Below are 57671 nucleotides of genomic sequence, written 5' to 3' on the forward strand. Positions count from 1 at the left end.
AGTCGGGACAGGTAGGTGCCGGTAAGCAACACCCACCTCAGCTCCAACCTTCGTCGCGCACGACGAGTCGTGCGCGACAACTCATGCCGGGGGCCCAGGCCGACAGGCAGAGCGGGACTGTGCCAAGTCGCTCGAGGGTCTACCGCATGATGCTGTGATTACCGCGTCTACCTCGCTGCGCGCGGATCCCGGATCAGAAGATCAGGAGTCGGCGCCGACCCGCGCTGCGCGCGGGCATTCACCGCGTCCAGGTTTGTTCGGACAGCAAATACTGGTAGCCGGTTCGCCAATGCGATTGAAGATTCGGCAACCTCTCGAGAAAATGTGCAAAGCTGTAGTGTAGTGATGGTGTAGGCGCTGTCGGTAGGTATCAGCGCAGTGTTCGACCGAAACAATTCAGCTTATCTATCTATTTGGTAGCGCCCAGAGATACCGGGCCGACTTCATGCGATCTGTTTCCAATCAATGATTGGGGGTTCCGTGATGTTCAGTGATACCGGGGAGGAGCGGCTGGCGCGCCGCATCGCCGATTTGTACGCTACCGACCCGCAGTTCGCCGACGCACGGCCGAGCGCGGCCATCACCGCGGCCATCGAGCGGCCCGGGCTGCGGCTGGCGCAGCTGGTGCGAACCGTGATGGAGGGATACGCCGATCGGCCTGCGCTCGGGCAGCGCACCGTCCAGTTCATGCGCTATCCGGATACCGGCAGCGCCACGTTGGCGCTGCTGCCCCAGTTCGAGACCATCACCTACGGTCAGCTGTGGGACCGCGTCCGCGCACTCGCGACTGCGCTGGCCGGTGATCCGGTGCAGCCGGGCGATCGAGTCTGTGTGCTGGGATTCACCAGCATCGACTACGCGATCGTCGATATGGCGTTGATCCAGATGGCCGCGGTGGCGGTTCCGATGCAGACCAGTGCGCCGGTCACCCAGTTGCAGCCGATCGTGGAAGAGACCGAGCCGAGCCTCATCGCTGCGAGCGTCGACTACCTTTCCGACGCCGTCGACTTGGTGCTGGCCGAGGAGCTGACCGGACACCAGCCGCAGCGGCTGGTGGTGTTCGACTACCACCCGGAGGTCGACGACCAGCGTGATGCGCTGACAGCCGCCGGGGCGCGGTTGGCGCAAGCGGGGAGCCCGGTGGTTGTCGACACACTGGCCGACGTGCTGGATCGTGGCAAGGCGCTGCCTGCCGCGCAGCCGACCGAGACCGGCGAGGACGACCCGTTGACGTTGCTGATCTACACCTCGGGCAGCACCGGTACCCCGAAGGGCGCTATGTACCCCGAGCACCTGGTCGCCAACTTCTGGCGTAAGTCGTACTGGCAGCAGCGCAGCGGCGAGCCGGCGATCACGCTCAGCTTCATGCCGATGAGCCACGTCATGGGCCGCGAGGTTGTGTACAGCACGCTCGGCAACGGCGGTACGGTCTATTTTGCGGCCAAGAGCGACCTGTCGACCCTGCTGGACGATCTGGCGTGGGTGCGGCCCACCCGGTTGAACTTCGTGCCGCGCGTCTGGGACATGATCTTCCAGGAGTTCCAGAGCAAACTGGACCGAGCGTTGTCCGGCGGCGCCGATCGGGCCGCAGTCGAGGCCGAGGTGCTGGCCGATCTGCGGCAGAACCTGCTCGGCGGACGCGCCGTCTGGGCAATGACGGGGTCTGCGCCGATCTCGGTGAATCTGAGGGCGTTCGTCGAGTCGCTGCTCGACCTGCATCTGACCGAGGGCTACGGTTCCACCGAGGCCGGGGCGATCTCCCGAGATGGGGTCGTGCAACGACCTCCGGTGATCGACTACAAGCTGGCCGACGTGCCCGATCTGGGCTACTTCCGCACCGACCAGCCGCACCCCAGGGGAGAGCTCCTGGTCACCTCGGAGAACTTGTTCGCTGGTTATTACCACCGGCCGCAGGTCACCGCGGAGGTCTATGATGCCGACGGCTACTACCGGACCGGCGACGTCGTGGCCGAGGTCGGTCCCGATCGGCTGGTGTATGTGGACCGGCGCAACAACGTGATCAAGCTCGCCCAGGGCGAGTTCGTCACGACCTCGAAGTTGGAGGCCGTGTTCGAAACCAGCCCGCTGATCCAGCAGATCTACATCTACGGCAACAGCACTCGTGCCTACCCACTGGCGGTGATCGTGCCGACCGACGACGCGCTGTTGCGCCACGGCGTGGAGGCGCTGAAGCCGATGGTCAACGAGTCTCTTCTGGAGGTCGCGAAGGCGGCCGGATTGCAGTCCTATGAGATCCCGCGCGACTTCATCCTCGAAACCACGCCGTTCACGCTGGCCAACGGTCTCTTGACCGGCATCCGCAAGCCGGCGCGGCCCAAGCTCAAGGAGCGCTACGGCGAGCGCCTGGAGCAGTTGTACGTCGAACTGGCGCAAGGTCAGTCCGACGAGCTGCGTGCACTGCGTCTGGGCGGTGCGAAGGGTCCGACGCTGGAGGCGGTCGGCCGCGCCGCCGCTGCACTTCTCGGTGCGGCGAGTGCGGATCTGCGGCCCGACGCGGGTTTCACCGATCTGGGGGGAGACTCCCTGTCGGCGTTGACCTTTGCCAACCTGCTGCACGACATCTTCGATATCGACGTGCCAGTGAGCGTCATCATCAGCCCGGCGTCGGACCTTCGGGCCATCGCCGACTACATCGACACCCAGCGGCACGGCACCAGGAGGCCGACGTTCGCATCAGTACACAGCCGCCTGGATGAGCCGGTCACCGAAGTGGCTGCTCGTGAACTCACGCTGGAAAAGTTCATCGACGCTGCGACGCTGGCCGCGGCGCCGTCGCTACCGGGCCCGAGCGCAGCAGCACGGACAGTGTTGCTGACCGGCGCCACCGGCTTCCTCGGCCGATACCTGGCCCTGGAATGGCTGGAAAGGCTGTCCGATGTCGGCGGCACGCTGATCTGCCTGGTGCGCGCCAAGGACGACGCGGCGGCTCGGGAACGCTTGGACAAGACCTTCGACAGCGGCGACACGCAGCTACTTGCCCACTATCGGGAGCTGGCCGCAGATCACCTCGAGGTCATCGCCGGCGACAAGGCCGAAGACAACCTGGGCCTGGATCCACAGACCTGGCAGCGGCTGGCCGACACAGTTGATCTGATCGTCGACCCCGCCGCCTTGGTCAACCATGTCTTGCCGTACAGCCAGCTGTTCGGCCCCAACGTGGTGGGCACCTCGGAACTGATCCGCATCGCGCTCACCACCAGGATCAAGCCATTCACCTATGTGTCGACCATCGGGGTGGGTGAGGGGATCGAGCCGGCGAAGTTCACCGAAGACGCCGACATCCGGGTGATCAGCCCCACCCGCGCGGTCGACGAGAGCTATGCCAACGGCTATGCGAACAGTAAATGGGCCGGTGAGGTGCTGCTGCGCGAGGCCCACGACCAGTTCGGCCTGCCGGTCGCGGTGTTCCGCTGTGACATGATCCTTGTCGACACCCGCTATGCGGGCCAGCTCAACGTTCCCGACATGTTCACTCGGCTGATGCTGAGCCTGGTGGACACCGGTATCGCCCCCGCTTCGTTCTACGAACTCGATGCAGACGGCCATCGGCAGCGGGCGCACTACGACGGTCTGCCGGTCGATTTCATCGCTCAGGCAATCGCCACCCTCGGCGGGCGGATGGTGCAGGGGTACCAGACCTACCATGTAATGAACCCTTACGACGACGGCATCGGGCTGGACGAGTACGTCGACTGGCTGGTCGAAGCCGGTTACACAGTCCGACGCATCCCCGACTACGACGCGTGGTTGCAGCGGTTCGATACCGCGATGCGCGCCCTGCCGGACAAGCAGCGCCAGCACTCGCTGCTGCCGCTGCTGCACAACTATCAGCGACCGGAGAAGCCCGTCTGCGGGGCCATCGCACCGACCGACCGGTTCCGTGCGGCGGTGCAAAAGGCCGAAATCGGCCCCGACAAGGACATTCCACATGTTTCGGCACCGATCATTGTCAAATACATCGCCAACCTGCAACTGCTGGAATTGCTGTGACTCGGCATCGCTGCGAGGAAAGGATGCATCGCAGTGCGTGCGCCGGACCAGCAGCTCGACACAGTAGGCCCTGGTAGGCGATGCGTTGGGCGAGGTCGGAGTGAGCTGCGCTCCGCGGGGACCTGCGGGTCCAGTGGCCGGGTGGTGAGCCGACCCGCGTTCATCCGTCGGCGAGGGTTTCGCCGACTTTGCGGGCCTGGAGAGCGACCGCATCCGCGGTCAACGTTCCCGCGTGCAAGGCAGCGGCTGGACCGCTGACAACGTGATCGTGCGGCATTGGCCGATGCCGCAGAAGGACTCGATCAACGCGCGTGTGCCATCACGGTCGCTGCGTGCGCGGCGGGCCGAGGCCCACCACGTTTCGTGGGCGGGGGTGAATTTCCCGGCCGCGCGGGCCTGCCCGAACGCGCGCCCGGCGAGCACCGGGCTTGCGGAGCAGTCGTTGCAGCCAGTACACGTTCCGGAAGACCGTCGCCACGCTGATCGCCGAAGCGTCGGATTCGAAGACGGCCGCCAAGCAGCTGGGGCATTCTCGTGAGAGCATCACCGAGCGGCACTCCTGCCGTTCGCTGATCACCTCCGCCAACCCCGTGGCACGGTCGTCATCCTCACCGTAGACGAAATACGCAGCCCCACTGGTAGTCTGGAATCACCTACCGCAACCTGGCCCTCGTACCGGTAACCGCCACGTTGCTGCGGCTGACCGCGGTGTACCTTGCCGTTGAGGCCGATCATTGGCGAAGCGACCAAGACATCCGCACGGCCTGCCAGAGAATCGTGAACGCGGTCACTGTGCTGGACCGCCGACTCAACGGACCCACACCGCCCGACGAGGTCATCGTGTTGACACGAGAATAACTACGGGACAACGAGATTCACCAAACCCCGGGGCTGCAACGGCCAGCGTATCCGCCGTGCGCTGACTGCCTGGGTTTTCGGCACCCGGATCTATTGTCGCGACCAAGGATTCGGAACGGTGGATCCGGGATGGCGCAGCCGATTTCCGGCCGCTTTTTGTCCGTTGTAATCCTTTGCAGCACATCATCTTTCGATCACTGATACCCTCGAATGGAACAGCAGTGCACGTCCCGGGCGACTTGCGGACCGTGGTGCGAAAGGGGCGGGTATGACGTGGGATCCGTGGAGGCAGGCGTTCCTCACGGCGGGGGCGGTTGTGGTCGGCTTCGACCCGTCCACGCGCACGTGGGTCACCGACGCCGACCGGTCTCAGGGGATGGTCGATCTGCCGCAGCTGAAGGGCAAGGTGGTGACCGATCCCGCCTCGCGCGGCCAGGCGGCCGACGACTTCGGGCACCTGGTCCATCGGACTCCCGGGGCCGTGCTGGAGCCCAGCGCCGTATCGGACATCTTGCAGATGATGAAGTACTGCCGGACGCACGGCCTGCAGGTGGCCGCGCGTGGGCAGGGACACGCCACCTTCGGTCAGGGCCAAGTCGAGGGCGGTCTGGTCATCGACATGACCCCGCTCAACGCGGTCGAGGTGCGGGAGGATACGGCTGTCGTGGAGGCGGGCGCGCTCTGGAGTAGCTTGGCGCAGGCGACTCTGGCTCACGGTCTGACCCCTGCGGTCTTCACCGACTATCTGGAACTCTCGGTCGGGGGCACGCTCTCGGTGGGCGGGGTCGGCGGCCAGACCCACCACTACGGAGCTCAGGTGGACAGCGTCGTGGAGTTGGAGGTCGTCACGGGGGATGCCAGCCTGAGGAGGTGTTCCGCAGGGCTGCGCCCTGACCTGTTCCGCGCGGTGCTGGCTGGAAGGGGACAGTGCGGCATCGTCACCAAGGCCACCGTGCGCCTGTTGCCCGCCCCCGCGAGGGTCCGCCACTACCTGCTCTCCTACCCGAGCGTCGCCGCGCTGACCGCTGACCAGCGGCTCGTGGTCAACGACGGCCGCTTCGCCTATGTGGAGGGAGAACTCGGGCTGCCGACCGGCTCCGCCGGCTGGAGTTACCAGCTCGAGGCGGTCGCCTTCTTCAACGGCACGACCCCGCCCGACGACGCCAGGCTTCTCGCCGGGTTGGGCGACCAGCCCGGCGACCGGCAGATCCAGGACATGTCCTACTTCGACTTCCTCAACCGGCTCGCCGTGGGCGTCGCCTCTCTGAAGTCCACAGGCGAGTGGTACCGGCCGCACCCCTGGTGGAACATGTTCCTGCCCGCGAGCCGCACCGACGCCTTCGTGGAAGCCGCCATCAAGGACCTGACCGAGACCGAGGTCGGCGCCAGCGGCGTGGTCCTGCTCTATCCCTTCCCCCGCGCCCGCCTGGGCCTGCCCTTGCTGCGCATGCCCGACGAGGAGACGGTCTTCCTGTTCACACTGCTCAGAACCGCCTCGCAGGGAGCCGAGAGCCCGCAGGACATGGTGGAGGCCAACCGTTCCCTCTACCTGCGCGCCCAAGCCGTCGGGGGTTACCAGTACCCGGTCGGCTCCATACCCGCTACGCCGCAGGAGTGGCGCACGCACTACGGCCCCGAATGGGCCGCCTTCGAGGCGGCCCATGAACGCTACGACCCCGAAGGAATCCTCACTCCGGGCCAGGGTGTCTTCCCTCCGGGACCGTGAAGTCCAACAGCCGGATCACCCGTGCCGAGTTTCGCCGCCAGGCGAAGGGCGCTGTGTTGCAGGACCTTTCGCGTTGCCAACGCTGCCCGCCGGAGCGAATAGCCCTGCTGGAAGTGCAGCTCCAGAGTCGGCTTCTGATGATTAGTGACGTCATCGGGGACCGCTCACTATCGCTGTTGCCGAGAAAGCTGCGGGAAGACCTGGATGGAAGCGATCCGTGCGCTGAAACGGAGCCTGTCGAACGTCGCCCACGCTCGCATGTTCGCCGACCAGCGTGAGCGTGAAACAGCAAGCCCGGGAGAGCGGTTGGGGCACCTGTAAGACGTTTTCTCCGCGATCGGGATGCAAAGCCCCGACAACTATGAGAACTCACGTCGAGCGGCAGCCGCCTGAAACTACGTAAACCCTCTGGCCATCGTCCGGAATCTCAACTCGACCGCGAACGCGGGCGCGGCGTCCGCCGTGGCGGCGGTGCATCAGATTTCTGATCTTGCGTTCCACCTTGGGCCGGGTCGCGCGGTAGTCGCCCTTCCAGGCCGGATCGTGTAGACGTTCACGGGGGATGGCCAGGTATTTTTCGTGGGCGCCGATGGTGATCATGCGGCCACCGGGCGCTGTGGTGCACTGCGCGCGCAGCGGGGTGCAGACGTCGCCGAAGTGGGCGGCACCGGTGTGGCGGCCGGTGCGGGCGCCGATCGCCGCGGTGGCTCCCGCGGGGCAGGTCACTGTCCGCGCGCCCAGGTTGATGCTGAAGGGGTCCTTGGAGAAGTGCCCCTTCACCGACGGCGACGGCCGCACCTTGATCGGGTTGCGAATGTCGTTGTTGTCCAACAGTTTCGGTAACTCACCGGTCCCATACGCGGCATCACCGGACATCGTGGCTACGGGTGAAACCGTAGATCCCTGTGGTGTTCCGTTCCTTGGGAGGGATGGAGTCTTGGCGATTAACTGAAGTGAACTCACTTTGACTTGTGATCTAAGTTACGTTACGGTCCTAATGTGAACCGTGTTACATCCAAGGTGCCCACGACCGCGGTCGTCGGCCTCGGAGTCACCGAGATGGGCAAGATCTACGGGCGGTCAACCGCCGATTTCGCGGCCGAAGCCATCGCTCTCGCACTTGCCGATGCCGGCCTCGGCAAGTCTGACGTCGACGGCCTACTCATCAACGGCAACGGTGATCCCGCTATGGAACCCCGACTGCAATTCACCCTTGGCCTCGAAAACCTCCGAATGCTCAACTCCATGCGGGCATTCGGCTCGACTGTGGGGTCGATGGTGCAGTACGCGAGCCTGGCACTCGATGCTCATCTGGTCGACACAGTTGTTCTCGTCTATGCGGCAACACCACTCCAACAGAACGTCTCGGCATCCGCGGCCTATGCCGCACGCGGAGTGTGGGACGGCATGAACGTCCTCAAGGCTGCATACGGAGAGTTCGGCGGCAATCCTCCTTACGCTCTCGCCGCGCGACGCCACATGCACGAGTTCGGCACGACCAGTGAGCAATTCGGAGCCATTGCCGTAGCTCAGAGGAAATGGGCCGGGATGAATCCGGCAGCGCAGATCAAAAAGCCGCTGTCATTGGAAGACCATCAGGCCTCGCGGATGATCGTCGATCCATTCCATCTTTTCGACTGCTGCCTGGTCTCAAATGGGGCGGTTGCCGTGGTCATGACCAGAGCCGACCGGGCACGTGATCTGCGACAACCACCGGTGTATCTATTGGCTGCCACGCAAGCCGCCCCGGGAGACAACCAGCGGACCGGAATCGACCCCGCCATCTCGACCGGGGCCAGGCAGGCAGGTGAAGAAGCCTTCAGGATAGCCAACATTCACCGCGATGACGTCGATGTACTCGAACTCTACGACTGCTACACCTACACCGTTTTGGTCACTCTGGAGGACTACGGCTACTGCGCCAAGGGTGAGGGCGGAGCGTTTGTGTCCGACGGAAAACTCGGCCCCGGCGGGTCGCTCCCGACCAACACCGGCGGCGGACAATTGTCGAGTTATTACATGTGGGGCTTCACGCCACTTGCAGAGGCAATTATCCAGGCTCGCGGCCAGGCGGGCGAGCGACAGATCGACAAACACGACATAGTGCTTGCGAGCGCCAACGGCGGCGTTCTCAACTTCCATTCGACAACGATTTGGAGCCGACATGCCGCCTAGCGCAGCAGAACTCGAATACGACCTCAGCTGCGCCCCATTCTTCGAAGGTGCCGCCCGTGGGGAGCTGATGCTGCAGCGCTGCGAAGGCTGCGGCACGCATATGTGGCCCGTGAAGTATCGCTGCATCAACTGTTTCGGTGGTGATGTTCATTGGCGGGCGGCCACAGGTCGAGCCACTCTTTACAGTCTGGTCCTGGTCCATCAGCCCTATCCCGGATTCGAGGTTCCCTACGTCCTGGCAACGATCGAGACGGTAGAGGGCGTTCGTTTCAATTCGACGATTGTCGGACCAGACCCCGGCGCGACGCCGATCGGCGCCGACCTGATGGTCGAGTTCGACTTCGCGCACATCCCATTTCCTGTTCCGACATTCCGGGTGGTGTCATGACGTACGAGTTCATCCTGTACGAAAAACGTGATCACATTGCCTATGTGACGCTGAACCGGCCTCACCAGATGAACGCACTCCACCTCGAAGCGCATCTTGAACTCGCCGAGGTCTGGGAAGACTATCGGGACAATCCAGACTTGCGGGTGGCAATTCTGACCGGCGCGGGGGATCGCGCGTTCTGCGCCGGGAATGACCTCAAGGTCACCGCAGAGCGCACCGCCGCCGGAGGTGACCTCCAAGGTGCCGAGCGCCCGCCGTTCGGCCGCATCACCCGAAACTTCGACTGCCCCAAGCCGATCATTGCCGCGTTGAACGGTGTCGCTGCGGGTGGCGGACTCGAAATGGCACTTGCCTGCGACATCATCGTCAGCGCCCGGACCGCCCGCATGGGCTTGCCGGAACCGAAGGTAGGGTTGATCGCCGGCGCGGGAGGGATTCACCGCCTCTCCCGTCAGATTCCGTCCAAAGTCGCGATGGGGATGCTGCTCACCGGCGGGTTGATCAACGCTGAGCAAGCACTCCGCTTCGGACTGGTGAACGAGGTCGTCGAGCTCGAAGAACTGCCGATGGCAGCACAGCGGTGGGCCGATGCGATCATAGAGTGCTCGCCGCTCTCGGTACAGCTGACCAAAGAATCAGCGATCGATTGCCAATTCCTCAGCGTCGACGAGGCGTTCTACCGAGACAATAACCGGCGCGATCGACTACTTGCATCAGAAGACTTCATCGAAGGTCCAAAGGCGTTTGCCGAGAAGAGAAAGCCCCGCTGGACGGGGCGTTGACACGCAGAGCTGGATTTCATGAACAACTTACTATCACCCAAAAGTGTTGCGGTCGTGGGCGCGTCGGATCGCTCCGGTTGGTCGAACTCCGCGTTGACCAATTTCGAGAAGGTGGGATTTTCCGGCGATCTGTATCTCGTCAATCGACGCGGTGGAATTGTCCATGGGCATCAAGCGTATGCGTCATGCGCCGAGATCGGCGCCCCGATCGATCTCGCGCTACTGCTTGTCGGAGCCGACACACTACCGGCGGCACTCGAAGACGTTGCCGCCGCCGGAATCAGCACCGCTGTAGTGCTCGCCGCCGGGTTCAGTGAGACCGGCGATGCCGGACATCGGGCGCAGGAGCAGATTGTCTCCCTCGCAACGAGGTTCGGAATCACCCTTGTCGGCCCGAACTGTCTCGGCTTCGTCAATATGCTCGACAAGGTCGCGGCATGGTCCGCGCAACTACCGCCGCTCATGACCGGCAGCGTTGCCGTCGTCTCGCAGAGCGGTGCCACCGCGCACACGATCGCCGCATTCGCAGGCGAGCAGGGCATCGGCGTAAGCCACGTGGTGTCAACCGGAAACGAAGGAATGCTGGACACCGTGGAGATGGCGATGCTGCTGGTCGACGATCCACGCGTGCGATCGATCGCGATGTTCATGGAGTCCATCCGCGACCCCGCACGGTTCTGCACGTTGGCGCGGCGAGCCGCGTCGCTCGAAAAGCCTGTCGTAGCACTGAAAGTCGGCTCGAGTGTACTCGCCGCCGAGATCGCGATGAGTCACACAGGAGCGCTTGTGGGCGATGACCGGCTGATCGATACTGCCTTTGCCCAATATGGTGTCGTGCGGGCCGACTCGATCGAAGAGTTGGTGATCACAGCAGGCTTGCTGGCCCACACCGGCCCCCTCCCCGAAGGTGGCCTCGGTGTCGTTTCGATGTCGGGGGGCGCGTGTGACCTTATCGCTGACCGAGCCGAAAATCTTGGTGTCGAGCTCCCTGGACTGGCAGCGGATACGAGATTGCGCCTCTCCGAGGTTCTACCCAACTTCTGCACAGTTCGTAATCCATTGGATGCCACCGGCGCAGCCTCCGCAGATCCCAGCTTGTTCCGCGATGCCATCGAAGCCATCGCCACCGACCCCGCCGTTGCTCTGACCGCCGCGATTCATGTCCTTCCCACCGAAGAACGGGGCGATCGGATAAAGCAACGTCTCGAGATCGTGGCGCCTGCATTCGCGGCTGCAGTGGGGCGAACCATGCTGGTCGACCAGACGATCTCTGTGATCGACGAATCCACAGTGATGAACATGGACAGTATTGGAATTCCCTACGCCATCAACGGAATTCACCACATGGTCCAGGCCGTCGGCCATGCCATCAGCTGGTCCAAGTGGTTGCGCAAGGATCGCGGCGAGCCCACAACATCCGGCGATCGTATCGACGTCGATACAACTGCCGCTTGGTCCGAGGCCGATGCCTTGAAACTCCTTTCCAGCCAAGGTGTTCCAGTGGTCCAGCACAGACACGTTACGACGCAAGAAGATGCCGTGGTCGCATCTGCGGAACTTGGCTTTCCGGTTGTGGTCAAACTGGTCTCCCCTGAAATTTTGCACAAAAGCGATATCGGCGGAGTGGTGCTCAATGTCGACTCCGAAGATGCCGTCCGACTCGCGTTCGAGCGTGTCGAAGCCGCGGCCCGAAGTGTGCCCGAAGCCACCATGGACGGCGTCCTTGTATCCACAATGCGGTCAGGCGGTCTCGAACTGATCGTTGGAGTGGTGGTCGACCCACAGTGGGGGCCCACTCTGGCAGTGGGCTTCGGCGGTATCTGGGTTCATATCGCCGACGACACCGCCCTGCGCATTTTGCCAGTCACTAAAAGTGATATCGCGGAAATGCTGTCCGAGCTTCGGGGGGCATCGCTGTTCGCTGGGGCACGCGGTTCCAAGCCGGTGGATATGGACCATCTCGCGGGGACGATCCTCGACATCGTGAACCTCGCGGGCAGGCTCGGAGACCAGCTTCTGTCGCTCGAGATCAATCCGCTGCGTGTTGACGGTTCCACGATCGAGGCGTTGGACGCCGCCATCGAGTGGATCTGAGCTCACTCCCACGCAGCCCACCCCTTTTCTTTTGGAGAATTCATGAGTTTGCTCGAGGACGCCGACCTCGCACAGTTCACAAAATCGGTCGATGGTGTTCTACGGAAAGTCTGGCCATCGGCAACCGCCGCCGGATCCGGCACGGTTACCTCGGATCTGGCAGCGGTGTGGGACCTTGCCATCGAGCAAGGTTGGACGGAACTCGCCGGTGACCGTGCGCTCGATGCCGTTGTCGCAGCTATTGCGGTCACCGGCCGGATCGCTTGCCCCTTACCGCTTATGGACGTCTACGTGTCGGCCCTGCTGTTCGACGACCACGACAACCTCCGCCGGTCGATTGAAACCGGGACCATCAGACCGGTGATCGCTGTCGGCCCGGATTCCCTGCGCTTTGTCGAGGCGGCAGGCGCCGCGACCCACGTCATCGAACTACTGACCACTGAATCGGCTGTCCGAATCGCTGCCATTACCGACGTGAGGTTCCGCGAGGGTATCGCAAAGCCGGACTGGGCAGATGTCGCAGTCGATACCAACAGCGCGACGACAATCGGAGCGGCACCCGAAGTGCTGGCGGATGCACTCACGCTGTTGCGACTGGGTGCAGCGACTCGTGCGCTAGGTGCCGCGACCCGGACGTTTGAGCTTTCGGTGGAACATGCCTGCAACCGCGTCGCCTTCGGCAAAACGATCGGTTCATTCCAGGCGGTATCCCACCGGGCGGCCAATTCCGCGACCGATTCGACTGCGGCTCGTCTCCTCGGGCTCGAAGCCTCGCGAGCGTGGATGGAAGAACGTGCCGACTGGAGGCTCTCGGTCGAGTTGGCCGTCACTTTCACCGCCGACGCCGCTATACGGACTCAATTCGACTCCGCACACACGCTGGCGGCAACGGGATTCTTCGAAGAGCACGAGGCCGCGTGGCTGTTTCGGCGAGTCAATGCCGACGTGGCGAGGCTCGACCAGTTGCCGGCGATAGGAGGCGACGTATCAGCGATGCTCGTCGATCAGGGGCGTGCAATGCCTTGGCCGACGCTCAGTGCGGAGGCAGAGAGTTTCCGAACTGAGCTCCGCGCCTTGATCGCATCCGGCGATCAGGAAGCGGTGATCAGTGCCGCCATCGAGCGCGGATATGTAACACTCGCGTGGCCGGAGAGCGCCGGCGGCCGGGGGGCGTCGATTGATGAAGAAATAGTCCTCGCCGAGGAATTCAAGTACGCGCGGATTCCGTTCGTGGGCAAAACAGCCGCCGACCTACTCGGGCCGACAATCATCAAGTACGGGACAGAAGAACAGAAGGACCGCCTTCTCCCGATACTGGCATCCGGCGAGTTCGACTTCTATTTAGGCTATTCGGAGCCGGAGGTTGGTTCCGACCTCGCAAACCTTCGGACCAGGGCGGTGCGCGACGGCGACGATTGGATTGTCGATGGCCAGAAGTCGTGGGGTACCCGCGCCCACAACGCCGAGTGGGTCTGGCTTGCCGTTCGAACCGACCCAGAGGCCAGTCGGCCTCATGCCGGGATCACTGTCTTCCTGACTCGCACCGATCGCCCTGGGTTGGAACTTCAGCATCACCGGGCACTGTCCGGCGACATCAACAGTACAACGTTCCTCGACGGATTCCGGGTACCGGACGCCGATCGCGTCGGCGAGGTCAATGATGGCTGGCGGGTGATCACGAGCGCTCTTACCAAGGAACGGGTGATGATGGCGACAATCGTCGCCGATATCCACCGGCTCCTCGACGACCTGCTTGCCGTGGTCCGGGAGAGCCCCGAAAGAACCATCGGCGCAATGGGTTCACGCCACCGCGATGCACTCGGAATGTTCGCAGCGCGGCTCCAGGCCGCCCGTGTCCTGATGTACGCCGCTGCACGTTCGGTGAGTATCGGAGGCGGAACCGGGGCAGAGGCCTCGATGGCAAAGATCATCGCCACGCCACTCCAAGAGGATTTCTGTGTAGGCGCCTTTCGAATCCTCGGACCGGCCGCGGGATTGGCTTCCGGTGCAACTGGATCGCTCGGGGACGGAGCCCTCGACTATCACTTGCGGAACTCGATCAAACAGGTCGTCGGGGGCGGAACGATCGACATCCAGCGCAACCTGATCGCACGGTCGCTCGGGCTACCCAGATGACGCCAATTCCATTGAGCCGCACCATATTTGGGTCCTGTGCGCGAGAGTCGGCGCAGATACGTTCGACATCGAAGTGGGTTCACTTCAAGAACGCCGGAGAAGGGGCGATGAGAGGAATATTGATGATCAAGCTGATCCGTGCATCGGTGGTCGCAGGAGTGGCCCTATTGGCCCTCACCGCCTGCGGGGGTGGTACGTCGGAGCCGACCGCACCTGTGAAGGGAGGTTGGGATGACATCGTCGCCGCTGCCAACAAGGAGGGGAACGTGACCCTTTACTCGACCCAGGCACCAGTTGTGCTCTCCGCGTTGAAGGCAGCGTTCGAGTCGAAGTATCCCAAGATCAATCTTACGTTCGTTCGGGGCGTCGATTCGGACTTGTTGTCCAAAATCGGTGCCGAGAAGCGATCCGGCAAAGGCATCGGAGACGTCGCTGTACTCACGGACGCGAGTTGGATCGACACGAACAAGAACTCCGGTTACGTGGTGAATCTTGCGGGACCGAGTTTCGAAGATCCTTCGTACCATCCTGCCGAAAGCGTTGTGGCCGGTAAGTTCTTCCTCGAGGGCGCAGCAATGTTGGGCCTGGGCTGGAATACCAAGAAATTTCCACAAGGCCTGACCTCGCCGGCCGGCCTGCTCGATCCGAAATTGAAGGGCAAGATCGGAGTAGTGAATCCCGGCACCTCACCGACCTATATCGACTACTACTCCCACATCGAGAAGTACTCGGGCGGACAAGACTTCCTGAAGAACCTCGCCGACCAGAATCCTCGCATCTATCCGAGCACGCAACCGGTGGCCCAAGCACTCGCGTCCGGCGAAATCAGCGCAGCACTGATGGCCGGACCGATGTTGCCCGAGAAGGAAGCCGGCGCGCCTGTAGGCTGGACTCGAGGAGAACACCCCTGGGGCGCCCGCTGGTACGGCATGGCTCTCGGATCGTCCCGACACCCCAACGCGGCTCAGGTCCTGGCCGACTTCATGGTTACCCGTGCGGGCCAGAGTGCCACGTCTACCGGCTACGGGGCTGTATTGCCCGACATTCCGGGTTCACTGGCACTAGCGCAGGATGTGCCTGAACAGAATCTCAAAGTAACGCAAGGCGAAAGCGCTGCCAAATTCATCAGGGAGTGGGAAGCCTTGTTCAGCCGATAGGTCGCTCTGCTCCAGGTGTCAATCCCCTCGAAGTGCGGAGGTTCCTCTATGCGGCCTCGTGTCGTGACAGGGCTGCGGCGGCCTCCGCTCGCACGGTGGCCATGGAGGTTTCGTAGTCGACCGGCGACATTCCGCCGCACAGTGAGTGCCGGCGGGTCGGGTTGTAGAACCCGGTAATCCAGGTGATGATCTTCAACCTGGCCTCGGCGAAATCGGCTCGAGACCCGCGGTCGGTGTGCAGGATGCAGCCGGCTACCTCGCCGCGACGAGCAACGGCATTGTTCAATGCCGCGACCGCCAGCGCTGTTGGTGCGTCGCGACGTGTCAGTCGATAGGCCCTCGGGCTGTGAGCACGGTTCTGAGCACGTGCTCGACTGCGGATTCGAATAGTGCTCCGCGTAGCTCGTTTCGTTCGGCGAGGTTGCGGGTGGCGAGGTCGAGTATCTGGTCGGGGGTCAGGCGGCGCACCACGAGGGCGGCAATGTCTTCCAGATCGAGGTCGCTGTTCGCGTTGTCGAGTCTGGTTAGGGCGAACGCGACGACGATTCCTCGTCGGTCATACTAGATGGCACGGAACTCGGGATCGGTGATGAGTTCGCGTTTTTCGGCGATCCACATGGCGGCGTCTTCGGGTGAGACTGTTTGCATGAGGATCCAGCCGTCGCGTTCCAGATGGATGTGGCGTTCGCTGATGCCGAGTTCGCGCAAGTCGTCGAGATAGTCGGCGACGTCCGGGGAGACGAAAAGCCGGTCGCCGCCGCGCAACTGGGTGAGCCGACCGCGAGTTCGTCGCAGTTGCGCGATACGGTCTCGAAGGTCACGGCCGATCTCGGCGATGGCCGCGGTGAGCGCGTTCGGATCGGTGTCGAAGAGGTCCTTGATGCGGGCCAAGGGCACGCCCGCATCGGCCAGGGTTCTGATCTTGACGAGGTCGATCGCGTCTTGGGCGGTGTAACGCCGGTAGCCGGACGAGTCGCGGTCGGGTTCGGCCAGCAGGCCACGCTCGTGATAGTGCCGGACGGTTTTGGTGGTCACTCCGGCGTAATCCGCGAGCTGGCCGATCGTGATCATGCTGGACATCCTTCCACTCGGGCGGCGGGCAAACGGAACAGTCAGGCCCGTCGGGTCAGGCGTCCGCCGCCGTTGCGGAAGCGCGCTTGGCCGTCGCGGACATGGTGGTAGGAGACGAGCAGCAGTCGCAGATATCCGTCGAATGCCTCATGTGGGTATCCGGCGGGCGCGAAGAGGCCGGGCCGGATCGGGACGTAGCGTTGCGGTGGGGCGGAGGCCGTGCCGCCGGCGAACTCGGTGAAGATCCGCCGTTGTGATTCGTCGGCCGGTTCGTAGGTTGTCCGCTCTTCGAGCTGACCGTCGACGATGCTGACGTCGACGCGGAGCTGATTGGAGCGGTAGGTGCCCACGTAGGGGGTGAGGTCGACGTCGGGATCGGATTCGGTTATCAGAGTGGGCGTTTGGACGCCGAGGTGCTCGTTCAGGAGCCGCTGCAGGATCTGGTCCTGCAGCATGATCGCCCCGGAGATATTGCCGTAGGCGGTGAAGACCAGGTCGTGTTCGGGTACAACGCACAGGATCGATACGCCACCGGGCGATGCGCCCGACATGGCGAGGACGGTCGTGTCACCGAACGGATACAGCACCCAGCCCATGCCGATCGGCGGGACGTTCGGGCTCGCCATGTCGAAGGAGACTTGCTGCATCAGCGCGGTCGACTCGGTCGAGAGAACCCGTGCGCCACAGGGAGATACACCGCCCGCGAGATGCGTGCGCCCGAAGGCGAGCAGGTCTGTGATGGTGCCGATCGGCGTGCCGCCGGCCGGCCCCCAGGTGTCGGGCAGCGTGAACATTGCTGTGGGCTTGGCCGCCATGGTCTCGGGGTCATTGAAGTGGCCGACCGCGGTGCTGCGCAGGATGGCCTGCTCGGCCGAGGTGCTGGAGTCCTGCATGCCGACGGGTATGTAGAGATCGTGCTCGAGCAGTTCAGGGAACGGAATGCCGGTCACCACTTCCAGCAGGCGTCCCGCAACGATCATGCCGCCGTTGGAGTAGCTGACCTGCTCACCGGGTTCGAAAAGGCTGCCGCAGCTGCTCGCGAGGCCCTCGACGTAGATCTTCAGGGCGTCGCGACCCTTGGCATCGGGGAAGAACAAGTCCGCGTCGATGCCATTCGTGTGCGAAATCAGGTGCCGGACAAGGACTTTGTCCGCCGCACCCGGTATGGTCAGGGCGAATTCGGGTAGGTACTTCACGACCGGTGTGTCGAGGTCCAGGACTCCGCGCTCGACCTGTTGGAGGACCAGCGTGGTGGTCATGACCTTGGTGACAGAACCGAAGAGGAATCCGGTGTCTTCGAGCATCGGTGCGCCGGTAGCGACGTTCGCGGTGCCGTGGGCGACGACGATCTGCTCGCCGGCGTGGTAGACGCCGGCAACGAACCCGGGAACGTTGTTGGACTCGCAGTAGGCGCAGACCTGCTCGCGGATCTGGACTTCGACTGTGTGCAGTGCGTTGTTGTTCATGCGAACCATCGTCGAACCTTGCCTCCGGGGCAAGGTCAAGCCGGAAACGAAGAAAGGCGGTGAGCACTGTGACCGTCACGACGACCAACGTGCCCGACCTCAGATCGGGAGAAGGGCCAAACATCCGAAAATGTCGCATGCCGCGCTGACTGAACTGGTCAGCGCGCAGCGCCGCCAGCGAGATCGACCGCGGTGCAGGAACATCCGCTACTGCCGGGTTTGGTGCGTTGCCCTGGCTGGACTGACATAGGTGAGCTGACGTATCCACGATCACCGTCGGCATGGTGAAGTAGCGGAATGGAGAAACCTGCGGGCCTCGACACGCACTTCGCCAAGCAGGGACGAGAGAACAAGCGGAACCCTGTGCATCCGGACAGCCCTACCGAACGTGAATACCTGCGGCAGTTCGCCGCGCGCCCAGGGCCTCGGCCGTTCCAGGGGCGAGTGGAGTCGACGAAGGTGCCGGTCACCGCGCATCGACAGCTCTACTGCCGCAGGTGATTCTCCGGCGACCACATTTGCCTATACCAGGGTGTCCTGGTGGGCTTTTGTGCCGTAATGGATCTCGTACACGTCATCATCGACCGGGATCGAGTCCCGTTCGATCTGTTCGCGCCAACTGTCGGGCCAGGGGACATGCGCGTCAGCGACGCGTGCGTGTGGGATCGATACCGCTGTGGGCACGATCGCGGGCTGCTTCGGGCGGTCAGCGCACGAGGGGAGCAAGATCGTGTCGACGATCTCCACGAGGACGCGATCGGGCACCGAGGCGAACGCCGAGAGGATCTCGTGGTGCAGCAAGACGAAAGGGGGCTCGATGCGTTGCGGTGCGCTGGGCTTGTCTCCGCGCTGGAAGATCATCAGTAACTTCGCGAAGTGCGCGCTGATCGAGCGGTGCAGCAGCCCTCGGTATCTTTGCCGAAGTTCCTACTCTTGCCCGCTTTCGTCGAGAACCGTGACCGGTTCGCCGTCGTCGTTCCGGCGCAGCGGACGCGCGGCCAGAACCGGGAACCGACCTGTGATGCCCTCGCGCTGCTGTGCGATGCGCGCTACTCGCTTGCGGGCCAGGAACCACCCGCCGACCAGCGCCGGAACCATGATGCCGCCCCCAGTGAACACCGCGCCGCGCTGCACCTCGTCGTCGCTGAACGCCATCAACGCGACTACGGTCACCAGGAACACCAGCGTCGCCACGCTCGTATAGGGCGTGCCGATCAAACGGAACGATGGACGCTCCGCGAGCCCTTTGCGCCACCAACGCCACAGCTGCAGCTGACAGACGACGATCGCGCCCCACGAGGTGATGGTGCCCAGCGTCGACATATTCAGCACGATCTCGAATGCCTTCTCCGGCACTACCGCGTTGAGGCCGACACCGATGAGCGCGATCGCGGCGGTCGCCAGGATGCCGACGTAAGGTACGCCGCCGCGGGACATCCGCGCCGCGATCGCCGGCGCACTGCCGTTCATCGACATCGACCGTAGGATCCGGCCGGTCGAATAGAGGCCGGCGTTCAGGCTGGAGAATGCCGCGGTCAGCACGACCAGGTTCATGACCGACCCGGCGCCGTCCAAGCCGATCCGCGAGAAGAAGGTGACGAAGGGACTCTCACCGGACTTGAAGGCGGTGTAGGGCAGGAGCAGACCGAGCAGCACCAGCGATCCGACGTAGAACAGTGCGATCCGGGCGATGACGGAGTTGATCGCGCGCGGCATGATTTTCTCCGGGTTCTCCGTTTCGCCGGCCGCGGTGCCAACCAGTTCCACTGCGGCGTAGGCGAATACGACACCCGTGGTGACAAGAACCAGTGGCAGGACGCCGCTCGGGAACAGCCCGCCGTTGTGGGCTATCACGCTCGGACCGGTGGTTTCGCCCTTGATGGTGAACCGGCCTACGAGGAAGACGGTGCCGATGATCAAGAAGGTGACCAGCGCGACGACCTTGATCAGCGCGGCCCAGAACTCCAGCTCACCGAACCACTTCACAGAGACGAGGTTGATGCCCACCACCAAGGCCAGAGCGACCAGGGCGATCAGCCACTGCGGGATCGCCGCGAAGGCCCCCCAGTAATGGACATACGTGGCGACGGCGGTGATGTCCACGATTCCGGTCATGCACCACTGGAAGAAGTACATCCATCCGACCGCGAAAGCCAGCTTCTCGCCGTAGAACTCGCGGGCGTAGGAAACGAACGACCCCGAGGACGGACGGTGCAGCACCAACTCACCCAGCGCCCGCAGGATGAAGAACACGAATACACCACAAACGGCGTACACGATGAACAATCCCGGGCCCGCCCCGGCCAAACGCCCACCCGCACCCAGGAACAGCCCGGTACCGATGGCGCCACCGATCGCGATCATCTGCAGCTGACGCGGACGCAACGCTTTGTGATATCCCGCATCTTCCGCATGCAGCGCATCCGCAGACGCCGACACCTCCGAGGTGGGTCGCACTGTAGTCATGCCTGGGTCCTCTCTCAGGTGGCGGAGACCATATCGCTGATTAATGTACCGTCAATCAACGTCCCGATCTATAGGTGCGCTGCGTTCGGGCTACCTCTTACGACTTGATCCGCTATTGGGATCCAGGCGTGCCGGTCTGGGGGAGGCGGATGATTCCACTGGCTGGCGTCGCGGTCGGATACCAGTCCGGCGACGGCGAGGTAGGTCTGCGAAAGTGTGTGGCGGTGGCGGCCCGGGCCGGCACCCGTCCCAGGTCGCCGCCACCGGTGTTGGGTGTTGAAACTGTGGGCGCGCATCCCGATCGACTGTCTCCGTGGTGGGGTGCGCGGAAGCACCCAGACTCTACGGACAAGCCGAGCAGGCCGACGGCCCGCCTCAGTGACCTTTCCGCGGATATTTGTGTAATGGTCTGCGAGACAGGGGTTTGCGCTGTCGGCGAAGTCTCATTATCACCCTCTGGTGTCAAAGCTCCGTTGGATACACCGTCGGTCATCACCTGCACGATCCCCGTGGCCCGGGCCGGTATGCGCCGGGGCCACCGCGTGGCCCCGCTGCTCGCTGAGGCGGTCGGTTCCTGGTGGGCGCGATTTGAGGCAGACGCCTCATGCGACCACGGAGGCGGCGGACCGATGATCAGGGCATGACGAAGCGAATTCAGGAATCACAGAGATCATCGGTCATGACCGAATTGACGGTCGAATTACCGAACGTCGGGCAGTTCGGTACCCGCACTTCGGATCATGTACCTGGAGTGGCGGGTGGCGGGCGAGTCGATGCGGTGGAGGTAAGCCAGCATGTCGGGGCGCGGCAGATTCTCCAGGAACTGTCGTTGTCGGTCGAACCAGGCGAGTTGGTCGCCGTCGCAGGCGGCAGTGGAGCAGGAAAGACCACATTGCTGGAGATCCTCGCGGGACTGCGGCCACCGTCTGCCGGGGAGGTTCGGCATGATGGCGTCGTTCGCGGAACACGAGTCAGCGCCGATTCCCGTATCGGCTACGTGCCCCAGGAGGACATCATCCACCTCGAGATGCCCCTGCGCCGCACGCTGCGCTACGCGGCACGGCTGCGGCTGCCCGCAGGCACATCCGCGGCCGAGGCGGACCGGCTGGTCGAAGAGACCATGCATGACCTGGACCTGGCTGATCGGGCCGAGGTGCCGGTCGGTGCGCTCTCGGGCGGCCAGCGCAAACGGGCCAGCATCGCCGTGGAGTTACTGACTCGGCCACACCTTTTCTTCCTCGACGAACCCACCTCGGGGCTCGATCCGTCGACCGCAGCCGACGTGATGCGCCTGCTGCGCCGGCTCGGCCAGCGCGGGGTCACAGTCGTTCTCACGACGCATGAGCCGGCCGACATCGACCGGTGTGACCGGGTGGTATTCCTGGCGCGCGGCGGCCACCTGGCCTTCACCGGCAGCCCGACCGAGGCTCGGCGCTACTTCGGTGTGGAGGATCTCGCCGAGGTGTACGACCGGGTCGCTCGTGAGCACACCCCTCAGATCTGGGCGGAGCGATTCGCGGATGGCCGAGGGAAGTTCGAAGTCCGGCCTGGCTCGGCTCCACTGCCCATCCCTGCCACCCGTTCGGACGTCCAGCGCACCGGCATGGTCCAGCAATGGTGGCTACTGACACGACGCAATGTTGACGTTCTCCTGCGCAACCGGTTGACGCTGGCGGTCCTGCTCGGCTCACCGGTGCTGGTCACTGCGATGATGGCGACGTTGTTCCAGCGCGGCGCGTTCGATCCGCGTAGCGAAGCCGACCTCGGCCCGGTCCAGATCGTGTTCTGGATCGCATTCGCAGGCTTCTTCTTCGGCCTTACCTACGGTCTGCTCCAGATCGTCGGGGAGATGGCCGTCTTCCGGCGGGAGCGCCTGGCCGGGCTCAGCGTGGGCGCCTACGTGGCATCCAAGGTGACAGCGCTGCTTCCGGTGCTGACTGGAGTGAGCGCGGTGCTCCTGGGGGTGCTGCGGGCGCTCGGTCGGCTCCCCGCCGTTGGATGGGAGGTGTCCGGTTTCCTGTTTGTGACGATTGTGATCGAGGCGACCTCGGCGCTGGCCCTCGGATTGCTCGCCTCGGCCGCGGTCTCCAACGCCGCGCAGGCCGCTCTCGCCCTGCCGATGCTCTGCTTCCCTCAGGTTCTGTTCGGTGGAGCGATAGTCCCGGTTGACCGGATGGCTCTCCCGGGACGCCTGATGAGTCTCGGTCTATCCAACCGGCACGCATTCGAAGCGCTGGGTCGCGACCTGGATCTCGAGCGGTACACTGCCACGCTGCCTGCCATGTCCGCCTATGGCGACACCTTCCACGGAGGCACCGGCGCCAGTCTCATCGCGCTCGCCTCGTTGGCCGTTGGCCTCATACTGGCCACGATATGGGTCTTGGACCGGCGATCCCGGCCCGGCGCATCTCGGTGGTGAAGTCCCCACGCATGTCGGCTCCGCCAACCCGTCACCGGGGCCGACTGTGCGTAATCAGCCGGGTTTCCAGCGCGCTCCATATGGCGACCTGCCCGTCGACAGGACGCGTGTCGACTATGCCGCTGAGCCGTGTGACGTCGATATCGGGCCGGGCAGTATCATTGGTGGTGCCGAGCTGAAGTACCTGGCGCAGCGGACGCTTCAGTTCCCACGGCCGCATTGACCGGGAACCCCGCCAGACCCCGATCGATCGCGGCGAGACTGGCCTGCGTGCGGTTGTTGACGCCGAGCTTCGCGTAGACACGTTCGACGTGGTTGCGTGCCGTTTTCACGGCGATGAACAGTTCGGCGGCGATTTCTCGGTTCGATCGGCCCTGTGCGACGAGTCGTAGGATCTCGACTTCGCGGTCGGTCAGCCCGGCAGGCCAGGGCGTCCGCCGCGAGATCCGCGGACCGGCCACCGCGAGCACGGCCGCAGCCGACTCGGCGTCGAAGCGTCCGGCACGCGCCTGCTTTCGTAACTGGTCGGCAGCCCCGCGAGGATCGAGCGGTGGCCGGTAGGGCCGCGGCTCGAGCAGTCGCTGATAAGCTTCCGCCGCGGCAAGGAGCCGGTCCTGCGCGGTCAACTCCGCGCCTGCGATCCCCCGGGGAAAGCCGGACCCGTCCATCCGTTCGCGGTGCTTCATCGCGATGGACACCACCGACTCCAAGCCGCTGACTCGACTGAGTATCCGCCCGGTCAGATCGGGATACATCCGTACCCGTTCCCATTCAGCTGTAGTGAGCGGCCTCTTCTTCTCCCAGATCCGGTTGGACACTCCCATTTTGCCCAGACTGTGCACTAGGCCGGCACGGTAGAGATGCGTGATGTCCGACGGCGACATGCCCAGGTGTCGGGCTGCCCCGGCCACCAGATTCGCGACGCCACGTGAATGCCCCAGAGTGAACGGAGATTTGAGATCGACGAAATCAGCCATGGCCTGGAGTAACTTGTCGGTCTCCTCGGCCGTCAGGGTGCGGTCACGATCCGGTGCTTGGGCCAACGCTCTGGTCCAGACGTCGACGTCGAGCAACTCGTCGACGATCGCCGCCGCGTCGCGATCGAACACCGTCACCACGGCCGGGCTGAACTGACTGCCGCGGCGAGAATGCAGGACATCCTTCGCGTGCTCGAGCCCACCCGTCCGCAGGTGCACCTCGACGACATCTGCCACGTGAGCGATGTGGATCTCGATCGGGATATCGTCTCCGCGAGAACCGTTGGGCAACCCTCGGCCGTCCCAGCGTTCGAAGGCGTAGGCCAGCGCCTTTCCGACCTGCTCGTCCAAGCCCATCCGATCCGATAGAACCCCGGCGGAACTGCAATGCGACTGGATCAGTGTGGCGACCTGGCTGCGAGCCGTGACCAGAAAGGCAGCGGCACGGACGCCGCGCTCCCAGCCTGGCAATCCGCGTCCGACATGACCCATCATCAGCCGCAGAAACGGCAGGCCGGTCATGTCCACCGTGTAGGTGTCGGCTCGGAAGGCGATGTCGTCGCCGAAGAGCGCCGAAAGTTCGTGCGAGTCGGCGTGACAACCGATCCACCCGACCAGATTGGCGTAGTACACGGTCGCCTGCTGTTGCAGGTCGAGCCCCATCCGCTCGGCGATCCGTGTCGCGATCAGGGACGACCGAAGCATGTGTTCCATCGGCTGACCCAGACCGAGGTCGATCGCAAGCGATGTCGCGGCGAGCAGTTCGGCTCTGCTCAGGCCCCTTCCCGGCCCGGGCAGCGTCCCGTGCAGGTGCATCTCCCCATTGTCCACCCGAACGACGGCCACCTCTGTGCGAGAGACGAGCCCACCGTGTATCCGCGCCGCACCCCGCGCAGCCGTCGTCGGCCCTGCAGAGTCGATCGCCGCCGAGGTTCGAGGAACCGGTGGCGACGTCGTCTCCGCCCTTGACTGCTCGCATGCCGAACGAATCGCGTTCCGGTCAGTGCGCTGGCCCGCACGCCGGTTCCTACGTGTTTGTCCAGCTGTCACACCAGTTCGCAGAACCTCCAGCAGGGCAGCGTCCAGGCATTCACCGCAGCAGCCTGCCGGGAGCTTTCGAATGGGGCCAGGGAGATGTGCACGCGGCCGACCAGGACGAGGGCCTCGATGAGTGAGCCGACGACTCAGCAAGGGCCTGCCCGGAGGTGACGCTGTAGGTCGCGATCGCGACGGCGATCGCGAGCTCGAAATTGTTGCTCGCAGCGGTGAAGGCCAGCGTGATGGTGCGTTCGTAGCCCAGCCCGATCACACGTCCATACAGGTAGCCCCCGCCCCACATGATCGCGAAGTACGCCAGCAGCGGGACCGCGATCCGCACCACATCCAAAGGCCGGGAGGTGATCTGGTGGCCTTGCAGCGGGAACATCCGCTCGCAGGTGTCCGCTGTTGGTCAGGCCAGGTGGTTGCAGGTGTCGCCGGTGAAGTCGAGGTGAGAATAGTCGCGGCTGCTGAATTTCCAGCCGTTGTGTGATCGGGTCCGTCGAATTCGGTGATCGGATTGGTGATCAGGTGGCGGGTGCGTGGGGTGTGGTCGTCGTGCACGATGAGCATGGCCTGCATGATCTCGGTGACATGTTCTGTTCCGTGGCCGGTGACCTGCTCACCGACGATGATGTCGGCGTCGGCGAATAGTGCTGCCACACCGGCGAAGTCGCCTGCGTCGAGCATCTCGGCGTACCGGTAGAGCAAGGTGCGGATTGCGTGTCTGTCGTTGCCGCCGTTCATGATGGACGCACTGTCATCGGCAGGGTCTGCAGTCGTCGGGAGAGCAAACTGCGCGCCCATTGCGGGTGTGCTGTGTCGACGTCGAATTCCGCGGTGGCATCGAGCAGGAACTCGATGCCCATACGTCCCTCGAGCCGGGCCAGGGCTGCACCCACGCACAAGTGTGCTCCTTTGCCGAATGCCATGTGCGAGCGCCGTTTCGACGGGTCGAGGCTTATGCTGTCCGGGTCTTCGAACCGTTGCGGATCACGGTTGGCCGCCGGCCACGCCAGATACAGGTGAGATCCAGCGGGCAGGGCCACCTGAGCGAGGGTGGTGTCGGCGACGACATGGCGGAAGTGACCGCGAAACGGCGACTCCAGCCGCAATGCTTCTTCGACGAACGCTGGGACGAGGCCACGATCGGCTCGTAATCGCGCCATGATGTCCTCGCGCTGCGCCAAGAGCCAGACCGAGGTGCCCAGCAGGCTGATCGTGGATTCGGCGCCGGCGGCCACGAGCTGGATCAGGACCATCACAGCGGTGTCGTGGTCGATCGCGCCATCATCGACGAGACGGGCAATATCACCCAGGACGTTGTCTCCTGGTTCGCCCGACACGGCCGCGAATGCTTCGGCGAGGTATGCGGCCAGTTCGCCCACCGCGTCTCGGGCGTCGCTGAGCTGCTCGGGGGTGACCACGCCATCGAGTAGCGCGGTACTGGCGAACGCCCACCGCACCAGTCGATCGATATCGCAGGGAGGCAACCCCATCAACTCGGTGACCACTGCCATCGGGAGCCGTTGACCGACCGCCTGTACCCAATCGATACGGCCGTCGGTCAGGCCCTCATCCCACAATCGGCGAAAGGTGGCCGCGATGAACGGCGTCAGAGCCCGGATATGTTTCGCGGTCAGTGACGGCGTCACTACCTTGCGATGGTGCCGATGCATCGGGTCGTCGGCGGTCGCGAGCACATGCACCGGCGATCCGAGTTCGGCGACCGGGAACTGTGTCACCGTCCCGTCCTCATGCCACACCATCGTCGCGGTGAGATTCGAGGAGAACTCCTGCGCGCGCCCGACCACCTCGGAGATCAGCTCCCACGAGCTCACCAGATAGAACGACGAATCACCCAGCCGGTGCACCGGGGACGCCTCGCGAAGCTCCGAGAAATACGGGTACGGGTTGTCGAGATCATGCATGTGAACAGGGTCGATGCGCCTGGACCTGCGCGCAAGAGGCCCATCCGAAGTCGACATCTGCCCCTGCCGCGCGGTGGCGCCGGGTGTCTCGCGCCGACGCCGCGGCCTGTTCGTGCAGTCGAATCAAAATGTAGGGCTGTCTCATAATGAGATATGCCTCATGACTGGCTCGTCGGTCCCAGCCGCTCCGACAGCGCCCGTGAACGCCTCTACACGATCGCCGGGGAGCTGATCGCCGAGCGCGGGGTCGATCACTTCGACATCAACGAACTCGCAGCCCGGGCGCATTGTTCGCGCGCCACCATCTACCGGCACACCGGCGGCAAGAAACAACTCGTGGAAGCGGTGTTCATCGGCACATCAACCCGGATCACCGATACCGTTCGCCACGCGGTGGCCGATACCACCGGACTCGACCGCGCCCGTACCGCTTTCACTGTGGCCCTGCGGGAGATCCGGGCCGATCCGATCGCCCGCCGGTTCCCACAATCACGCAACGTGATCGAGGGCGCGCGAATCGCCGTACGATCATCCGCCGTGTCGGCAATCGCCGCCGAGCTCATCGGACTGAACCCCACCGATACTTCCCTCACAGCACTGGCCGTCCGATCATTTCTTGCGCTCTTGCTCTGGCCGCCGGCGGACCGGACAGACGAACCACCCCTCATCGACACACTCGCCACCGGACTACTTGCCGCGCAAGGGCACACGGACAGGACCGTATCGACAACCGAGGCGGCCCACCGGTGACGCGGTGAGTCAGGTCTGTCTCAGCGCGTAGCTCGGAGCATCCCGGACCAGGAGTACGCCACTCCTGGACGAACTACTGGCGTCTGTCCGCGGATATGACCGCGTCGGCCGGGGTGGTCCGCGAGTTCGTGCAGCTGATGACCGACTACCGCTGGCGGCGACGTCGACGCACGGAGCAAGCAGGAGCGGATGGTGAGGTCCGGCCGGAATCCGCTGATCTGTTTCGTGCAGATCAGCACACCGCGTTGGCTGCGAATCTCTGGGCAAGGCCGCGCGCCCGTGTCGCAGGCACTGTCACGTGGCGGGTGCCGGGATCGAGGATCACGACTGGGACGCCATCGGTCCCGTGCTTCGCGTTGCCTGGTGCATCAGGTTGTCGGCTCGGTCGCGGGGAGTGTCGAAGGGGATGACGAGTAGGGCCGCCTGGGGGCCGCGCGACACGGTCAGGCGCATGATGCCAGGGGGTTGGTCGGCGCTCGGGTCGTGCATGTGTACGCCGTCGTCGTGATCGATGTGGCGTTGGGTGCGGCTGATCCGGTTCCAGTCGAAGCCCACTCCGGTGATCGGGCCGAGGCGCGGGGTGAGGGCGGCGATCAGGTCGTGTAGTTCGGCGGTGAGGTTGGCTGTCCAGGGCCACCATGCGCCGTCGACGTCTCCGGCGCGGGTACTGTTCCCGCGCATCAGTAGTCGTGGTGTGCGGGTGGGGGCGCCGAACGGTTGGGTGTGACTTCCGGGTGGGCCGGTGCTCCTGCTCATAGCGAGGTGGTTCGTGATCGGGCGGTGCGTGGGCGTGTTGCCATGAATCATGATCTTGCTTCCTGGTCGAGGGGCTGACGTGCCGGTTGTAGTGCGGCGCCGAGGCGGGTGGAATGTGCGCTGTAGTAGCCGGTGGTCGAGAGGACGACCTGCAGCACGAGCATGTTGTCGTCGCTGCCGAAGACGTACATCGTGTTGCCTGCCTCGAACGGGTAGGCGTCGAGTTGGACCTCGTGATGGTCGACGGTCAAGGTGCGGGGTGCGGATGTCCAGCTTTCCCGGTCGTAGACGACGCGGCGGATGGGGCCCATCCGAAATTCCAGAAATGTCAGCAGGCCCGGTAGTTCGGTGGTGAGTTCACCGGACCGGGGCCACCAGGCGCCGTCGATGTATGCGTCGCTTTCGGGCTCGAGCCGCAATCGCGGCGTGTTTTCGGGTGGGCCGCGGTGCCGTGTGGTCCGGCGGCGAATGTGGAATGGCGCCATAGTGGTGCTCCCTGGGGCGGTTACCTTCAGTAGACGCCACACAGCGCTGTATGTCAACGTTGTAGATCTACATCATATGTTGTGGTGTGTTCCGAGGGATGGAGTCCGTATGTGATGGCTGAATCGCCGAGTAGTCGAAACAAGGTCAGGCTGGGCGCGGCGACAGTCCGCTGAGTTGAGCACAGCGCTGGAGATTGTGGATCGCGACGGGATCGGGGGGCTGTCGGCGCGGCGGCTGGCCGAGACGGTGGGCCGCGATCCGATGGTGATCTATCGGCATGTGCCGAACAAGGCCGCGGTGATTGATGGTGTCGCCGAGATCGTGTTCACGGAATTGTCGGTTGATGCTGCGGCGCCGGACTGGGTCGCCGAGGTACGCCGGGTGGCCCGGGAGTTCCGGCGGGTGGCGTTGGCGCATCCGTACGAGGCCTGGTTCCGCGGCGTGAACGACGTCGCCCCCGCTCCTCGACCCCGACAGCAACGGTTGTTCCGACGGGCTGGAACCCACTGGCAGCAACGAGAACCAAAGCGCCGAAGCGACACTCGCACTGATCTCCACCCAGCAGCAGACCCGGTGGCTCGCGCGGAGATCCTAGGCGCGAAACAGGATTCGCCGAGGACTCACACCGGGCGAGCCGCTACGGCACCCGAGCAGCGTCGAATCCTTGGCTCGAGAAGTCGAGTGGTCCAACCGGAGGGCCCGCGGGCGCGGGCGGAATCGCTCGTCAGCGAATCTTCTCGGGGATCGTATCGAGGGCATTCAGTACCTGGACCGCGAGCGCGGTCGCGGCGGTGTCGTCGAGTTCCGAGTTCTTCCGCACCGCATCTCGGACGCGAGCCACTCGGCGCTCGTAAGGCGTTTTCGTCGCCATTTTCTTATTCCTTTCGGAAATAGGTCTTCTGATCTCGACTCTTCGCATGGCGGGCGCTGTCGTCGCGGCCGCGTGGGAGGCGATGTCGACGCCCTCCTCAGCGTATCCCGCGGTCACAACGGTGTCTACAGCGTAGAGTTACACCGTAGGCAATATCCGGTCCGGCAACGCCGAGCAACCGTCGGCGCGATGTCTCGGACAAGCACCGGACCCCGATCCGAATCACCATGGCGGACCGCAACGGCCGCGACAGGAGTGTCGCTCATGACACAGCAACCGCACGTGACGAACGCCGGTCGACAGGCGTCGCCGTCCCGCAGTCTGCGGCTCGAACTCGATTCCGCCGGCGTCGGAGATGTCGACGGGGCCTGGTGGCCGCACAGCCGTGATCTCGTCGCGGAGCTGACGGATCTGTTCTCGGTGTTGCGGCCCGGCCTCGGCCCGATCCGTCGCGTTATCTATCACCTCGACGAATGGTCTGCTGCGCCAAGGGAACTGGACAGCCCCGGGCGGCGGGTCCGGCTCGACGGCTACCGGCACCGGCCCGCGCGCACGCTCGATGTGATCGGACGCGACATCGGCGCCACCCTGACCCTTCGAATCATCACCCCGGTCGCCGACGTCGATATGACTGCCGCACAGCAGCATTGGGATTCCGAACGCGGCCGGGGAGCCGACGCCGCCGCGTGGCTCAGGGCCCGGTCGGCGGCGCGGCGGGGCCGCCGTGCAGGAAGTCCGCGTGCAGGAAGTCCGGGTCATGCATCGAGGTAGTCGGCCGGCGCGGTTCGGGTATCGCCTGCGGTTCCGGAAATCATCGGCATGGCGGCGGTTTCCGCGCCGATCCGCGCAGCTGTCTCACCGGCGTCGCCTTGCGTAGCGGGCCGAGCACGATGACGGCGCCGGTGGCCGATGGCGAACTGTCGTGCCGCGACTGTTCGCGTCGGCGAAGTGGTCGATGGGCTGGTTGGAGATCTGGTTCCAGGGGGATCCGGGCGCGGGCCGCGGTGCCACCGTCTGGACGTCTGAAGTGTAGACCTGCCATGGCCACCATGAACGGCCGTGCGCAGAGTTCCTTGCAGGCAATCCCGGCCGCCGCAAACCCCACGTTGCCGACAACCAGATTCCTGGGTGCCCGCGCGAAGCGCCAGGCACCCACAACCGTCATACTCAGCAGAGTCCTGGATGGATGGGCGTGGTGTGTTCGGACACCCCAACCACGTCACCATCACTGTCGGATCAGGGCGAGTGGTCTCTTGCAGTGGAAGCTGCAGCCGGGCGGCGGCGCAGGCCAATCCGGACACTGCGCGGGTCGAACACAGCGACGGAAGGGGAACGATGCCGACTGACGAACTCGAGTCCGTGGTGCTGCACAACGACGTCCTCAAGTTCGTCGACGTCGGTGACGGACCCGCAGTAGTGTTGGTGCACGGTTTGCTCGGCTCGCACGAGTCCTGGACGCCGCAGATCACAGGACTCGCCAGGAAGCACCGAGTAATCGCCCCCGACCTGTTCGGGCACGGACAGTCGGACAAACCCGTTGGTGACTACTCACTGAGTTCACACGCCGCCACTCTCCGCGACTTGATGGATCATCTGGAGATTCCCACGGCGGCGTTTGTGGGGCATTCCCTCGGTGGCGGAATCGTGATGCAATTGTCGTACCTGTTTCCCGAGCGAGTCGACCGGCTGTGTCTGGTGAGCAGCGGAGGCCTCGGGCCCGAGGTGAGCTTGTTCCTCAGGGCGGCCACCTTGCCTGGAAGTGAAATGGTGCTGCCGATCCTGGCCTCCGACTGGGTCCGGCGCAACACCGAGACCGCACTCAGACGACTGGGGCGTCTCGGGTTTTCAGTGCAACCGAGTCGCGGCGCTGTCGAAGCGTGGCGCAGGCTCGAGACCATGTCGGACAAGTCTTCGAGAGCAGCGTTTCTGGCATCCACCCGTGCAGTTGTCGGACTGCGCGGACAGACGGTCAGCGCCAAACATCATTTCTCGAAATTCGAAACGATTCCGTCGCTGTTGGTCTGGGGTGGCAGGGACAGAACGATTCCCGCCTCGCATGCCGACAACCTCCGCCGTGAAGTACCCCACAGTCGCATCGAGATCTTTCCCAACGCAGGCCACTTTCCCCAACTTGACGAACCGCTACTGTTCTTCCAGGTACTGGACCAATTCCTCTCTTCCGGGTACTAGTGCCGCGTCAGGCAACGTTGGGTAGATAATCCGGGCCGGGCCGTTGCGCCAACTCGCGAAACCGGTTTCGGCGTTGCGGTAGATCGCGGAATTCGGGGTCAACGCCAAGAACAACGGCAGCCAGGGGCGCAGGAAATTGCCGATCTGATCGCGATTTCTCGATCCGGAACCCCGACAACCTGTCCGCGCAGAGCACGCGCAATCCCGGGCGGTGCGCGGTCGGATTCGTTGGACGGCCCCCGTGTGACGACTTTCGGCGAGGGCCGTACCCAACGTGCAATGAGTGAGTTACAACCTGCTGTGTTGTGGGTTGGATCGTTGATCCGCTAGGAAGGCTAGCGCGGCTCGCCGAATTTTGACGCAGGCGCGCGGGCGTGTCGGGGCGGTGTGGACCTTGCTCGGTATCGCCTCTGCTCGCATCCTGCGCCCTCAGACATGGGCAGGGCCGACCGGGAGGAATGCCAGCGGGGTCGGGGCTGTGGGTCGGTGGGATTCGATCACGCCGAGAAGGGTCGTGAGAGTGGCCAAGCTGGTGAAATGGGCTTGCCCACGAGGGGTGCCGACGAGCAGGATCTCCACCTTGCAGTTCGCGACGGCGCCGGGGCGGCCGGAGCGATCCGGCACGACCACGACCGTGCTGACGGGTTCCAGACCCGGGCACAGATAGTCGACGCCGGTTTCGGAGGGCGGGTATCTGAAGGTGAGTAGTTTCGGGCCGGAACATTCCCGAATGAAACTCCAGCCGCGGGCGCGCAAAAGGATGTCCAAACCCGTGAATGTCGGCATGTCGTCCGCGGGCACTGGGTGACCGCAGTCGGTGTCCAAAGCTTGAAGGACGCTGGCGGGTGGGTAGCGACGATGCCAGATCTCGGTTTGCAGCGACATGCCGAATTCTGCCTCACACCGCGATGCGCGGGCATCGCGGATGAATCGCCGCAGACGCCAGCGTGATGCTTTCCTTTTCCGGCCTCTGGGCATGGACACGCATCTTTGCAGCCCGGACCGGCAAACCGCGAGGTGACACGCCCAGCCAGGCCGCGATGCCGACCATCGCATGCGTGCGTATATCGTCTGCTGTCGTTATTCGGCACCCCATCCTGGTTCTGTGCCGACGAGGTACCGGCCCGGGAGCGGAGTGGCAGAGCGGGGCGCCGGGGTCCGTGATCACCGGCATCCGCCTTCCGGCCAATCGGCCCTGACACCCGAGGATCCCAGGATCATTCGGGCCGGTCACCATCGGGGCGAATAGTCAGCTGAGACCCGCGACTTCGTGGGCGATCGCGGTGAGCCGGGATTGCACGGCCGCGCTGCAGCGCAACAGGGTCCGGCACAGATTTTCCGGATCGGTCTCGTCTCGGCGCGATTTCTGCTCGCCGTCGGCGACCTACTGATCGGCTGGCTGCCACTGCGCCATGCCGACGTTGCGCTCGCCGCCATCGATGCTGGGGGCGGTACGCACTTCTACGAGACTGACATCGCGGCAGTCTGACGAGATCATGTCCGGATGTGTAATTATCGAAACGCGCTCCCATTGCGGAACTGTCCGACCTGAAATACGCTGTGTGCCATGACAATTCACGAGTATTCTGTTATCACCGCCGATGGTGAACGCCATTCACTGGATACGTACGCAGGCCGGGTGGTGCTCATTGTCAATGTAGCCAGCAAGTGTGGCTTCACACCCCAATACGAAAGTCTCGAGGCGCTGTACGACAAAGGTCGGGACCGAAGTCTGGAGATTCTCGGATTTCCGTGCAACCAGTTCGGGGATCAGGAGCCCGGCACGGACGCCGAGATTCAAGAATTCTGTTTGGCGAATTACGGTGTCACCTTTCCGGTTTTCGGGAAAATCGAGGTCAACGGCCCGGACGCTGACCCGTTGTTCACCTACTTGCGTGCGGAGGCGCCGGGTGACTTCGGCCCCGCGGCCGGGCCGTTGTACGAGCACGTCAAGGCCACACGCCCCGAGGCGCTGGGCACCGATGAGGTGAAATGGAACTTCACCAAATTCCTCGTCGGCCGCGACGGCAAGGTCGTTCGCCGCTTCGAGTCGAGCGTCACACCTGAGCAGATCGAGGCCGAGATCGAGGACCTGCTCGACTGACGGCGTACCCGACGAATCCGGATACGCGGTCGCGGAACGCTCGAGGGTGAAACTCCCGGAGCAGTGCTGAATTCGAAATATCCGCTGAGAAGGGATCGCCGATGAAGACCGGGGCGCAATACGAGGCGTCGCTCGCCGATGGGCGCCGCACGTTCTTCGACGGTACTCGGGTGAAGGACTCACTCGGCGATCCCCGCACCGCGGCAGCGGTTGCCGAAGTCTCCGCGGGCTGTGAGCGGCACTACACGCCGCGGCAGAATGCGGTCGCGCCGTATTTCGTCTTCCCGCGAAGTCGAGCGGAATTGCGAGAGCAACTCGAGCAGATGCCGACCTGGGATGCGACAGCCGCGGCCACCGCGCAGGCACTGCAGAACGGTCCGAACGGGGGAACTGTCCCAGCCTATTTGCGGATCGATCGCATCCTTGGATGCTACTTGCGACCGCCCGGTTTCGTCCGCCGAACGGGTGCGACCTGGGGGTAGCGCCAAGAGTTGCGCGGCGTCCCCGTCTCGGCGTTCGACCAGATTCCCGACGAGATCGAACTGGTCGTCATCACTCGCCACCACACTGGCACGGAATAGCACGGGTGTCTGAAGCGCCGGGCCGTATCACCCACCAGTCGATGAGATTGCCGCCCGGGCAATCAATCGGTGTCAGCGGCCCGGCGACCGACGCTGTTCGATTCACCTGTGCACTCATCGCGGCGCGGACGTGTCGTTCGATCCGATCTTGCGCGGCCGCGGATAGGCTTCGCCGTCGAATGCCTGCCCGGGATGCATTGTCGGAAGTCTTGTGCGGCAGAACGGAGCGACATGTCCGAGGATCGTTCGCAGGAACCGCCGGCGGTTAATCGGCCTACCGCTCTCGGGACGGGTGCGGCGGCGCTCGGCGGGGCCGCATCGAAGCGTGAGTGCGGACTCCGCTGGAGGCCATAAGACGGGGAGCTGGTCTTTTCATTCGTCTACGGTCTATTTCGTGTGGCCGACTTTCGGGCGCTCCGTGGCGGTCGGTTCGTCTTGCGCCTGCCTGTCGCGTACTCCTTGTTCGACTCGGTCGCCGAGATCGGTGTCGATGTTGCGCAGGTATGCGAATGTCCTGGTGAGCACGGGTGGGCTCACCCCGTCGAGTAGGTGCGCGACGATATTGCCGACCAGTCGTGTCCTGGCGGCGTCGTCGAGAACCGTCCGGACCATGGTGCGAGCCTGTCCCCAGTCGTCGTCGTCCGCGCGCAGCGTGTACGCGGTTCGTACGATCTCGCCGTCGGCGTACCAGTTCGCGGACGGTCCCGCCGCAGCCGGATCGGCGTGCGGCCCGCCCTTCGAGTTGGGCACATACACCGGATCGCCCGGGTTGTGATGGCGCATGGCGCCATCTTTCGCCCATGATCGGACCTCGGTGGCGTGTGGCGAATTGACCGGTAGTTCTTTGTAGTTGATTCCTATCCGGTGCCGGTGTGCGTCGGCATAGGAGAACCAGCGCCCGAGCAGCATCTTGTCGGGGCTGGGCCCCGTGCCGGGCACTGCGTTGCTGGGCTCGAATGCGGCTTCTTCGATGTCGGTGAAGTAGTTGGCCGGGTTCCGGTTCAAGGTCATCTTGCCGACCTCGATCAGCGGATAATCGCCGTGTGGCCATACCTTGGTGAGGTCGAAGGGGTTGTGGCGGTAGGTTTTCGCGTCGTCGAACGGCATGATCTGCATCTTCAGCGTCCAGCTCGGATACTCGCCGTGTTCGATCGCGTTCCACAGGTCACGCTGGTGGTAGTCGATGTCGATCGAGGTCATGTGATCGGCTTCGGTCTGGGTGAGGAATTTGATGCCCTGATCGGTCTTGAAGTGGTACTTGACCCAGAATCGTTCGCCCGCGGCGTTGATCCACATGTAGGTGTGGCTGGAGTATCCGTTCATGTATCGGAAGGTGGCCGGAATGCCCCGATCTCCCATCAGCCAGATCACCTGATGCGCGGATTCCGGTGACAGGGTCCAAAAATCCCATTGCATGTCGTTGTCGCGCAGATTGTTATCGGCGCGGCGCTTCTGCGAGCGGATGAAGTCCTGGAACTTCATCGGATCTCGCACGAAGAAGACGGGCGTATTGTTACCGACCAGGTCGAAATTGCCCTGCTCGGTATAGAACTTCACAGCGAAGCCCCGCAGATCCCGAACGGTATCGGGATACCCCTGCTCACCGGCGACGGCGGAAAATCGTGCCAGCACTTCCGTCTGCTTGCCGGGCTGGAACACATCAGCCATGGTGTAGGCGCTGACATCGTTGGTTACTTCGAACGTGCCGAACGCCCCACCGCCTTTGGCGTGCGGTTGCCGTTCGGGCAGGCGCTCGCGATTGAACGTCGCCATCTTTTCGATCAGATACGCGTCGTTCAGCAGGATCGGGCCATCCGGACCAACTGTCAGGGAATGGTCATCACTCGGTGCCGGGATTCCGGCGGCATCGGTTGTGTAGTTGCGCTCAGACATCTTTCTCCTCTCCCACGACATAGAGCCGCGGTCTCATCGAACAGTCGTGTCCGACGTCGGCGGGAGTGGCGGTCATGGGCCGCGTAACCGGTGACTGAACCTGAACCCCACGTCGCCGTCGGCTTTGGTCAGGCGAGTCGTCGATCGGTGGCCATACCCGGCACCGCGGACGACCCGGCAGGGTGCAGGCGACGAGCACAAGTCGGGTGTTCGTGTCGCGATCGAAACAAATACCCACACGACAGGTGCTTCTCGGGAGCCGTGCGCACCGATACCCCGTAGCAGCCTGCATCTCGAAGCATTTCGGCGTCTGCCACGACCAACCATCCGCCGTGCTCCAATTCGATCACGTCCGAGGGGGCGTTTCAACCCACCAGGCGACCGATCGCCACACCCCTGAGCGGCCGCCGCTACGTCGCGTGATGGGTGTTCGTAGCGTACCGATACCCCCAAACTTCAATATGGAACCACAAACGCACTATGCGGCGTGCGTCGTCATACCGGTTCGGTAATCACTGGAGCGTATGTCGCGAGGCAAGGAGCGTGGCACGGATCGGTACGGTGCGGGCTTTGTGCAGGTGAACTGCATGACGTCGAGTCGGCCGCTGCTGAAGTGGTCGGCGCACCCGGTCATGTAGCTGATGTAGGCGTCGTAGGTGTCACGCCCGGCGAGTTCGATCGCCCGGTCGCGGTGCTCATGCAGAGCGGAGGCCCAGCACTGCAGTGTGGTGGTGTAGTGCTGCCCCAGCCGCTCGAGTCCGGTGATGGTGAATCCGGCATCTTCCGCGTACTCGGCGACCCCTTTCGGTGGCAGGAGTCGGTCGACCGGGAAGATGGTTTCGGGCGCAAACTCCGCATCGGTAGCCGCGAGGCGCGTCTGGTGCGCGCTGGAACGATCGAGGCCCGGTGCGACGACGGTCTGCACCAACAGCACCCCGTCCTCGGGCAGGATCCGGTAGGCGAAATCGAAGAAATCGGGGTAGCGCTGCGGGAGCAGGTGTTCCAGTCGGCCGATACACACGATGCGATCCGGGTGGCGGTCGAATTCCTCCCAGCCCTGCCGCCGCACCCCGCCATAGGGGCGGCCCCGGATGAGCCGGTCGACGAGCTGGTCCCGGACATACCGGTACTGGTCGCGGTTGCCGGTCAACCCGATCGCGTTCACCCCGTAGCTGTCCATGGCGCGCAACATGGTCGAACCCCAGCCGCAGCCGACATCCAGCAAGGTCATCCCCGGCTGCAGATCGCATTTGCCCAGGGCGAGGTCGATCTTCGCGACCTGGGCTTGCTCCAGGGTGTCGTCCGGGTGAGTCCACAACGCGCAACTGTAGGTGCGCGTCCTGTCGAGGAACTGGGCGAAAAATTGATCCGGGAGTTCGGCGCGAGATCGGACCGCACTACGAATGGGTCCGGCAACAGTCATGATGACGGATCCTCTTCCCAATCGAACACTGCCGTGTACGGGAAGCGGGATAGCCCGCTCCCTGCGTCACCTGTACCCGGGAGGTCCAACACCCTGTCGACCCTAAGCAACCTCACATGATGGACTGAATACCTGTGAGCAGAATTTCACCCGCATGTAACTGTGGCGGGTGCGCAACGCAGGCCCGCTGACGGCCCGTTCGCCCGCGACCCCGCAGCGCGTCCGCACGCCTGAATCCCTACTACCGTGTGCGGTGCGATCCACGCGGCCGAAAAATTCTCTGACGGCTGACGAATCCGGGACCTGGCTCAGCGCGGATGTCCAGGTTCGCCGACGCAGTGGCGGGCCTGCATGTCGTTCAGTGGCCGATACTCTCCAGGTCGGCCACGTCCGCATCGGAGAGGGATAGCCCAGCACCGACGATGTTCTCCTGCAGATGGGCTGTCGATGATGTGCCGGGGATGAGCAGGATGTTCGGTGAGCGCTGCAATAGCCAGGCCAACGCGACCGACGTCGGCGTCGCCCCAAGCCGCACCGCCACCCTCGAGAGCGCATCGGACTGTAGCGGCGTGAAGCCCCCCAGCGGAAAGAACGGCACGTACGCAACGCCTTCGGCGGCGAGCCTGTCAATGAGGTCGTCGTCGTGGCGGTGGGCGAGGTTGTACATGTTCTGCACGCACACGATGGGGGCGATACCGCGGGCCTCGGCGACCTGCTCGGTGGTGACGTTGCTGATACCGAGGTGACGAATCAGACCCTCTCGCTGGAGTTCGACGAGCGTCTCGAACGCCTCGGCGAGCGAACCAGGCTTGGGGCCTTCGGCATCGCCCATGCGCATGTTGACCAGATCGAGGGTCTCGACCCCGAGAGACCGAAGGTTCTCGCGGACCTGCTTGCGCAGATCTTCGGGTCGCCGGGCCGTGGGCCAGCCGCCTTGCGCGTCTCGGTTCGCCCCTACCTTGGTGGCGATGAACAACGACTCCGGGTAGGGATGCAGCGCCTCACGGATCAGCTCGTTGGTGACGCGCGGTCCGTACGCGTCGCTGGTGTCAACGTGGGTGATTCCAGCCGCGACGGCCTCGCGCAATACAGCCAGGGCGCCATCGTGGTCAGCGGGAGGACCCATGACCCACGGGCCGGCGAGTTGCATTGCGCCGTAACCGAACCGGGTGATGGTTGAGTTGCCCAGCCGCCAAGTGCCGCCGGGAAGTGATGTGGTTGGCGCGTTCATCGTTGTGCCTTTCGCTTATCGCCGGGGGTGGCGTCTTCAGCCTCCCTTGACGAGTATTGGAGAGTTACTTCCCGTAGGGAAGTGGGCACTTCGAAGTGCGTAACTCACCCAGACGAAAGGCGAGATCAGTGAAGCCAACGAAGGCTGCCCAGAGAGCGCAGGTCAAGGTGGAGTACAATGCGCTCCTGGCGGCATGCCCCAGCCGCCAGCTCCTCGACCGGATCTCGGACAAGTGGGTCGTGCTGATCCTGTGCGCACTGGGCGGCGACACAGCAGACAAATCCGACCAGCCCGGTGCATCGGATGCCGCACGAGCGATGCGCTACTCCGAGCTCTCCCGCATGCTGGCGGGAGTCAGCCAGAAGATGCTGACCCAGACCCTACGAGCACTCGAACGCGACGGCCTACTCGTCCGCACTGTGACGCCAACCGTCCCCGTCACCGTCACCTACGAGCTGACCGACCTCGGCCTCTCACTCCACCGCCTGACACGCGAACTGAGGCACTGGGCGCAGGCCCACATGGACCAGGTCCTTGCCAACCGCGAGAAGTACGACGCTCGCACTTCCTGACTTGTCACAACCAACCGTCCGATATCGCCACGCTCTCACTCGGCACACGGGGATCGCGATGAGCCAGATAACCTCAGGGGAGTACAACGCCAACGCGGCCCGACTCCGGCAGAACAATCCTTGTGACCTGACCCCGTGAGGCCGGATCAGGTGGACCGAATCACGGGGTCCCCTCAGGTCGTATCGCCGAACTTTGCGGTGCTGGCGAATGTGGTTGACAGCCAACGAGGACGAGCCAGCGAGCCGCCGGGTTCGAGTGAGGGGCTTGTCTTCCCGATGGGGTCTGCATAATGAGCGGTGGTGTGCTCCGTGTCCGGATCGCCGCGTGGCTGGTGGCCCGAGAGATGAGTCGGCGGTGGTCGCGCACAACCTGCTCGGTGAGGCTGGGTCCTCGGCGATCGGGCGTGTGGCTTTGTGGCCTGCAGCAATTCTTCGGGGGCGGCGGCGCAGCTCGCGCCGCCGCTGTCCGGAATCGTCAAGCGTTCAGGTCAGGCCCCACAGTAGGCGGCAAGTGGACGGGATCAGATATGTGCCGTCGGCCGTGGTGTACTCCTCGAATCGGGCGGCATACCGGCGGCGGAGTTCAGTGACCGTGTCGGCATCCAACGTCGACACGGCAGGCTGCCAGATGCCCGGCCCGGTGAGCATCGACCACAGCTGACCGAATCCGTCGACGGGAGTCGACCAGCTGAATAGTTCGGTGTGTAGTTCCGTCACGCCGACCTGGGTGAGAGTGTGCTGGGGGAGTGCCCGGGCCGCTCTGGTGTCGAGTTCGTCCAGCGGAGGCAGCAGTGCGTCGTCGGTCAGTCCGCGCAGCGACTCGATGGATGAGGACGCGACCGTGTTCAGCTCGAGCCGGTCCCACACCGCGATGCTGAAAGCGCAGCCCGGCCGCGCGATTCGGGCGAACTCGGCGGCACTGCGGGAGACGTCTTCCAGGGTGAGGAAGCCGAACCGGGAGACGATGGCGTCGATGCTGTCCGAGGGTATATCCAGCTCCCGCATATCCATCTGCGCGAAGCGAACGTTGGTCCGGCCGGTTGTCCGTGCACGAGCCAGGGCGAGCATGTCCTGCGAGGTGTCGATGCCGAGCAACTCTGCCTCCGCGTAACGCTCGAGCACCGACAAGCCGGGCTCTCCGGGACCGCAGGCGAGATCGACGATTCGGGAATGCGGAGCAAGCGCGGGAAGCCGGTCCAGAATCGCCTGCGCCACAGGGGCGAACGCATCGGTGAACCCGGCATACGACGCCGCCGATTCCTGGTCGTAATTGATCGAATTCTCTTGGGCCACAGTCGCAACTCCTTCGTTGGCGCCGGGCTCTCACGCGAGCCCCCGGCAACCCGGTGCACTTTCCAACCACGGATTTCAGTGCTGATTATCGTTTTCGTCGAGCAAGACCTGCAGTGCGCTTCGCAGTTCGGTGCGCTCTGCAGGGGTGAGTGGAGTCAACAAGTCTTTTTCCATGTCGGTGCTGAGGCGGCGGAGCGTCTTCGCTACCCGCCGGCCGTGAGACGTCAGCTCGAGCACCCTGCGACGACGGTCGGCAGGATCAACCTGTCGAATCAGGAGCCCTTGCTCGACCGACGCCTCGATGATCGGCACGGCATTGCGACGATCGATGCCCACGAGCTCGGCGAGTCGTTGCTGGCCGAGCGGGCCGGTCTCATCGAGGGCCAGCAAGAGCTTGTGCTGACTCGAGGTCAGGTCGAGCTCTGACTGGATCTCGGCCCACCGTCTCAGGACGAGTTTGCCGGCGCCCGCGAGCAGCCAGGAGATCGTGCGCTGGAAGGCGAGCGTTCCCGTCCCGGCGGGCAGCTGGACGTCGTCCGTACTCGAATCCATACATCGAGCCTAGCGTTTCGGCATGCCTCATGATAGACATGTCTCATGTCTTGACATAAGACATGTCTATCTGAAGGAGGTCGGCAATGCGAGCAGTTCGTTTCGATCATTACGGCGACGTCGATGTGCTCGTCGTTCGCCACGCCGATGATCCCGTCGCAGCACCCGGTCGGGTCGTCGTCAAGGTCCGGGCCGCGGCCGCTAACCCCGGCGACATCTACGTCCGGGAGGGACTCGCCGAGGAAGCCTGGGCGTTGCGGGCGCGGCTCTCCGGCAAGGACTCCGATCTGCCGAAATGGTCGATGGACTTCCCCGCGGCGCAGGGTCAGGACGTGGCGGGCGAGATTGTTTCGGTCGGTGATGGGATCGATGCCTGGCAGGTAGGCGATGAGGTACTCGGCTGGTCCGAGGAGCGCGTCGCCCAGGCCGAGATGGCCGCCCTACCTGCCGGCCATCTCGTCCGCAAGCCGACTCGGATGAGTTGGGAGGTCGCCGGGTCGATGTGTGTCGCGCCGATGGCCGGCCTGGCGGGTGTCGAGGCCGTGGCACCGCGTGCGGGCGAGACGGTCGTCGTCTCCGGTGCCGCCGGTGCCGTCGGTGCCGTCGCGGCCCAACTTGCCCGCCGGAGCGGCGCTGAGGTCATAGGCTTGGCCAGCGAGCCCAACCACGCCTGGCTACGCGAGCACGGCATTACCCCGGTTACCTATGGTGATGGCCAAGCGGATCGGATCCGAGCGGCCGCCGGGGGCCGGATCGACGCCTTCATCGACACATTCGGCGAGGGCTACGTCGACCTCGCCCACGAACTCGGCGTCCCGGCGGAGCGCGTCAATACCGCCGTCGATTTCCAGGCAGCGATCGACGGTCGGGCTCGGATCGCAGGCACCAACGATGCGGGCGGCGCCGCCGCGCTCCAACGGCTCGTCGATCTCGTCGCGGGCGGTGAACTGGAGATCCCGATCGCGGCTACATACCCGCTGGCCGAAGTCCGCGATGCCTACCGGCGGCTCGCCGGCCGACACACCCACGGAAGGATCGTCCTCATCCCATAAACCCAGATCACGTGACGGCCCAGAAAGCCGGCACGATGCGGCAACCGACTTTCCTGGCCACGACGGCCAGGGTGTCCGTTGTGTCTCGCAGCAGAGCGGCGGCGCGGACAGGAGGTGCCACCGGCTCGGCTTCGAATCGCTGTGGGTGGCCGAAGGCTACGGGCAGGACGGGGTCGCCTTATTGGGTGCACTGTCCTCGAAAACGGATCAGATCGGGCTCGGCAAGCCGCTGAAACTACTCGGCACCCCTGTGCAGGACCGGATTCCGATCTATCTGGGCGTCGGCGGCGCGCAGACGGTCGAACAGGCGGGCGCCATCGCCGATGGTTGGTTACCGTCTTTGTTCGGTCCCGAGCATGCCGACATGGTGTTTGCTCCGCTGCTTCGCGGCATCGAGAAGTCCGGTCGGCAACGGTCGGATGTTTGTTGTCGCGCCGACGGTTCCCGCGGCGTTGCATGAGGATCTGGACACGGCGCGTGACCTTGTCCGTCCGATGGTCGCGTCGGGCTTTCTGCACGAGCCCGCCGGCAAGTTCTCGACGGAGGACTCACCGCAAGAGCGCCAAGCCTTCTACGAGACCATCTGGAACGCTCCCGGTTTCGGCAAGCTCACGATGAACTACTACGACATGACGACGAACCGGGAACTGAACCTCGAGTTCTGCGAGTTCCTCGCCAACAAGATCCGCTCGATCGTCAACGATCCCGCCACCGCGGAGCGGCTGATCCCGAAGGATCATCTCTTCGGCGCGAAGCGACCTCCCTTCGTCACGAACTACTACGAGTCTTTCAACAAGCCGAACGCCTCGCTGATCTCGCTGCGGGAGACGCCGATCGTGCGCGTCGATGCCACCGGGATCGAAACGACCCAAGGCCACCGGGACTACGACATCATCGTCTACGCAACCGGTTTCGACTTCGGCACAGGTGCGCTCACCCGGATGGGTGTGAAGGGTCGCGAGGGCCTTGATCTCAGTGTCGACTGGGAGGACGGTCCCTCCGACTTCGGAGGGTTCAGTGCGCACCTACTGCCGAACTACTTCTTCCCGGGTGGTCCGCACGGTGCCGGAGGCGGTAACTACCCGCGGTACTCCCAGGACCAGGTCGACTGGATCGCGGATGCGCTGATCTACGCGCGTGACCACGGCTACGACCTCTTCGAGCCGACCCAGGCGCAGCAGGAGAAATGGATGACGATGGTCGAAACGCTTGCGCCGCAGTCGATCTTCTCCGCTGAGCACAGCCACTACTACGGGGCGAACGTCGAGGGGAAGGTGCGCAAGTTCCTCCTCAACCCTGGTGGGCGCGCCAAGCTCCACGAGATGCTCGACGAGATGTCGTCGACGGAGAACTACGGCGGCGCGTTCTCCTCTGCACTCGCGAACGTCAGTGCCGAATAGCGGGTGGAGAGCGAAATGGCCAGTACCGACCGTCCTTTCCGCGTGAAGATGGTCTACCACCCGAAGATCCACGTGCCGAGCCTGGCGGAGGCGGAGGACTTCTACGCCCGGGTCTTCGGTCGCCCGAGCACCAACTTCTCCGTCGTGATGCCGAATCCGCCGGCGCCGGGGCACTCCGTCGGCTACTCGACCTTCACGGCGATCGGTGATGTGCTCATCGACAACCTCGAACCGAGGTTGTACCTCACGGGCGGGGTCCAGCGATACCCGGATGTCGAGTCGCCGCATCTGAAGGCGATCGGCTGGTACGTCGAGGGAGTCAAGGAGCTGTACCGGGATCTTCGGGCCCGGGGCTTTCGACTCGTCGACTCGCGCGACCAGATTCTCGAGGCCGACGAGTGGGCGGGAGGTCCGTCGCCGTTCCACACCTTCGAGGCCGACGCCGGCATGCGATACGACTTCTTCGAGGTGTTCCCGTTCCCCCTCGACCCGCGAGTGAACGAGGGGTGGACGATCCCGCCGGTCAGCGACGACGACCCGCTCGGCATCGAGCACGCATCGCATCACACCATCTTGACCTCCCAACCGGAACGCGCGCTCGAGTTGACCGTCGACGTTCTCGGCGCCGAGGTCATCCACACCGGACGTGACGACCTGCGGGGCGTGTCCGGACCGTATGTCCGGCTCGCCGATGCGGTCTTCCACTTCGCGACGCCGGAGCCCGGCAGCGCGGCCGCCGCCGACGCCTCGGACAACGAGCCGCTGGACACCTACCATGCGATCACGTGGAAGGTCGTCGACCTGGAACGGGCTGCCAGGCATCTCGAGTCCGAAGGTCTTCGTATCGCGCACCGCTCCGATACGGCCCTGGTGACCGACCCGGTGAGCAGTCTCGGCGTCCCGTGGGGATTCACGACGGTTTCCGTGTCCGGTGGTGATGTGCGATGAGCGAGGGCTCTCAGTCGCGACGCGAGGTCCTGCTGGCGCTCACCAATCCGGTCGAGGGCAAGGATGAGGAGTTTCGAGAGTGGTACTGGGGGACTCACATCCCGGAGATCCTCCAACTCCCCGGCTTCGTGGCGGCGCGGCGCTACCGAGCCGGCGATACCGCGACCGTGGGCGTCCCTTACCGATACGCGACGATTTACGAGGTGGAGGGCTCGGCCGAGGCAGCGCATGGGACGCTGTTCACCGCGGGGCTTAGTTCGAGCGACGCGCTCGACACGTCGACCGTCGTGATGCTGCCGCTAGCCTCTATGCCGTTTACTCAGTGGTCTTACTCAGTGGTCCCGTGGGCTGGGTACTTGGTGTTGACCAGGGTGTTTCCGCCCGAGGTCGTCGATGAGGTGTTAGGCACTCTTACGGCTTCGCCGCCTTCGATGTGGACTCGGGCGGCGGCGGGCCCACCACCAGATGCACGTCACCTACTACGCGGCGTCCGGGCCCTATGGTGACCTGTTGCCGGTGGACCGTTTCACTCTCACCCGCCCCCGCCGCGCCTGACCTGCCGGAGGGGCCGGTCCTTCGGCTTGACTTGGAGTGCGCTCCAAGTCCTAGTGTCGGAGGCGTTCGTCAGCCCTCGAGGTACCGCCCGGTCCGCCGGGCAGGAGGAGTATCCGCGCATGATCACCCGAACCACGCTCGGCTCGCCCGGTCTCACGGTCAGCGCGATGGGCCTGGGGTGCATGGGGATGAGCGAGAGCTACGGCGCCGCCGACTGGGACGGCGGCCTGGCCACCATCGACCGGGCCTTGGAGCTGGGCATCACGTTCCTGGACACCGCCGACGCCTACGGCACCGGGCACAACGAGGTGCTGGTGGGCCGGGCCAACCACGGCCGCCGGGACCAGGTGCAGCTGGCCACCAAGTTCGGCATCGACCGCAGCGCCGGCGACCGGGCACGCCGCATCCGCGGTGCCCGGGACTACGTGCTGCGCTCCTGCGACGCCTCGCTGCTGCGGCTGGGCGTCGAGGTGATCGACCTGTACTACGCCCACCGCCCGCCCCAGGACGTGGAGATCGAGGAGACCGTCGGGGCGATGGCCGAGCTGGTCGAGGCGGGCAAGGTCCGCCATCTGGGCCTGTCCGAGGTCGACGGCGAGCTGCTGCGCCGGGCGCACGCGGTGCACCCGATCACCGCGGTGCAGAGCGAGTACTCGCTGTGGACCCGCGACGTCGAGGCGGTCACCCCGGTGATGGCCGAGCTGGGGGTCGGGCTGGTGCCGTACTCGCCGCTGGGGCGGGGGTTCCTGACCGGCGCCCTGGACCGCTCCACGTTGGGCGAGAAGGACTTCCGGCGCACCAACCCCCGCTTCGCCGGCGAGGCGGGCGAGGCCAACGAGAAGATCGCGCAGACCGTGCGCGAGGTGGCCGACCGGCTGGGCGTCACCCCGGCCCAGGTGGCGCTGGCCTGGGTGTACGCCCAGGCCGAGCGGCTCGGGGTGGCGGTGGCGACCATTCCGGGCACCCGCAGCCCGGCCCGGCTGGAGCAGAACGCAGCCGCGCTGGAGCTCACCCTGGACGCCGAGGCGCTGGCCGCGCTGGATCCGCTGAGCGACCAGGTGATGGGCGAGCGCTACACCCCCGCGCACACCGCTGAGGTCGCTCGGGGATAGCCAGTGGGCTCGACGCGCACGACGTCCAGCTCGACGACGTCGTTGACATCGCGCCCACCGGTGACCTCGCCGGTCACGGCCAGCCGGGGTCGGGCCAGCGGTGCCCCGTACTGCTCGACGGCCAGGATCGCGCCCGGTTGCCGGAGCCCGGGGGGATCTCGCCGCAGGAGACCAGCGCACGGTACCTGTCCACGCCCACCGCGAGCACGCCGACGCTCAGGCACATGTCGTCAACCGATCCCTTGACGACACATAGCGCGGAATCCCCACCGGATCGGGGATGCGTCGATGTTGTGTTGTGCTCAGTCGGTGATGTGGTCGAAGTCGATGAGCAGGTGTCGTGGCCCGCGGAAGATTTGGCTTCGCCGATAGGGTGGCGGGTCGGCGACCAGGCGAGGTTCGGTGACGCGGCGCAGGAGCGTTTCCAGCGCGAGGTTGACTTCCAGTCGGGCGAGCGGGCCGCCCAGGCAGGTGTGGATGCCGCTGCCCCACCCGAAATGCTCGTTGTCGGGGCGTTGGACGTCGAAGCAGTCGGGGTTGGCGAAGCGGTTCGGGTCGCGGTTGGCTGCGGCGTAGACCAGATATATTGCGGCCCCTTGTGGGATGACGGTGCCGGCGATGTCGATATCGGCGGTGGCGCTGCGGCTGGGGAAGAACTGCACCGCGGCCTGCAGCCGCTGAACCTCTTCGATCGCGCGAGGAATCAGCTCCGGTCGGTTGCGGAGCCGGTCGTAGGCCCCTGGGTTGCGCAGTAGTGTCATCACACAGTTGGCGATGGTGTTGACCGTAGAGTCGTGACCGGCGACCAGCAGCAGCCTCGCGTTGGACAACACCTTTTCGGGAGGCATCGGGCCGTCGGGGCCGTCGTCGTGGATCAATTTCGACAGCAACCCCGGTCCGGGCTCTTGCCGGAGCTGTTCGATCAAGTCGGCGAGATATCGCATGAGTGCGTCGCTGCTTGCGCGGGCCTTCTCGGCGCGGGCCCTGCCTTGTTCGGTGGTCGCGTCCGGGCCCAGGTCCGTGCCGGTGGTCATGTCGTAGATCCAGGCATGGAATGTGGGCTCGGCGGTGAGTGGGACCCCGAGGATCGTGCAGATCACCGTCACCGGCACCGGGTAGGCGTAATCGTCGACCACATCCAGGCGGGTCTTGCCGCTGGCGGCGATGTGGTCGAGCAGCTGGTTGCACAACCGCACGATGCCCGGTTCCATGCCGGGGATGAGATCGGGTGAATGCGGTGGCCCGAAGTGGCGCATCACCTGACGTCGTGCTCGATCGTGATCGGGAGGATCGGAGGCGATGATGCTCGGCGCGCGGCCGTATGCCTGCATGTCCGCAGCGCCGGGCTGCGAGTCGGTGCCTGCGGTCAGGGCAGTGCTCAGCGGGCTGCGACTGATATCGGAGCTGATCCGGGGGTCGTGGGCCAGCGTCAGCAGTTCCCGATAGCCGGTCACCACGTACAGGTTGTCGGCCACCCGCGCGACCGGGGTCTGGCGTAGCTGGTCGAAGAACGGGTACGGGTCGGCGCGATGTTCGTATTTCATCGCTTCGGCCCAGGCGGTTGCTGCCGTCATGCTGGCTCCCTTGCTCAGTGGAACTCGGCGCCTCGTGAGGTGGGGTCGTGGCCGGTCAACACCACATCGGGAATTCCGGTCGGCACTCGCGGGTCGGGGAAGCGGGCCGGTATCGGTGCCGGGTCGGGGGCCTGGTCATAGCCCGGCGGTGGTGGTGGGAACGGCGCGGAGCGTTCGATCATCGCCGCGTAGTACGGCAGCCACTTGCCGTGGTTGAAGGTCACCGCACCGACGATGCGGCCGCGGTGGCCGTAGGCGGCGGCGAAGCGATAGTCGCCGGGGGATCCCTGGGTGAACGCGATCTCGTCGCCGAACGAGCACACTCCCACGCCCTTGATGTTCACCCCGAATTGGGCCGACCAGAACGAGGGCAGCGGCAGATGTGGTCGCCGGTCGGTCTCCAGGCTGATCATGTTGTTCGCGGCGACCTGCGCCCCGCACACCGCGTTGTCCCAATGTTCCATCGAGATGAACTGATACTCGTACAGCACATGTGGCTGGCGTGCGATGTCCCCGGCCACGAAGATGTTGTCGGTCACGACACCGTTGATGTCGAACGCGCGACAGCCGGCATCGCAGCCGACTCCCCAGAAACCGGCGGCCAGCCCGGCACCTGCCAGCCACTCGACGTTGCGGATCGACCCCAATGACGCCACCACCACATCGACATCCAGCGTGGTCCCATCCGAGAGCCGTGCCCGGCGCACCCGCCCACCGGCATCGCCATCGAGGGCTTCCACAGAGACACCGACACGAAGGTCGACTCCGGCGGCGCGCTGCATCCGGGCGGCGATGTCAGCGATCACGCCACCCAGCGGCCCGACCAGCGGCCCGCCGCCGCGTTCGGCGACGGTCACCGGTAACCCCAGCTCGCAGCACACCGAAGCCATCTCAGAACCGACGAACCCCGCGCCGACGACGAGAACCCGCTTCGGGCCCGCCTGCAGTGCTGCCTGCAGCCGTGCTGCGTCTTCGCAGGTGCGCAGCGTGAACACCCCGTGCAAGGCGCCCTCGGTGGGGTTGAACCATGGGCGTGCCCGGACGCCGGTGGTGATGAGCAGCCGGTCGTAGGGCACGGCATCGCCGGCGGCCAGCAGGACCCGCCGGTTCACCCGGTCCAGGCCGGTAGCAGCCACACCCAGCCGCCAGTCCGCGTCGATGGCCCGCATGCGGGGAAGCGTGGTGTGATCGGCGCGAACCGATCCCCTGAGGACCTGCTTGGACAACGGCGGCCGGTCGTACGGTTCGTGCGGCTCATCGCCGATAAGGGTCAAAGACCCGCGGAATCCCTTCTCTCGCAAAGCCTCCGCGGCGCGGAGCCCGGCCAGAGACGCCCCCACGATCACGATGCGCCCCTCCGCCCGAAACGTTCTGACCAGGTCCGCGGTCAGCGACGCGGTGCTCATGCCGTGGGCTCCGGCCCGTCGGGGGGCCAGGTCTCCACCAGGATGGCCTGGACCGGGCACGACGCCGCCGCCCGCAACACCCGCTGGCGCTGTGCGTCATCAGGGTTGGGGTCATAGGCCAGCGCCTCCTCACCCAGCATTTCGAGCACATCCGGCGCGAGCGGAACGCACTGCGCATACCCCTGACATCGATTCAGATCGACCACGATGCGCATTCCCTCAGCTCCTCATCCGAACCAATGTCCCGACGAAACCGGTGCGGGGCGGAAACGCGCCCGCACCCGCACGGTCGACGTGACTCCCTCGGAAGGCGAATCACGCCCCGAAGTGGCGGTGCCGGGCGGGCACCTCGCAAAAGATCCGTAGCACCCGATGCCGACGATCTAGTCATTCGCCGGTCGACAACCGCCGCCATCCTCAGTCTCACCCCGGCAAGGCACTGCCGCCCGGCCTGGGTGAGCGCTCTGACGGACCAGGATGACGGAATCATCCCGCGGCCTCGACCCAGCCGTGGCGCTGGAGCGCCTGGGGGACCGCTGCGGCTACCCGCGCCGTCGAACTACCGTCGGCGGTGCCGCAGGATCCCTATTCGTCCCGATTAGAGCAGGCGCCCGGGGTGTCGAGCTGGGTGGTGGTGAGCGCGCCGATGCGGGTCTCGGTCACGACATGTTCGTGTGGCTCGGGCCGCACCAGTCCACACTCGACGCGCACACATCGGCCCTGGAGAACCACCGCGGACCGGCATCGTGACCCGACCGCACGGCGACGCCCAGCCACTCCGAAGACCCCGGTGGAAACGCGATCTCATCGGGGGCGTCACCGATGGCCGAGAGCTGGTTGGCGTTGGTCGAGCCAATCCAGCCGGTAGCAGAATCATCCGTATTCAGCGGGGTTCCAGGAACGGGTCGGCTTGTTGGTGATGATGAACCGCAATGCCTTGATCATGGTGTCACCTCCTTCCTGGGGCTCGGTCGGGCGCGGACAGGGCGCGTGGGGTACGCCGCAGGGTGAACGGTCTGGGGGTCGCGGCATTGGTCACGATCGGGCGGGTATCACCACCGCCGATGACGCGCAGAGAGGTGTTATCGATGAGGGTGGTGGCTGCATCGGTGACCAGATCGTGGGCTACCGCGGCGCCGGCGCAGGTGAAGGGGCCGGAACTGAAGGGCACGAATGGGCCGTGTTCGCTCGGTCGAATCCAGCGGTCGGGTTGGAATGCCCCTGGTCTGGTCCAGTGTTCGTCGTCGTGATGGAGCAGATAGGGGCTGACGGACAGCAGGTCGCCGGTCTGGAAGGCGATTCCCCCGAACTCGGCGGGACAGGGGACGGGACGGCTGACCATCCAGGAGACCGGTCGATGCCGCAGGGCCTCACGTACCACCCGGTCGACGGGCCAAGGCCATGGTGAGCCGGGAGAGTGGAGACTGCCCAGCAGCACCGACCACGCGAGCGAGTAGCCCAGCGGTCCCACGATGGACCGGAACATCAGCACGTATAGCTGCGCCACCGTTGTGTCGGCGACGCCGTCGGGACAGGCACCGATCACGGCATCGAGCAGATCCCGTGGTTCGGCTTCCGCAGTGCGGCCGGTGGCGCTGCGCCGGTCCCGGATCTGCTCGTTCAGCGCGGTGGACAGCTTGGCGCGCAGCAGCTGCGCCCGCGCCCGCTGCGCCATTCGGGCCGGGCGAAGCGCGCCCACGCGTGCATTTCGCCCCAGTAACCGGCGTAACTCGGGAGAACCGTCGGGGTGCAGCAACACGTCCGCGGTGCACCGATACACCAACTCGACCCCCGCTGCGGGCCAGCGGGTGACCGACGGCATTTCGATCACCGCCGCCGCCAGGGACTCGCGATACTCGGGCCTATGCGTGCGCAGAATCGCGCGTACCGCGCGGCCGAAATCGACCTGAGCAGACCGCGAAGGCAGCATGGAACCGAAGAACCCGGACTTCCCCGCATTGAAAGCGCGGTCACTCAACACCGTCAGCGCCAGACCCGTATCGCCGACACACCACCCGCCCCACGGCAGCCCGAACACCTCTACCGGGCTGGTCCGGCGCAGATTCTCGAGGAAACCCAACGGATCACGCCGGAACCGGCGCATCTCTGCAAAACCCATCGGACGGTCCTCTCATAGAGAGGGTGAGCGATTCATCAGATGCTTTCGAGCGGATTCATCCACTGGCTGTGCGTACAAACGTAGACCAAGCACAGTCTCGACTGATTTTAACTAACCCGATCCGCCTCGGTGAGGGTTCTCGTTGCCAGGCGCGCGTACATGAACATGTCGCGGCGTTGATTGCCGACCTTCTGCCACGATCTGAGGAGCCCTTCGCATTCGAAACCGGCCTTCTCCGCAGTACGGATCGAAGCGCGGTTCCAAGGTTCCACATAGAGCTGGAGCCGTGGGATATGCAGCTCTTCCAGCGCCCAGATAGCCATTGCCGCCAGAGCATGCGCGGCGACGCCATGGCCGCGGGCTGAGCGGACCACCCAGTAGCCGAGCGATGCGCGGCCTTCGTCGATGTCCTTCAACCACAGGCCGATACTTCCCAGTGGTGTGTTGTCCCGTCGCCGGACGATCACCATCGGGTATCCGGTTCGATCGGTCGCTCGTTGCCACTGGCGTTCGACGAACCGCGTTGCGGCCTCGCGCGAGAAGGTCGCCGGCACCGTGGTTATCGGAATCAGGTCGTCGGCAGAGGCTTCCCTGACAAGCTCGAGGTCCGCCGCAGCCAACGACCACGGGCGGAGTTCCAAGTCTGCGGTGGCTCTCAGATGCGGTATTTGCAGAGCATCGTCCATGGTCAGCCTCCCCGGAATATGCACAGGATATCGGCCTGGTGTCACCATTACCACTTCCATTTCCGAGTACGGCAGCAGGAAGTTGCGGACTACCTGCTGTGCACTCCGGATGTCGTCGGGCAGAGCTTCCCGTCTGCGCTGGCAGGTGAAGCGATCACTGTGGACTTCTTCGTGACGAATCCGTCGAGCCCAAGCTCGTCGCGATCGTGCGGCGGATCAGTTTCATCGCGGACCTCACCGATCGGACACAAGCCACCATGAAAGTATCCAACCGCACGTGTTGTGGCCCTCCTCATCGCCGAGTTCGATGTCGGTGTGGGCGCTCGCGTTCTGCTATCGGCCAGGGGTGGGCGGGGGTCCGAGAAGGGGGAGGACGATCGTGCATGTCGATGGGGTGGCGTGAGCGGGGTCGAGGGCGTCGAGTACTTCGTGTACTGCTATCGGGTCCGAAGGCAGTTCGTTGTGGCCGGTGAAGTCGGTGGGGCAGAGGTCTTGTAGTACGACGTTGTGCACGTTGGGGCCGTCGAGCAGGCCCGTGGTGTAGGGGGTGGCGATCTCGTCGTAGCGGGTGACGATCATGGTGAACGGGATCTGCGGTGTGGCAGCGGGTTTCGGATCGAGGTCGTGGAGGAACGGTGAACCCGGTGAGAGTTGACACGGTCCGCAGTGGCGGGTGGCCGCCGCGCCGCTGCCGGTGGATTCCACCAGTGGTTGCACGGCGGCGAGACCGCTGACTGTGGAGCCGTGCAGGGGAGCAGCTAGTGCGATGTAACGGCCGATCTCCGATATCCCACCGAGTCGGCTCAGGTAGTAGTAGGCCACCGCTCCGCCTATCGAATGACTCACCAGGTCAACTTTTTTCGCTCCCGTGGTCGCCTCGACCTGATCGATGAAGCTGCCGATCTGCGCGGCACTGTCCTGCACGGGAGCGGCTGCGCCGATCGGGCCCAGGCCCTCGGATCCGTATGTGGTGGTGAACACGCAGTATCCGGCCTGGGCCAACAGTGGCGAGAGTGTATTCCAGCTCATGGTGTCGTTGGACAAACCGTGGATCAGCACAACGGGATTCGGATGTGCTGCGGCTGGCCGGCACGATCGATCGTTGGCCCCGCGGGGCGGCTGCCCTGGTCCGGTCAGCTCGGCCTGTACGCCGCCCAGATAGCTGTAGGAGGGGCGGGATGGGGCAGGTGATCATCGGCCAGGGCTGGACCGCCCGTTGTCACGAGCGCCGCAACAGTCGGCGTGGCAGCGGATATCGCTCGTCGCATCGTCGTACTCCTGCGCTTGTGCAGTCGGTCGGCAGTCCTTTCGCCCCCGCCGCGAACGGCATGACCGACCGGCCGGTCATAACGTAACATGCGAGTACGCTTGCGGCAGTACCAGAAAGGAGAGCGGCGTGGCCCGACCCCCCGAGCCCGGTCGTAGGGCGTTGTTGGATGCCGGCTCTGCGGTGGCCGAGCGCGCAGGACTGCGCGGGTTGTCGATCAACGCTGTGGTTGCGACCGCGGGAATGTCCAAAGGTAGCTTCTACCACCACTTTTCGGACAGGCGTAGTTACGTGATCGCCCTGCACCGCCGCTACCACGATGCTCTGACCGAAGCGGTCCTCGCCGAAATCGGCGATCTTGCCCCGGGGTTTTCGCGTCTCGCTTCAGCAATGACCTCGTATTTGGACGTATGTTTGCGGACGCGCGGTACGAAAGCTTTTCTCGCTCAGTCGCGTACCGACGCCGATCTGCTCGATGAGGTTCATGCGCGCAATCAGGCAGTGGCTGCGATCGTCGAGCTGGACCTGCGCGTCATAGGGTGGAACGACCCTGCGGCGGTGGCGCATTTGGTCGTCGCGATGATCGCCGAGATCGCTCTGGCCGAACTGTATGCTGGTGAGCCGCAGCCGAATCTGCGTGCGGCGGTGATCGGCCTGATCAGCAGGTAGTAGTAGGTCCGCCAGTGGTTGGGAATTCGGGGGTGCGTCATCCACCATGTGTGCAATCGCGGCGCGTTCGCTGGTTTTGAGGTCGTCGTCCTCGGTGACCACCAATACGACGGCGGCGATACGAGGGACAGCAGCCCGGTTTCGGCTGAGACGGAGTTGACGCCGGGGACCGGGGTGGGCCGTGGCGACTTCGGCGTGCAGCCGCGGTGACGTCGGGCGGAGTGGGATTGGTGCCATCGCCAGCGCGGGCAGGGGTCCGTTCGTTACGCTGAATTGATGCGATCCTGGCTTCTTCGGATTGTCTCGGCGGTGTTCGTTGCTGCGGCGTCGGTGTCGCTGGTCGGGACTCCGGCTCTGGCGGGGCCGCCGCGGGCGGCCGCGCTCTCGTCGCTGGGTTCCGGATTCCTCTGGGGGGTTGCCAGTTCGGGATTCCAGTCCGAAGGTGGTGCGCCCGACAGTAATTGGACGCGTTATATCGCTCGGGATCGGGGATTGGAGCCGCTGGGGAATTCGGTCGACTTCGCCGATCGGTACCAGTCCGACATCGGGCTGGCCGCGGACATGGGGATGCGGGTTTTCCGTATCGGGATCGAGTGGGCCCGGCTGCAGCCCGCGCCCGGGGTGTGGGACCAGCGCGCCTTTCGTTTCTACGATTCGGTCGTCGACAGCATCGTGCGGGCCGGCATGCGGCCGATGATCACTCTGGACCACTGGGTGTACCCGGGCTGGGAAGCGAGCCGGGGCGGCTGGCGCAATCCGGGAATGGTCGGGGACTGGCTGGCCGATATGCGTGCCGTCGTCGATCGGTACTCCTCGCGGAATCCGTTGTGGGTCACCGTGAACGAGCCCGTTGCCTACATCCGAAACGAGGTTCGCGAGGGCGGCGCCGACGCCGACCGGATGCTGAGCGAGATCGTCGATGTGCACAACGCGAGCTACGACTACATCCACAGCAAGCAGCCCGGCGCCCGGGTCACCGCCAACGTCGGATATGTCGCAGGTGCGGAGGACCAGGTCAACGGTGCGTTCGTCGACCGAATCGCCGCCCGGCTCGACTACGTGGGCGTGGACTACTACTTCGGCTTCGACCCGGCGCAGTCGCTGTACGGGGCGATCGGGCGGGCCACCGGTTCGGCGCTGCCGACCCTGCCGGGTCCGCGCATCTGGGAGATGCCGCTGCGCACCGAGGGGATCTACTATGCGCTGCAGCACTATTCACGGCGCTTTCCGGGTAAGCCGCTGTACGTCGTGGAGAACGGCATGCCCACCGAGAACGGCCGGCCCCGCGGCGACGGCTACACCCGCAGCGACCATCTGCGCGACACCGTCTACTGGCTGCAGCGCGCGAAGGCCGCCGGTACGAACCTGATCGGGTACAACTACTGGAGCCTCACCGACAACTACGAATGGGGCAGCTACACACCGAGATTCGGACTCTATACGGTCGATGTGCGCACCGACCCGTCGCTCACCCGCCGTCCCACCGACGGTGTGGGCGCCTATGCGCAGATCGTCGCCGCGGGTGGAGTCCCCGTCGGCTATCGACCCACCCGTGCTCCGGCTCTGTGCATTTTCGTCGACCCGCCGGCCAGCTGTCTCGACCCGGTCGTGGGGCCGTAGATCCGGAATCCACGGCGCGTGTGCCGCCGCTGCCGAATACAGCCTGCGCAGGAACGGATGTCGCGGCCGCAGCCAGGTACTTGTCGAGATCTATGTCGTCGGGACACACGGCCTCATTCCCCTTGAACGCCAGTATGGCGCGGAGGTACGACGCGCTCCGTCCGAAGCGAGAATTCGTGCACGCCAACGGAACTCACCGATTCGCGGTAAGAGGCGTTCCGTCAGACCAGGGCCCGGGCTGATCGCCACTCACGGAAACTCCGCGCGGCCGGTCGAGTTCGGACCCCGGATTCCCGGCCGGGCGAACCGCGACGGATCAGAGCGGCCCGGGCGCAGGAGAGTGGCGGGTGGGCTCTGCCGTCCGAGATTGCGTAGCTGCCCAGCTGGCGAGAAGTTTGAGCCGGTCTTCGGATGCGGTGGCGGGTTCGGCGGTGTAAGTGATCAGGTTGTGCACGGCTCGGCCGGACAGGGCTAGGTCGAGGGACTGGAAGGTCAGTTCCAGGTGGCCGACGTCGGGGTGCTGGAGCCGTTTGATGCCGTCGTGGCGGATCAGGACGTCGTGCGCGGCCCATAGGCCGCGGAACTCGGGGCTGAGGGTGCACAGCTCGCCGATTAGTCCGCGCAGTGCCCGGTCGCGGGGCTCGCGCCCGGCCTCGGCGCGCAGCAGGGCGGTGGTGGCATTGCCGGCGGCGTCCCAGTCGAGGAAGAAGTCATGTGCGCCGAGGTCGAGGAAGACGTAGCGGGCGATGTTGGGGCGGCCGCGCCGGTCGATGGTGGCGCTGTCGAACATCGGCGCGTGCAGGGCTCGGGCCAGGGGGTTGCTGGCGACGACGTCCGTGCGGCCGTTGCGTACGAACGCCGAGGACATCGTCATGGAGTCGAGCAGCCACTGGACCTGGGGCGGGATCTCGACGTCCCGGCGACGCGACGGCGTGCGACTCGCAGGCCGCGATGACTGGGCCAGGTCGAACAGGTAAGTGCGTTCGTCGTCGTCCAGTTGCAGGGCGCGAGCGACCGCGTCGAGGACGTCTTCGGACACGCCGCCGATGTGCCCCTTCTCCAGCCGCGTATACCACTCCGTGCTCACGCCGGCGAGGACGGCGACCTCCTCACGCCGCAGCCCGGCGACCCGGCGACGGGCGTTGGTCGGCAGCCCGGCCTGTGCCGGGGTGATCTTGGCGCGCCGGCTGGCAAGGAAGTGCCGGACTTCGCCGCGGTTTCCGGGCTGCTGGTCCATGTCGTTCACGGTAGCCGCTGGTTACGGCGTGAGGGGGGTTGAGCTCGTACCCCCTATGAACGCGACCTTCTCCGGTGGCGGCCATCGCGGTCTGCTGGGGATCGAACATTGCGACACGATCCCGATGGTGATGGGAAATGAGACCGGAGGTAGGCGACATGACGAGCAAGACGCTGACAGCGCCCGCGGTGGCGCTGGGCACGTGGGCCTGGGGAGACAGCGGCGAGGTGGGAGACGGTTATTTCGGCAGTCAGCTGACCGAGTCCGGCCTGCGAGAGGTCGTCGAGAAGGCGCAATCGAACGGGTTCACCCTGTGGGACACCGCGGTGGTGTACGGCATGGGCCACTCGGAGACGGTCCTCGCTCAGGCGCTGAAGGGCTACGCCCGCAGCGAGTACCAGCTGTCGACGAAGTTCACCCCGCAGGTCGCGGGCGACGGCGACGATCCGGTCGCGGACATGCTGGAGCAGAGCCTCGACCGAATGGGCACGGACTATGTGGATCTGTACTGGATCCACAACCCTGCCGACGTGGCCCGTTGGACGCCGCTTCTGATACCGCTGCTGCGCAGCGGCAGGATCAAACATGTCGGCGTCTCGAACCACAACATGAAGGAGATCGCTCTC

The 57671-nt window shown here is 64.8% G+C and carries 50 protein-coding genes and 4 pseudogenes (1 of these 54 running past the window's edge); 27 read left to right on the top strand and 27 right to left on the bottom strand.

Translation table 11 applies throughout. The features are described from left to right. Positions 1-483 precede the first annotated feature (483 nt). Both car and ON40_RS37615 read left to right on the top strand, forming a co-directional pair. Entirely contained in the window at positions 484-4011 is a 3528-nt protein-coding gene (gene car, locus ON40_RS37605; protein WP_040830139.1) for a carboxylic acid reductase, read from the top strand. A gap of 1126 nt (positions 4012-5137) precedes the next feature. Then, a complete protein-coding gene (locus ON40_RS37615) occupies positions 5138-6595 on the top strand; it encodes an FAD-binding protein (protein ID WP_040830141.1) in 1458 nt (485 codons plus the stop codon). Positions 6596-6964: 369 nt separating this feature from the next. On the opposite strand, the gene ON40_RS37620 is transcribed toward ON40_RS37615, so the two are convergent. Beyond that, positions 6965-7426 carry a transposase gene (locus tag ON40_RS37620; protein WP_157186685.1) on the bottom strand — a complete coding sequence of 154 codons (462 nt, stop codon included), beginning with the start codon at positions 7424-7426 and terminating at the stop codon, positions 6965-6967. A 168-nt stretch (positions 7427-7594) separates the two neighbouring features. On the opposite strand from ON40_RS37620, the gene ON40_RS37625 reads away from it, so the two are divergent. The 6 genes from ON40_RS37625 to ON40_RS37650 all read left to right on the top strand — a co-directional run bounded on the left by ON40_RS37625 (position 7595) and on the right by ON40_RS37650 (position 15330). Further along, positions 7595-8770: a thiolase C-terminal domain-containing protein gene (locus ON40_RS37625; RefSeq protein ID WP_245568168.1), complete on the top strand. Its 1176-nt coding sequence runs from the start codon at positions 7595-7597 to the stop codon at positions 8768-8770. Then, positions 8760-9158 (top strand): Zn-ribbon domain-containing OB-fold protein, encoded by a 399-nt coding sequence (locus tag ON40_RS37630; protein WP_083896216.1) that lies wholly within the window; start codon positions 8760-8762, stop codon positions 9156-9158. Before ON40_RS37625 ends, ON40_RS37630 begins: the two co-directional genes overlap by 11 nt. After that, positions 9155-9943: an enoyl-CoA hydratase-related protein gene (locus tag ON40_RS37635; protein ID WP_040830144.1), complete on the top strand. Its 789-nt coding sequence runs from the start codon at positions 9155-9157 to the stop codon at positions 9941-9943. The genes ON40_RS37630 and ON40_RS37635 overlap by 4 nt, the downstream gene beginning before the upstream one ends. Positions 9944-9961: 18 nt before the next feature. Then, positions 9962-12037 (top strand): acetate--CoA ligase family protein, encoded by a 2076-nt coding sequence (locus ON40_RS37640; RefSeq protein ID WP_040830145.1) that lies wholly within the window; start codon positions 9962-9964, stop codon positions 12035-12037. Positions 12038-12079: 42 nt separating this feature from the next. Then, entirely contained in the window at positions 12080-14173 is a 2094-nt protein-coding gene (locus tag ON40_RS37645; RefSeq protein ID WP_040830146.1) for an acyl-CoA dehydrogenase family protein, read from the top strand. A gap of 122 nt (positions 14174-14295) precedes the next feature. Continuing rightward, positions 14296-15330 (top strand): extracellular solute-binding protein, encoded by a 1035-nt coding sequence (locus tag ON40_RS37650; protein ID WP_051194196.1) that lies wholly within the window; start codon positions 14296-14298, stop codon positions 15328-15330. Between the two features lie 46 nt (positions 15331-15376). Here the strand turns inward: ON40_RS37650 and ON40_RS53780 are convergent, their stop codons facing one another. The 3 genes from ON40_RS53780 to ON40_RS37670 all read right to left on the bottom strand — a co-directional run bounded on the left by ON40_RS53780 (position 15377) and on the right by ON40_RS37670 (position 17867). After that, a complete protein-coding gene (locus ON40_RS53780; protein ID WP_040830147.1) occupies positions 15377-15616 on the bottom strand; it encodes a hypothetical protein in 240 nt (79 codons plus the stop codon). Positions 15617-15891: 275 nt separating this feature from the next. After that, a complete protein-coding gene (locus ON40_RS37665) occupies positions 15892-16401 on the bottom strand; it encodes a MerR family transcriptional regulator (RefSeq protein WP_083896222.1) in 510 nt (169 codons plus the stop codon). Between the two features lie 41 nt (positions 16402-16442). After that, a complete protein-coding gene (locus tag ON40_RS37670) occupies positions 16443-17867 on the bottom strand; it encodes a serine hydrolase domain-containing protein (RefSeq protein ID WP_218008935.1) in 1425 nt (474 codons plus the stop codon). A gap of 297 nt (positions 17868-18164) precedes the next feature. Here ON40_RS37670 and ON40_RS52720 point away from each other — a divergent pair, with 297 nt between their 5' ends. Then, the gene (locus ON40_RS52720) at positions 18165-18368 is read left to right on the top strand and encodes a hypothetical protein (protein ID WP_157186686.1); all 204 of its coding nucleotides are present in this window, start codon (positions 18165-18167) and stop codon (positions 18366-18368) included. 21 nt (positions 18369-18389) lie between these two features. On the opposite strand, the gene ON40_RS54080 is transcribed toward ON40_RS52720, so the two are convergent. Together ON40_RS54080 and ON40_RS37680 are read right to left on the bottom strand one after the other, a co-directional pair. Then, positions 18390-18728 (bottom strand): hypothetical protein, encoded by a 339-nt coding sequence (locus ON40_RS54080; RefSeq protein ID WP_040830150.1) that lies wholly within the window; start codon positions 18726-18728, stop codon positions 18390-18392. A gap of 66 nt (positions 18729-18794) precedes the next feature. Beyond that, positions 18795-20333, bottom strand: coding sequence for an amino acid permease (locus tag ON40_RS37680; RefSeq protein ID WP_051194187.1), 1539 nt, complete (start codon positions 20331-20333; stop codon positions 18795-18797). A gap of 640 nt (positions 20334-20973) precedes the next feature. Here ON40_RS37680 and ON40_RS37685 point away from each other — a divergent pair. After that, positions 20974-22752: an ABC transporter ATP-binding protein/permease gene (locus ON40_RS37685; RefSeq protein WP_373282043.1), complete on the top strand. Its 1779-nt coding sequence runs from the start codon at positions 20974-20976 to the stop codon at positions 22750-22752. 158 nt (positions 22753-22910) lie between these two features. On the opposite strand, the gene ON40_RS37690 is transcribed toward ON40_RS37685, so the two are convergent. The 4 genes and pseudogenes from ON40_RS37690 to ON40_RS37700 form a co-directional block, all read right to left on the bottom strand. Next, positions 22911-24545, bottom strand: a complete 1635-nt coding sequence (locus tag ON40_RS37690; RefSeq protein ID WP_051194188.1) for an HD domain-containing phosphohydrolase — start codon at positions 24543-24545, stop codon at positions 22911-22913. Positions 24546-24775: 230 nt separating this feature from the next. Next, positions 24776-25155: pseudogene (locus ON40_RS37695) on the bottom strand (arsenic resistance protein); the annotation flags it as partial. Positions 25156-25271: 116 nt separating this feature from the next. Next, positions 25272-25574: pseudogene (locus ON40_RS56360) on the bottom strand (nuclear transport factor 2 family protein); the annotation flags it as partial. Beyond that, positions 25511-26698: a cytochrome P450 gene (locus ON40_RS37700; protein WP_040830153.1), complete on the bottom strand. Its 1188-nt coding sequence runs from the start codon at positions 26696-26698 to the stop codon at positions 25511-25513. The gene ON40_RS37700 and the pseudogene ON40_RS56360, both read right to left, overlap by 64 nt. A gap of 153 nt (positions 26699-26851) precedes the next feature. Here ON40_RS37700 and ON40_RS37705 point away from each other — a divergent pair, with 153 nt between their 5' ends. Beyond that, complete coding sequence (locus ON40_RS37705) at positions 26852-27448, top strand: TetR/AcrR family transcriptional regulator (protein ID WP_063713167.1); 597 nt, start codon at positions 26852-26854, stop codon at positions 27446-27448. 321 nt (positions 27449-27769) lie between these two features. On the opposite strand, the gene ON40_RS37710 is transcribed toward ON40_RS37705, so the two are convergent. Continuing rightward, complete coding sequence (locus tag ON40_RS37710; protein ID WP_051194197.1) at positions 27770-28204, bottom strand: DUF5994 family protein; 435 nt, start codon at positions 28202-28204, stop codon at positions 27770-27772. 47 nt (positions 28205-28251) lie between these two features. Next, complete coding sequence (locus ON40_RS37715; protein WP_063713168.1) at positions 28252-28689, bottom strand: DUF5994 family protein; 438 nt, start codon at positions 28687-28689, stop codon at positions 28252-28254. A gap of 175 nt (positions 28690-28864) precedes the next feature. On the opposite strand from ON40_RS37715, the pseudogene ON40_RS55090 reads away from it, so the two are divergent. Continuing rightward, positions 28865-29110: pseudogene (locus tag ON40_RS55090) on the top strand (TetR family transcriptional regulator); the annotation flags it as partial. Positions 29111-29414: 304 nt separating this feature from the next. Here ON40_RS55090 and ON40_RS53540 read toward each other — a convergent pair. Continuing rightward, a complete protein-coding gene (locus ON40_RS53540; protein WP_169541972.1) occupies positions 29415-29561 on the bottom strand; it encodes a DUF6307 family protein in 147 nt (48 codons plus the stop codon). Positions 29562-29825: 264 nt separating this feature from the next. Here ON40_RS53540 and ON40_RS49360 point away from each other — a divergent pair, with 264 nt between their 5' ends. After that, positions 29826-30332: a DUF5994 family protein gene (locus tag ON40_RS49360; RefSeq protein ID WP_157186687.1), complete on the top strand. Its 507-nt coding sequence runs from the start codon at positions 29826-29828 to the stop codon at positions 30330-30332. Between the two features lie 564 nt (positions 30333-30896). Next, the gene (locus ON40_RS37725; protein ID WP_040830154.1) at positions 30897-31751 is read left to right on the top strand and encodes an alpha/beta fold hydrolase; all 855 of its coding nucleotides are present in this window, start codon (positions 30897-30899) and stop codon (positions 31749-31751) included. On the opposite strand, the pseudogene ON40_RS53545 reads toward ON40_RS37725, so the two are convergent. Both ON40_RS53545 and ON40_RS37730 read right to left on the bottom strand, forming a co-directional pair. Beyond that, a pseudogene (locus ON40_RS53545) lies at positions 31743-31927 on the bottom strand (carboxylate--amine ligase); the annotation flags it as partial. The gene ON40_RS37725 and the pseudogene ON40_RS53545 sit on opposite strands and share 9 nt — an antisense overlap. 253 nt (positions 31928-32180) lie before the next feature. Then, on the bottom strand, positions 32181-32636 hold the full coding sequence (locus ON40_RS37730; RefSeq protein WP_157186688.1) for a hypothetical protein: 456 nt from the start codon (positions 32634-32636) through the stop codon (positions 32181-32183). Between the two features lie 385 nt (positions 32637-33021). Between ON40_RS37730 and ON40_RS55095 the strand changes: the two genes are divergently transcribed. From ON40_RS55095 to ON40_RS37745, 3 genes are all read left to right on the top strand, one after another. Further along, positions 33022-33240, top strand: a complete 219-nt coding sequence (locus tag ON40_RS55095; protein WP_040830156.1) for an acyl-CoA dehydrogenase C-terminal domain-containing protein — start codon at positions 33022-33024, stop codon at positions 33238-33240. A 78-nt stretch (positions 33241-33318) separates the two neighbouring features. Beyond that, positions 33319-33855 (top strand): glutathione peroxidase, encoded by a 537-nt coding sequence (locus tag ON40_RS37740; protein WP_040830157.1) that lies wholly within the window; start codon positions 33319-33321, stop codon positions 33853-33855. A gap of 101 nt (positions 33856-33956) precedes the next feature. Beyond that, the gene (locus ON40_RS37745; protein WP_040830158.1) at positions 33957-34337 is read left to right on the top strand and encodes a hypothetical protein; all 381 of its coding nucleotides are present in this window, start codon (positions 33957-33959) and stop codon (positions 34335-34337) included. Between the two features lie 486 nt (positions 34338-34823). Here ON40_RS37745 and ON40_RS37750 read toward each other — a convergent pair whose 3' ends face one another. From ON40_RS37750 to ON40_RS37760, 3 genes are all read right to left on the bottom strand, one after another. Then, positions 34824-36329 carry a catalase gene (locus ON40_RS37750; RefSeq protein WP_040830186.1) on the bottom strand — a complete coding sequence of 502 codons (1506 nt, stop codon included), beginning with the start codon at positions 36327-36329 and terminating at the stop codon, positions 34824-34826. Between the two features lie 478 nt (positions 36330-36807). Continuing rightward, complete coding sequence (locus tag ON40_RS37755; RefSeq protein WP_063713170.1) at positions 36808-37752, bottom strand: class I SAM-dependent methyltransferase; 945 nt, start codon at positions 37750-37752, stop codon at positions 36808-36810. A 358-nt stretch (positions 37753-38110) separates the two neighbouring features. Beyond that, the gene (locus ON40_RS37760) at positions 38111-38983 is read right to left on the bottom strand and encodes an aldo/keto reductase family oxidoreductase (protein ID WP_040830159.1); all 873 of its coding nucleotides are present in this window, start codon (positions 38981-38983) and stop codon (positions 38111-38113) included. A 128-nt stretch (positions 38984-39111) separates the two neighbouring features. On the opposite strand from ON40_RS37760, the gene ON40_RS37765 reads away from it, so the two are divergent. After that, positions 39112-39555, top strand: a complete 444-nt coding sequence (locus ON40_RS37765) for a winged helix-turn-helix transcriptional regulator (RefSeq protein ID WP_040830160.1) — start codon at positions 39112-39114, stop codon at positions 39553-39555. 483 nt (positions 39556-40038) lie between these two features. On the opposite strand, the gene ON40_RS48780 is transcribed toward ON40_RS37765, so the two are convergent. Then, a complete protein-coding gene (locus ON40_RS48780) occupies positions 40039-40848 on the bottom strand; it encodes a class I SAM-dependent methyltransferase (protein WP_051194190.1) in 810 nt (269 codons plus the stop codon). Positions 40849-40923: 75 nt separating this feature from the next. Further along, positions 40924-41400, bottom strand: coding sequence for a MarR family winged helix-turn-helix transcriptional regulator (locus ON40_RS37775; protein WP_051194191.1), 477 nt, complete (start codon positions 41398-41400; stop codon positions 40924-40926). 86 nt (positions 41401-41486) lie between these two features. On the opposite strand from ON40_RS37775, the gene ON40_RS37780 reads away from it, so the two are divergent. The 6 genes from ON40_RS37780 (at position 41487) to ON40_RS37805 (ending at position 46467) form a co-directional block, all read left to right on the top strand. Then, positions 41487-42452: a zinc-binding dehydrogenase gene (locus ON40_RS37780; RefSeq protein ID WP_040830161.1), complete on the top strand. Its 966-nt coding sequence runs from the start codon at positions 41487-41489 to the stop codon at positions 42450-42452. A 145-nt stretch (positions 42453-42597) separates the two neighbouring features. Continuing rightward, positions 42598-42912: an LLM class flavin-dependent oxidoreductase gene (locus ON40_RS54090; protein WP_040830162.1), complete on the top strand. Its 315-nt coding sequence runs from the start codon at positions 42598-42600 to the stop codon at positions 42910-42912. A gap of 34 nt (positions 42913-42946) precedes the next feature. Then, the gene (locus ON40_RS53550) at positions 42947-43852 is read left to right on the top strand and encodes an NAD(P)/FAD-dependent oxidoreductase (RefSeq protein ID WP_169541974.1); all 906 of its coding nucleotides are present in this window, start codon (positions 42947-42949) and stop codon (positions 43850-43852) included. Positions 43853-43867: 15 nt separating this feature from the next. Next, a complete protein-coding gene (locus ON40_RS37795) occupies positions 43868-44800 on the top strand; it encodes a VOC family protein (protein ID WP_083896220.1) in 933 nt (310 codons plus the stop codon). Then, positions 44797-45306 carry a DUF4286 family protein gene (locus ON40_RS37800; RefSeq protein ID WP_040830163.1) on the top strand — a complete coding sequence of 170 codons (510 nt, stop codon included), beginning with the start codon at positions 44797-44799 and terminating at the stop codon, positions 45304-45306. Before ON40_RS37795 ends, ON40_RS37800 begins: the two co-directional genes overlap by 4 nt. Positions 45307-45474: 168 nt before the next feature. Continuing rightward, positions 45475-46467, top strand: a complete 993-nt coding sequence (locus ON40_RS37805; RefSeq protein WP_040830192.1) for an aldo/keto reductase — start codon at positions 45475-45477, stop codon at positions 46465-46467. A 302-nt stretch (positions 46468-46769) separates the two neighbouring features. Here ON40_RS37805 and ON40_RS37810 read toward each other — a convergent pair whose 3' ends face one another. The 6 genes from ON40_RS37810 to ON40_RS37835 all read right to left on the bottom strand — a co-directional run bounded on the left by ON40_RS37810 (position 46770) and on the right by ON40_RS37835 (position 53311). Next, positions 46770-48041 (bottom strand): cytochrome P450, encoded by a 1272-nt coding sequence (locus tag ON40_RS37810; RefSeq protein ID WP_040830164.1) that lies wholly within the window; start codon positions 48039-48041, stop codon positions 46770-46772. A gap of 14 nt (positions 48042-48055) precedes the next feature. Beyond that, positions 48056-49447 (bottom strand): NAD(P)/FAD-dependent oxidoreductase, encoded by a 1392-nt coding sequence (locus tag ON40_RS37815; RefSeq protein WP_040830165.1) that lies wholly within the window; start codon positions 49445-49447, stop codon positions 48056-48058. Then, positions 49444-49662: a ferredoxin gene (locus ON40_RS37820; protein ID WP_040830166.1), complete on the bottom strand. Its 219-nt coding sequence runs from the start codon at positions 49660-49662 to the stop codon at positions 49444-49446. The genes ON40_RS37815 and ON40_RS37820 overlap by 4 nt, the downstream gene beginning before the upstream one ends. Before the next feature lie 734 nt (positions 49663-50396). Continuing rightward, positions 50397-51566, bottom strand: a complete 1170-nt coding sequence (locus ON40_RS37825; RefSeq protein WP_218008936.1) for a cytochrome P450 — start codon at positions 51564-51566, stop codon at positions 50397-50399. A gap of 107 nt (positions 51567-51673) precedes the next feature. Beyond that, the gene (locus tag ON40_RS37830; RefSeq protein ID WP_040830168.1) at positions 51674-52252 is read right to left on the bottom strand and encodes a GNAT family N-acetyltransferase; all 579 of its coding nucleotides are present in this window, start codon (positions 52250-52252) and stop codon (positions 51674-51676) included. Between the two features lie 333 nt (positions 52253-52585). Further along, positions 52586-53311, bottom strand: a complete 726-nt coding sequence (locus tag ON40_RS37835; protein WP_051194193.1) for an esterase/lipase family protein — start codon at positions 53309-53311, stop codon at positions 52586-52588. A gap of 337 nt (positions 53312-53648) precedes the next feature. Here ON40_RS37835 and ON40_RS37840 point away from each other — a divergent pair, with 337 nt between their 5' ends. Further along, the gene (locus ON40_RS37840; protein WP_040830169.1) at positions 53649-54188 is read left to right on the top strand and encodes a TetR/AcrR family transcriptional regulator; all 540 of its coding nucleotides are present in this window, start codon (positions 53649-53651) and stop codon (positions 54186-54188) included. A 276-nt stretch (positions 54189-54464) separates the two neighbouring features. Beyond that, complete coding sequence (locus tag ON40_RS37845) at positions 54465-55808, top strand: family 1 glycosylhydrolase (RefSeq protein WP_040830170.1); 1344 nt, start codon at positions 54465-54467, stop codon at positions 55806-55808. 316 nt (positions 55809-56124) lie between these two features. On the opposite strand, the gene ON40_RS37850 is transcribed toward ON40_RS37845, so the two are convergent. Then, positions 56125-57045, bottom strand: a complete 921-nt coding sequence (locus ON40_RS37850) for a helix-turn-helix transcriptional regulator (protein ID WP_040830171.1) — start codon at positions 57043-57045, stop codon at positions 56125-56127. Positions 57046-57203: 158 nt separating this feature from the next. Here ON40_RS37850 and ON40_RS37855 point away from each other — a divergent pair, with 158 nt between their 5' ends. Next, positions 57204-57671: the beginning of an aldo/keto reductase gene (locus ON40_RS37855; RefSeq protein ID WP_040830194.1), read on the top strand. Its footprint extends 486 nt past the window's final position; 468 of the gene's 954 nt are visible here — the first part of the coding sequence; it begins with the start codon at positions 57204-57206; the stop codon falls past the right edge of the window.

This window comes from Nocardia jiangxiensis NBRC 101359 (assembly GCF_000308615.1).
GTDB classification, from domain to species: Bacteria; Actinomycetota; Actinomycetes; order Mycobacteriales; family Mycobacteriaceae; genus Nocardia; species Nocardia jiangxiensis.

Coding starts and splice junctions, on each gene's coding strand:
- car (WP_040830139.1), top strand. CDS start 484: ATGTTCAGTGATACCGGGGAGGAGCGGCTGGCGCGCCGCATCGCCGAT.
- ON40_RS37615 (WP_040830141.1), top strand. CDS start 5,138: ATGACGTGGGATCCGTGGAGGCAGGCGTTCCTCACGGCGGGGGCGGTT.
- ON40_RS37630 (WP_083896216.1), top strand. CDS start 8,760: ATGCCGCCTAGCGCAGCAGAACTCGAATACGACCTCAGCTGCGCCCCA.
- ON40_RS37635 (WP_040830144.1), top strand. CDS start 9,155: ATGACGTACGAGTTCATCCTGTACGAAAAACGTGATCACATTGCCTAT.
- ON40_RS37640 (WP_040830145.1), top strand. CDS start 9,962: ATGAACAACTTACTATCACCCAAAAGTGTTGCGGTCGTGGGCGCGTCG.
- ON40_RS37645 (WP_040830146.1), top strand. CDS start 12,080: ATGAGTTTGCTCGAGGACGCCGACCTCGCACAGTTCACAAAATCGGTC.
- ON40_RS37650 (WP_051194196.1), top strand. CDS start 14,296: ATGATCAAGCTGATCCGTGCATCGGTGGTCGCAGGAGTGGCCCTATTG.
- ON40_RS37665 (WP_083896222.1), bottom strand. CDS start 16,401: ATGATCACGATCGGCCAGCTCGCGGATTACGCCGGAGTGACCACCAAA.
- ON40_RS37670 (WP_218008935.1), bottom strand. CDS start 17,867: ATGAACAACAACGCACTGCACACAGTCGAAGTCCAGATCCGCGAGCAG.
- ON40_RS52720 (WP_157186686.1), top strand. CDS start 18,165: ATGGAGAAACCTGCGGGCCTCGACACGCACTTCGCCAAGCAGGGACGA.
- ON40_RS54080 (WP_040830150.1), bottom strand. CDS start 18,728: ATGATCTTCCAGCGCGGAGACAAGCCCAGCGCACCGCAACGCATCGAG.
- ON40_RS37680 (WP_051194187.1), bottom strand. CDS start 20,333: ATGACTACAGTGCGACCCACCTCGGAGGTGTCGGCGTCTGCGGATGCG.
- ON40_RS37685 (WP_373282043.1), top strand. CDS start 20,974: ATGACGAAGCGAATTCAGGAATCACAGAGATCATCGGTCATGACCGAA.
- ON40_RS37690 (WP_051194188.1), bottom strand. CDS start 24,545: ATGCACCTGCACGGGACGCTGCCCGGGCCGGGAAGGGGCCTGAGCAGA.
- ON40_RS37700 (WP_040830153.1), bottom strand. CDS start 26,698: ATGCATGATCTCGACAACCCGTACCCGTATTTCTCGGAGCTTCGCGAG.
- ON40_RS37705 (WP_063713167.1), top strand. CDS start 26,852: ATGCCTCATGACTGGCTCGTCGGTCCCAGCCGCTCCGACAGCGCCCGT.
- ON40_RS37710 (WP_051194197.1), bottom strand. CDS start 28,204: ATGAGCAGGAGCACCGGCCCACCCGGAAGTCACACCCAACCGTTCGGC.
- ON40_RS37715 (WP_063713168.1), bottom strand. CDS start 28,689: ATGGCGCCATTCCACATTCGCCGCCGGACCACACGGCACCGCGGCCCA.
- ON40_RS53540 (WP_169541972.1), bottom strand. CDS start 29,561: ATGGCGACGAAAACGCCTTACGAGCGCCGAGTGGCTCGCGTCCGAGAT.
- ON40_RS49360 (WP_157186687.1), top strand. CDS start 29,826: ATGACACAGCAACCGCACGTGACGAACGCCGGTCGACAGGCGTCGCCG.
- ON40_RS37725 (WP_040830154.1), top strand. CDS start 30,897: ATGCCGACTGACGAACTCGAGTCCGTGGTGCTGCACAACGACGTCCTC.
- ON40_RS37730 (WP_157186688.1), bottom strand. CDS start 32,636: ATGTCGCTGCAAACCGAGATCTGGCATCGTCGCTACCCACCCGCCAGC.
- ON40_RS37740 (WP_040830157.1), top strand. CDS start 33,319: ATGACAATTCACGAGTATTCTGTTATCACCGCCGATGGTGAACGCCAT.
- ON40_RS37745 (WP_040830158.1), top strand. CDS start 33,957: ATGAAGACCGGGGCGCAATACGAGGCGTCGCTCGCCGATGGGCGCCGC.
- ON40_RS37750 (WP_040830186.1), bottom strand. CDS start 36,329: ATGTCTGAGCGCAACTACACAACCGATGCCGCCGGAATCCCGGCACCG.
- ON40_RS37755 (WP_063713170.1), bottom strand. CDS start 37,752: ATGACTGTTGCCGGACCCATTCGTAGTGCGGTCCGATCTCGCGCCGAA.
- ON40_RS37760 (WP_040830159.1), bottom strand. CDS start 38,983: ATGAACGCGCCAACCACATCACTTCCCGGCGGCACTTGGCGGCTGGGC.
- ON40_RS37775 (WP_051194191.1), bottom strand. CDS start 41,400: ATGGATTCGAGTACGGACGACGTCCAGCTGCCCGCCGGGACGGGAACG.
- ON40_RS37780 (WP_040830161.1), top strand. CDS start 41,487: ATGCGAGCAGTTCGTTTCGATCATTACGGCGACGTCGATGTGCTCGTC.
- ON40_RS53550 (WP_169541974.1), top strand. CDS start 42,947: ATGGTCGCGTCGGGCTTTCTGCACGAGCCCGCCGGCAAGTTCTCGACG.
- ON40_RS37795 (WP_083896220.1), top strand. CDS start 43,868: ATGGCCAGTACCGACCGTCCTTTCCGCGTGAAGATGGTCTACCACCCG.
- ON40_RS37800 (WP_040830163.1), top strand. CDS start 44,797: ATGAGCGAGGGCTCTCAGTCGCGACGCGAGGTCCTGCTGGCGCTCACC.
- ON40_RS37805 (WP_040830192.1), top strand. CDS start 45,475: ATGATCACCCGAACCACGCTCGGCTCGCCCGGTCTCACGGTCAGCGCG.
- ON40_RS37810 (WP_040830164.1), bottom strand. CDS start 48,041: ATGACGGCAGCAACCGCCTGGGCCGAAGCGATGAAATACGAACATCGC.
- ON40_RS37815 (WP_040830165.1), bottom strand. CDS start 49,447: ATGAGCACCGCGTCGCTGACCGCGGACCTGGTCAGAACGTTTCGGGCG.
- ON40_RS37820 (WP_040830166.1), bottom strand. CDS start 49,662: ATGCGCATCGTGGTCGATCTGAATCGATGTCAGGGGTATGCGCAGTGC.
- ON40_RS37825 (WP_218008936.1), bottom strand. CDS start 51,566: ATGGGTTTTGCAGAGATGCGCCGGTTCCGGCGTGATCCGTTGGGTTTC.
- ON40_RS37830 (WP_040830168.1), bottom strand. CDS start 52,252: ATGGACGATGCTCTGCAAATACCGCATCTGAGAGCCACCGCAGACTTG.
- ON40_RS37845 (WP_040830170.1), top strand. CDS start 54,465: ATGCGATCCTGGCTTCTTCGGATTGTCTCGGCGGTGTTCGTTGCTGCG.
- ON40_RS37850 (WP_040830171.1), bottom strand. CDS start 57,045: ATGGACCAGCAGCCCGGAAACCGCGGCGAAGTCCGGCACTTCCTTGCC.